The following is a 57,284-nucleotide window of genomic DNA, read 5'->3' on the forward strand; positions in this document are numbered from 1 at the left end:
CGCCAGGCATCTCTGGCTCCCATCAACACCAGTTCAAAACCATACTCCTGAGCAGTATCAATGGCCTGCTCCAGCTGACGTTTGTCATCTGCGTGTACGTAAAGCTTCTTACTGCCGTCAAACAAGCCCGCCATAGCTTCCCAGCGCTGGTCCAGATCAATTTTACGATCGGCCTGCTTCGCATCGTAGTAAGCCTTGGCATCGGCAAAGACTTTCATTAATTGCTTACGGGATTCTTCGTTCGCTTTACGCTGTTCCTCAGGTGAACGTCTCTCCCACCAGGTATTCACAACGTAAGTGCGCGGCCAGGAAACGTGCACGCCTATTTCTCCGGCGACCAGAGCGTCTTGATAGTTCCAGCCGTCTAAGTGCATTAAGGATGACTGGCCTGCTACCAGCGAGCCCTCAGGAGCCACCTGAGCGTGTGTAATGCCGTGGTAACGTACCGTCGGAATAATTTCCGAATCAGCATTAAAGGCAATGTGACCAGCAACTTCCGGATGCACATCACCCACTTCACGCGCGTCGCGGGTTGCTCTTACTGCTTCAATTTCATTCAGGCCAATAGTGGTATCCATGGCAATAACTCCCGGATACACGTGCTGACCGGAAATATCGATGACTTCAGCGCCGTCCGGGATACTGACATCTTGCCCAATAGCGGTGATTTTACCGTTTTCAAATACTAAATCTGAGTCGGTAAGCACCCCATCAGAAACGGTATGCAAGGTACCACCCTGAAGTACAATAGGGTTGCTCTGCTTTTCGCCCGGCACTTCATCGTGTGCCGCAGCACTATTAAGCGTCAGCGCACTGACTAATGCGGCACTAACGGTTGTAAGTAATTTATTCATTAGTGTTGTCCTCCGTGCTGATGCCCTTTACCGGTAAAGTGATCTAACCAAAAGTCGTGTTCAGTATCACAGTGCCAGGTAGGCTGATCCGATTTATAACCGTCTTTAGCCCCTATTTTTGCATCATCACCTGCCGCTAAAACTTTCTGGATAAGTGCGTTCTTTTCTTGTTTAACCGCCTGCTGTCTTTGTTTATCCAGTTCGCGGTCGAAGAACTTACGGCCGTTAATCCAGGTTTGCTCTGCTCGCGCATAAGCACTTAACGGATAATGGCTCCAAAGTACGAAATCGGCGTGTTTGCCTTTTTCAACAGACCCTACATAACTGTCCACTTTCAACTGTTTAGCCGGGTTAATGGTGACCATTTTCAGCGCTTCGTGTGGATCCATACCACAATAACGAACAGACTTAGCGGCTTCAGTATTTAAACGACGTTGTAAATCGTTACTGTCAGAATTAATACTGGTTAGCACGCCTCGTTCGCTCATCAGGCACGCGTTGTGTGGGATGGCATCATAAACCTCGAACTTATAAGCCCACCAGTCCGCAAAGGTTGAACCGCTGGCGCCATGCTCTGCCATTTCGTCAGCTACCTTGTAGCCTTCCAGAATGTGAGTAAAGGTATCCAGAGTAAAACCAAAGTCCTCGGCGACTTCCATTAACATCAAAATTTCTGACGCAACGTAAGAGTGCGCATGAACAAAGCGTTCGCTGTTCAGAATTTCCAGTAACGTCTCCAGACGATAATCCGGCCGTGGAGCTGCAGCTTTATTACGCTCTGAACGGCTCATACGTTCATAAGCCTGTTTCCGCTGCTGGTACTCAAGCGCCGCCTGGAAACCGTCACGCACAATGGTTTCAACGCCCAAACGAGTTTGAGGGTAACGAACGGTCATGTTGTCGCCCCAGTTACTCTGTTTAACGTTTTCGCCCAATGCAAACTTGATAGACTCAGGGGCTGCATCGAACTTCATGACATTAGCATCGGCTCCCCAGCGTAACTTGATCACTTGCGCCTGACCGCCAATAGGGTTAGCTGAACCATGGAGCAACTGTGCCATGGTCGTCCCGCCGGCCAACGAACGGTAAATGTGAATATCGTCCGGATTAACCACATCACCAATTCGAACTTCAGATGTCACCGCTTCAGAACCTTCGTTAACACCACCTTCAATAGCAATATGTGAATGCTCGTCGATAATGCCCGGAGTCAAATGCATTCCTGCGCCATCAATTTCAGTCACGCCGGAAGGTGCAGACAAGTCTTTGCCGATGGCTGCAAATTCGCCATCTCGAACCAGCACATCCGTTTCTTCAAGAATACCGTCGTCAGTTGCAGTCCAGACCGTTACGTTGCGGATAAGAACATCCTGACGCTCCGGCAAACCGTCCAGGCCGTATGCCACATTCGGGAACGTTAGTTCACTAACATATTCCACTGGTTCTGCTTCATCGCTTGTTTCAGTCTCGCTTTCGGCTGAATCCATTTGAGCCTGTAACCTGACTTCTTCGCCTTCAGGAGAAACCGCCGTTACTGAAAAGGTTCCCTGGGCTTCAGGTTCCAGCTTAAAGCGCCAGCTTCCAGCCGGTTCTGCGTCCAGGTCGGCAACAAAAGACAAAGACTCATTACCCGACTGCACGTGACGTAAAGCGCTGGTCTTTTCATTAACCTTAACTTCACCGCTAAGCGTGGCACCAGGATTAATCGCAATTTCGATATCCTGGTTATTCAGTTTCATGTTGTAATTGCCGACAAAATCGACTTTATCCCGGGATACCAGCTCGTTTTCTTCGCCCTGCAACCAAACTGACTGAATGGTGCCATCTGCAAACAAATCGCCTTTGACCATAACAAAGTCAGCCTTGTAACCCTGAGCCAGCTTCCCTGCTTTGTTGTCTACCCCGGCAATTTTCGCCGGAATAGTCGTCAACGCAGCAAGAGCCCGTTCTTCGCTCAAGCCATGCTTCACGGCTTTGCGCAGGTTAGGCCAGAAGCTGTCCGCCTTTTCTAAGTCGTGCAAAGTCAGAGCAAAGTTGACACCGGCCTCGGCTAGCATTGCCGGGTTAGACGGAGCGCGCTCCCAGTGGCGCAATTTTGCTAAATCGACATCGAGGTGCCCATCAACATCGCCAACATCTGGTGCAGCCGGAAAATTAAGCGGAAGAATTAAGTCACTTCCGGCATTTTTTACTGCATCTAAGCGCGCGTATTCATAGCCTGAGCCAACGTAAACCGACGGCACTTCAAACTGATCGAAAACATCGTCGGCACGTAACAATGATTTCTCATCGCTGACCTTAAAAACAATTCCTGTATTCTCGATATCTGTCAGTGAATCAAGCGCCGCATTAAACTCAACCGATTGATTATGCGACTGCTTTCCATAAGAGTTTTCGTACCAGTTAGCGTCAGATAAGGTTTGTCTGACCAGCGCAATGCTGCCCATTAAAGACGACGGATACTGCTGCTGTGAGGAGCCTTTATCAAATGAACCGAAGTGCTTTCCTTCGCTTTGATAAATAACGTCGTTAGGTATTTTGTCAGCCAGAGAAACAGTTACCGCCTGCCCCTGAAAAATACCGTCTAAATTAGCTGACTGCACACTGGTGAAACCTTGTGACACCCATTTATTCGCGTCTTCAGAGTTGGTCTTAAACTCACTGAACCAGTTCTTTTGCGAGTGAATCGCGTCATTTGCCGCGTTACCACCCTCACGCTCATTGTTATAAATTGGCGTATCTGAACGTTCCTGCTTATTACTAACGTTAATTCCATAGCTACTGTAGGGGTCAATGAATCCCGGGTAAATCGTGTATCCGGTCCCGTCAATCACCCGCGCTCCGGCAGGAGCCCGATTATTACGTTCAATTGACTGAACGGCGCCATTTTCAATAACCAAAGTGGCGTTAGTAATAGATTTTCCCGGCTCAGTAATAATTGTTGCATTCTGAATTGCCGTCAGACTTGGCGTGTTATCCCGCATCCCGTTTGTTCGGGAAGTCTGATCAGCCGCAACCGAGGCGGTCAGTACCGACGTTACCGCTAACGTCAAGGCACTGAGCTGATGCACTTTTTTCATGAATTGTCCCCATTTTGACTTATTTTTGTCATTTAGTTATCTCATTAGATAAGTTACTTTGTTATACATAGAGGTGACAAGCATTAACCGACAGATCGTGTATTATTAACGATCAGTGAATTTAACAAACGGAGAGTTTCAATGAAAAAACAACTATTAACAACGGCCATAGCTGGCCTCATGACTCTGTCATTTAACGTAACCGCTGACGAGAACGCTTTTAATGATGCTGATAAAGCTGTGGAGTATCGTCAAAAGGCGCTATCTGTTATGCAGCAAAACTTTGCGGCTATGGCTGCAATGGTTAAAGGCGAAGTTGAATACAACGCGGACTTTTTCCAACGTCGTGCAGATGATTTTGAAAAAATGTCAGGTATTCCATGGGCAGGTTTCGGTGTTGAAGGCGCAATGCCAGGCAATAACTCTGATGCATTAACCGCCATATGGGATAACTGGGATGATTTTCAGCAGCGCGCTAATGACTTGCAAGAGTACGCTGCCAAACTGGCGGACGTTAGTCAAAAAGGTTCTATTGACTCAATAAAACCCGTTTTTATGGACGCCGCAAAAACCTGCAAAGGTTGCCACGACGAGTATAAAGACTAGTTAAGCAGCAACATCAAAATTAACCAGACAGCAACCGCTAAAATGAGCCCCTGCCAACCGGGTTTCAGATTTGGCGCTTGCTGACTGGTGGTTCTGTAACCATGCACCATGGAAGCCACTAAAGGTGTTCCTTTAAGGCGATAAAAAAGCACTGCCAAAATATGTACGGCAATAACAATTAATATCACGTCGAACTGGGTTTTATGCCAGTTGGTTACCGCTTTTTGCCCATCCGAAGATAGCCAATTAGATAATGGCCCCGAAAATAAAATGCCGTCGGTTGAGAATAATCCCGTAATAACCTGACTTAAGAGCAACCCAAGCATAATAATGACAGCCCAGCCACCAGCCGTACTGTGGGTGTTCTCCGCTTCATAGCGCCCTTTAAAAACATTATGCAAATGTTTAAAGATAGCTTTAGGCGACTTTAAAAAGGTTTTAAAGCGGGCATTTTCGCTACCAAATATTCCCCAGCAAATTCTGACTAAAAGTAACGCAAGTAGTGCAACTCCAATATCCTTGTGCAGCTCCATGCGGCCATTTTCAACGGTCCACCAAAGCCCGCCTAAAAGAACAATAAGCAAGCCGTGAAACACCCGAATAAAGCTATCCCAAACTTTTATAGAATTTCCTTTCTGTTTCATATTGTTAGCTCCAAATTACTGGGAATATAAAAAGCTAAGTGCTAGGGTATAATTAATTCCATTAAATGGGTAGTGACTATGCGCAAAGTTCTTATTGCTGACGACGACTTTATCAGCCTTGAAGTGTTAAAAGCGATGCTTGCCAATTTTGAGGTAAGTATATTAACGGCAATGACAGGAGAAGAAGCCCTGACTTTGGCTGAAGAGGCTCCGGATCTCATTTTTCTGGATTACGAAATGCCGGACATGTCAGGAGCTGAAGTCTGCCAGGAGTTGCGACAAAGTGATATGCACAAGAACACACCGGTTATCGCAATTACCAGTCATCAAAGCGCAAGCGAAATGAGCGCTTGCCGTGAAGCCGGCATGAATGCGACATTGCATAAGCCGGTTTCACCAGAAGCGCTTAGCGAGTTAATGACTGAATACTTATAAAGCCGATAAGCAACAACTATTATTGATGCTTGAATCTTTGGTCGTCGGCCAACTGCACCAAAGATTCGCTTTCTTTCAGGAACTGACCGGAAAATTCACCGAAATACTGGCTAACCTCATCGAAAAGCGAGATAAAATCCGACTTTTTACCGTTTTCTATATCATCGATGATTGCTGAGAATTGCTGCAGATAGCGTCTAATAGACGAAAATTGTTCTTTGTTCGCAGCAATAATATCGGCATAAAGTTCCGCATTTTGCGCAAACAAACGGCCAATCATCATCAATTCCATCCGATAAATAGGCGAGCTCAGTTCCAACAGCTCTTTAATATCGACGCGTTCATTAGCCAGGTGAACACCGTAAGCAAAGGTGCTTAAATGGCGCATCGCCTGGATCCAGCCCATGGCGTCGTCATGTTTATCGGCATTAACTTCGTGTAAATGGGCGCCCCAGTTAACGAACTGATCCAGTAACCACTGATAACGCTCAGGCTGTCGGCCGTGAGTAACAACAACCAGCTGCTTCGCCAAATTCTGTACAGAAGGACCGAACATAGGATGCAAACCAACGACCGGCCCGCTATGCTGTGCCAGCATGGCATTTAAAGGAGCCGCTTTAATACTGGTTACATCGGCCAGAACACAGTCCTCCGCTAAAGGTGGTAACTGCTTTATCAGGTCAACAGTCTTATTAACCGGCACACTCATCAAGACCAACTGCGCCTGGCTTAAATCGTCCTTATCTGGCCAATCATCGTCTTTATCAATGGTTATTACCGAATAGCCTGTCTGCCGCAACTGACTGACCAGACGTGCGCCCAAAGCCCCTCTTCCACCAAACACAAAAACCGGTCGTTCAAGTTGAGTCGAAGTCGCAGCCGCCTGTGCCGTTTGCGTTCGATACGATTCTCGAATAATACGACGAATAACATCTTCGATTAAGTCTTCCGACAAGCCTGCCTCTTTAGCTTTGCTTCTGCGCGCTTTTATTAAAGAACGTTCTCTCTGTGGAACGTAAAGAGGCTGTTTCAACGAACGTTTGGTTTCTCCCACAGCGGCAGTTAACTTTGCTCGACGGGCAATTATCTCAATTAATTCGTTATCAGTGGCATCAATTGCATTGCGCAGTTCTGATAATTGTTGGTCCGGGTCATGGCTCATGAGCTGTTATCTTATTCCTCTTTTATGGCTTCTATAACACGATGGTAGGCTTTTTGAATTTTTTGCATTTTAGCCACACTTCCACCTTTATCGGGGTGGTATTTGTGTACTAGTTTACGATATTGCTTTTTAATAAAGGCCTGACTTGCCGGCGGTTCAACTTCCATAATCTGCCAGGCATCATTCACGGGCATACTAGTTTCTACTTTAGAAGAAGAGTGCCCCATGCGCTGCCAAAAATCATCCAGCATAGATTCAACATCAGCGCCGGATGTTGAGCCCAGTTGATTCAGATCTAAATAATATTCTGCTAACGCGTCCTTTTCTGTCAATGCAGAAACGCCACGTTGCCATGGCTGACATTCAATATTCAGGGTATGAATAAAAAGCTCGTACTTTTTTTCTTCCCGCCAGCGTTCACGCAATTTATAAAGACAGTGAAACAATAAAAAGTGAGTCTGAAACAAGGTCAGGGGATCACGCAGAGCTTCTTTATCAAAGAACTCATAAGGCGGCCCCTGCAAAGACGCAATCAGTTCATGCTCAGTCCAGTGGTGCTGAGCATCCAGGTTCTCCGCTAAAATTTGGGTTAATATTTCGATATCTTCGTTCATTCTAAAACACTATCAAAAAACCCAGCACAAGGCTGGGTTTTTCTTTGCTATTTCGTTTGTTTGCTAAAAGCTTAAGACAGCTTCTCGCGGATACGTGCAGACTTACCAGAACGTTCACGCAAGTAGTACAGTTTCGCGCGACGAACCGCACCACGACGTTTGACTTTAATGCCGTCAACTAATGGGCTGTGCGTTTGGAAAGTACGCTCTACGCCTTCACCGTTCGATACTTTACGTACTGTGAACGCTGAATGCAGACCGCGGTTACGAACACGGATAACAACACCTTCAAACGCCTGAAGACGTTCGCGGTTACCCTCTTTTACTTTTACATTTACAACAACAGTGTCACCTGGTGCAAACTCAGGTAAATCTTGTTTCATCTGCTCTTCTTCAAGAGCCTTAATGATGCTTTGGCTAACTTTTGCCATTTTCGTATCTCCTATCCTAGGTAAACTGTACTTTATTCGCCGGATGATTGCTGCGCGATAAACTCGTTCAACAATGTTTCCTGCTCGTCAGTCAGAGCTAGGCTATGAATTAACTCTGGTCGTTGCAGCCAGGTTTTACCCAAAGACTGCTGTAAACGCCAGCGACGTATCTTTTCATGATCACCGCTTAATAAAACCGGCGGTACTTGCTGCTCATTATAAGTTTCCGGTCGAGTATAGTGAGGGCAATCCAGTAACCCGCTGGCAAAAGAGTCTTCTGCTGCTGAATCCTGGTGTCCCAATACTCCGGGAATTAACCGTGATACCGCGTCAATAAGCACCATTGCTGGCAACTCACCACCGCTTAATACGTAATCCCCTATCGACCATTCTGCATCAACGTATTGCTTAATAACACGTTCATCAATGCCTTCATAACGGCCAGCAATCAAAATCATTCGATCATTGCTGGAGAGCTGTTGCACTCCGCTGTGATCAAGTTTTTGCCCTTGCGGTGACAAATAAATAACAGGAGTATCCTCACCCAGGCTTTGTTTTGCTGCGTTGATAGCATCCACAAGTGGCTGCACCATCATCAACATACCCGGACCTCCGCCATAAGGCCTGTCATCAACAGTCCTGTGGCGATCATGAGTGAAATCACGCGGATTCCAAACACTCACTGTCAGCAAACCTTCCTTTATTGCTCTGCCGGTAACACCGTAATCGGTGACGGCCGAAAACATTTCAGGAAACAAACTGATGACGCCAACCTGCAATGGTTTGCTCATCAAAAATCCGATGGCCACTCAACCTGAATCTGTTTGGCTTCCTTATCAACCGCAGTGACATATTCACTTTGGATAAAAGGAATTAAACGTTCAGATTTCCCGAACCCATCGTTGCTGTTTGCTTTTACGACCAACACATCGTTCGATGCGGTGGGCATAATTTGTTCAACCACACCCATATCATAGCCGTTGCTGTTCACTACACGCATACCAATAAGATCGCGCCAGTAAAACTCGTCATCAGCTAATGCCGGTAACTCATCTGCAGTAATGCAAATATCCGCACCAGTAAGGCGTACAGCCTCCTCGCGATCGGATATGCCTTCTAACCTGGCGATAAGTCCGTTGTTGTGGCGACGCCACTCGACAACTTTCATTTCGCACTCAGTTTTCTGGCTGAGTAACCAAGGGCTGTATTCAAATATCGATTCTGGATCATCGGTAAATGACTGCACTTTCAACCAGCCTTTTACGCCATACACCGCACCGATGCGACCAACGACGATTTGCTCTGATTGCTGCATTAATTTACCTACCTGAATCTGTTAATGCTTACGCCGCAGCGCTTGCATCTTTAACTAATTTAGCAACACGATCAGATAACTGAGCGCCTTTGCTTACCCAATGCTCGATGCGGTCAACATCAACACGAAGTTTTTCTTCCTGACCACGAGCTACAGGGTTAAAAAATCCTACTTTCTCAATAAAACGACCGTCGCGAGCATTGCGACTGTCAGCAACTACCATTTGGTAGAAGGGGCGTTTTTTAGCGCCACCACGTTGTAAACGAATGGTTACCATTGCGTTCCTCAATATAACTGTTTTGTAAATGTAAAAAATAGCAAAGCCCTCCGACAGAGTCGGAAGGCTCGGCAATTCTACTGATTTTTACTGCAAATGCAAGCTTGACGCGCTTTTTCCTAGCGTCCGGGGAACATTCCTGGTGGCATCTTTCCGCCCATGCCGCGCATCATTTTCTGCATGCCGCCACCTTTCATTTTTTTCATCATTTTTTGCATTTGAGTAAACTGTTTAAGCAACTTGTTCACGTCCTGCACCTGAGTACCAGAACCGGTCGCTATACGGCGCTTACGCGAGCCCTTTATTACGTCGGGACGTAGCCGTTCTTTAGGGGTCATGGAGTTGATAATGGCTTCCATGCGCAAGGTCATTTTGTCGTCCATCTGACCTTTCATTTGCTCAGTCATTTTACCCATGCCCGGCATTTTGGTCATTAATCCCATCATGCCGCCCATTTCACGCATTTGTACGAGCTGATCACGAAAATCCTCCAGTGAGAACTGGCCTTTCTTCATGACTTTTTTCGCCACTCGCTCCGCTTTTTCTTTATCGACTTTTTGTTCTACTTCCTCAATCAGAGAAAGCATGTCGCCCATGCCAAGAATTCTGGAGGCTACGCGGTCAGGGTGAAAAGGCTCGAGCGCATCGTTTTTCTCACCAACACCCAGAAATTTAATAGGCTTACCGGTAATATGGCGAATAGACAGAGCCGCACCACCACGAGCATCACCATCGGTTTTCGTCAGAATAACACCCGTTAAAGGCAACGCTTCGCTGAATGCTTTGGCGGTATTTGCCGCATCCTGACCCGTCATAGCGTCAACGACAAATAGAGTTTCAACTGGGTTAATGGCCGAGTGCAGTTGCTGAATTTCCTGCATCATGTCTTCGTCAATAGCAAGACGACCGGCGGTATCCACTAACACCACATCAATAAATTGCTTACGCGCTTGTGCAATAGCGGCATTGGCAATATCAACTGGCTTCTGCTCAGTGGTGGAAGGGAAGAACTCCACCCCAACCTGCTCAGCAAGAGTTTCCAATTGCTTAATAGCCGCGGGACGATAAACGTCAGCACTGACCACCATGACTTTTTTCTTCTGGCGCTCAGTTAAATATTTAGCCAGCTTGCCCACACTGGTGGTTTTACCTGCACCTTGCAGACCTGCCATCAAAATAACAGCCGGCGGCTGGGTATTTAATTGCAGTGGCGCATTCGCCTCACCCATTGCCGCTTCCAGCTCAGACTGGACAATTTTGACAAAAACCTGACCCGGCGTCAGGCTTTTGTTGACCTCTGTACCCACCGCCCGTTCTTTAACTTTACTAATAAAGTCTTTGACCACAGGCAAGGCAACATCGGCCTCAAGCAACGCCATGCGAACTTCGCGCAACGTCTCTTTAATATTGTCTTCGGTCAGTCGGCCTCGGCCGCCAATAGAATGTAGCGTTTGCGACAAACGTTCCGATAAATTCTCAAACATGTCGATCGTCTCTTATATTGCGATTTCTGACGTTAATAGTAATGGGGACAGTATATCTGATTTGCAAGAAAGTTTCGCCCCGTAAGTATTGGGTTTAGCCGACTGACGTCGTATACTCAGGACACGAACAACAGGAATCAGGGAAGTCGAGCGCGTGATGCTCTCTTTATTGTTGCTAATCAGCTTATTGGGTTACAGTGCCAGCGCTTTTGTTATTCTACAAAATATATTAAAAAACAAAGTGCTTCACCCAGCTTATCAGATTGTACCAGCTGCTTTGGCGGTTGCTGCGCATGGCTGGCTCATTTTAATACAACTTTCTAACGATGATTTCGATCACATTAATATCTCATCCAGTCTGGCTATTGTCGCTTTTCTGATAGCCGCTTTAACCGTAGTGAAGAATAACCAGGCCAGTAACTTATTCCTGAAGCCGGTTATTTATCTATTTTCTGCTCTTACCACATTGTTACTTGTGTTCACTCCGGTTAACTGGGGTGCTGACATCAGCATTGGACACGGATTGGTTTTTCACATCACCTTGTCGCTGGTCGCCTATGGAATCTTGGCCTTAGCCACGCTTTACGCGTTACAAACCAGTTATTTAAACCGGGTATTAAAAAACCGCAAAGGCCATATTCTGCTGAGCAAACTGCCACCATTAATGACCGTCGAAAAATACTTCTTTAACCTTCTGGCGCTGGGCACTTTTGTGTTGTTTCTCGCTCTGGGCTCAGGTTTTCTTTTCCTCGATGACATGCTTGCTCAACAGCAGGCACACAAAACCATTTTAACCAGCGTCGCGGCCTTGCTTTATCTTTTGGCCGTTGTTCTGCACAGAACATCAGGCTTACGTGGGCGTATTATTGTGGTCATTACTGTACTTGCCAGCACCCTATTAACCTTAGGATATTTTGGCAGTCGGTTCGTGAAAGATTTTCTCTTATCCTGAATGACACTTGACTTCATAGCTGAGAACTCTACATTGTCACATTCACAGTATAATTAAGGAATAAACCGTTGGACGAGATATCAACGAGCATGTTGCTCGTGATTTTAGCCGTACTGTTATTTTTATCCGCATACTTCTCTGGCTCCGAAACTGGTATGATGTCTATCAACCGGTACCGTCTGCGCCATCTGGTACAAAACAATCATCCCGGAGCTAAGCGTGTCCAGTACCTGCTTGATCGTCCCGATCGGTTAATCGGCCTTATTCTTATTGGCAATAACCTGGTCAACATTGGCGCATCCGCTATCGCAACTATCCTTTGTCTGCGCTGGTTTGGTGACGCCGGAATTGTTATCGCTACTTTTGGTTTAACCTTAATTATTCTGATTTTTTCTGAAGTTACGCCGAAAACCATTGCAGCACTGCATCCGGAGCGCATTTCTTTTCCCAGCTCCTTAATTTTGATGCCTTTGCTGAAAGTCATGTACCCCATCGTTATTGGTATGAACTTCATCACCAATTCCTTTATGCGCATGCTGGGGGTTAACCCGAAACAGTCACAAATGGCTGACGCGTTAAGTTCCGACGAGTTACGCACAGTGGTTAACGAAGCCGGAAACTTAATTCCTACGTCGCACCAGGAAATGCTGGTCAGCATTCTGGATCTCGAAAAAGTTACGGTAGAAGACGTAATGGTGCCCCGTAATGAAATCGTGGGTATCGATATTAGTGACGACTGGAAATCTATCGTTAAACAACTGTCGAATGGCCAGCACACCCGCGTACTGCTTTATCGCAATGAAATAGATGATGCTATCGGCTTTTTGCATGCCCGCGATATTATGCGCCTAATGAGCAAGAACCAGTTTACCGCTGATAAATCCATATTAGTTCGCGCGGCAAGAGACAGCTACTTTATTCCCGAGGGCACACCACTGAATGTTCAACTGCTGAAATTCCAACGTCGTAAAGAACGTATCGGACTGGTTGTTGACGAATACGGCGACATTCAGGGGCTCGTTACTCTGGAAGATATTCTGGAAGAAATTGTTGGTGACTTCACGACTTCTATGGCGCCGGCCCCCAGTGAATCTGTCACACTGGAAACTGACGGCAGCTTTTTAGTTGACGGGTCAGCTAACTTGCGCGAATTAAACAAAGAAATGAATTGGGATTTTCCGACTGATGGTCCAAAAACCTTAAGCGGCCTTATTATTGAACAGTTCGGAGATATTCCTGATGCCCGGTTGTCGCTGCGTTTAGGCGGTTATCCGGTGGAGCTTGTTGAAATTGGTGACACCATGATAAAACAAATTAGAGTGTTTCCTGAGCTCTACCAAAAACCCGACAACCAAACCAATGACTAACCGAAGAATAGACGCCATAGCCAGCCGTGCTTTAAATCTTCCTCACACTTATTCAATTGCGCGGCGTATGTCATAGAGCGGCTTTTCACAACCCTGGATACTTTTACCAGCCAGGGTTTCTTTAAATAAGACTTACGCTGATAGCCCCCCCAACCTTCATGATAGTTAAGGTATTGTCCGTAAGCATCCCATTTAGATACCCCATTAATTTTATAGGTTTTTGCTATAAACCAACCCATAAAATCAATAGCATCTTCAAAATCATCACGGCTGGCCCAACCGTTACCAGTTTCACGCTGGTAATCTTCCCAAGTCATAGTTTTCGCTTGCGAGTAACCGTAAGCCGAACTCACCCGACCCCATGGAATAAAACCTAAAAGGTAGTCTCTGGGAGGCAAAGCATTATGCTTGAAGGAACTTTCCTGATACATCATCGCCATTGGTACATGAATAGGCACGCCCCAACGTTCACGCACATCGGCGGCCGCATGATACCAGTCACGGTGCTCTTCAAAAATATGACAGACATTTTCAGGGTTCGCCGGAGGTGGCGTTGCACAACCACTGAGCGTCGCTACAAATATAGCGCCTGCTAGTATCTTCGGCTGAATTGGGAAAAAAAGTTTTATCGCCATTGAACTTTATTCACTCGTTAAACTCTCAGTAATTGAACACATGTTGTAGCTGAGAAACGCATTCATGTTCATCCCCTGAACGTTTTATTTAACGCAGTCCAAATTTGGGCTGCGTTTTTTTATGTTTATCAGTCAGCTACCTGGCCAGAGCGTGCCGCCTGTTTGAAATAATTTTCCAGAAACGTATCAAAGTCAACGTTATTGTCTTGCTGATAACGTTCTTCAAACGCTTGCTCTGATTCGGCCGCCCATTTAACAAAATCATCTTGTTGATAGTAACTGAGCGACTCATTTTTTAATTGCTCGCGGTATTGCTTAGCTAACTGCATACCTAAATTGCTGTTATCCCGGTCTTCTTCTTTGAGCAATCGTAAAATTTGACCCGATAACGTACTTTCCGGATTTAATACCCACTCGTACAAATCCGCTAAATGATTCTGATAAACTTTATTGTCCGAACTGTTATCCAGTGCTTTTGCTATTGAAGAGAAATCTGCAAAAAGCTCTTCCAGCCAGTCGGCCATTAGGCGATCAATGCCATATTGCTGCAAGCTTAAGCGCGGGTCACGCCCATGCATAACCACTTTAGTAAAGTTATTATCGGCTTGCTGTTGTTGTTCCCAGCTCATTTCTTCGCTTGGTTGTAATAAGCAATGCAGAAGCATTAAGTCCAGAAAGTGCATTTGCTGCGCCGTGATACCCACATCACTAAACGGGTTCACGTCCAGCGCACGAATCTCTACGTACTCTACTCCGCCCCGCTCTAAAGCCTGACTCGGCGTTTCGCCATCGCGTGCTGTCTGTTTAGGACGAATTGGCGAATAAAACTCATTTTCTATCTGCAGAATATTATCGTTAAGCTGACGGTATTCGTCGCCTACTTTTACACCGATTTTCGAAAACTGCTGAGATGGCGTTGTAATTGCGCGACGCAGACCTGTCACATACTCATCCAATGAATTGTACGTAATTTCCAGCGTTGCCTGTTCTTTATTGGTATAACCTAAGTCGCTCATTCGCAACGAGGTACCGTAAGGCAAAAATACCGTGCCTTTACCTACCGTATCAAAATTCCATTTTTGCAGAATCTCTTCGTTTTTCGTCTGACTGAAAAACGATTTACACAAAGCGGGTGAAGCGCCAAACAAGTAAGGAATAACCCAGGCCACGCGCTTAAAGTTACGGATGAGAGCGAAATAGCGTTCCGTGCGGAAGCTCTGGTTATTACTGACGCCTTCAATCTCCGCTAATTCTTCCCACATCGCATCGGACACAGAAAAATTGTAATGCACCCCGGCAATAACCTGCATAGTGGCACCGTAGCGATATGTCAGACCACGCCGGTAAAGGCTTTTCATGCGTCCCGAGTGTGAGTCACCATACTTAGCGATACGAATATCGTCATCAGAACCAATGTAGCAAGGCATGCTCATTGGCCACAGCAACTCGTCATCAATGGCGTTATAAGCCACACGATGAATATCACGGAGTTGTGATAGCGTTGTGTCAATATCGGAGGCAACCGGAGTAATAAACTCAAGTAGGTTCTCTGAGTAATCGGTTGTAATGGTTGGATGCGTCAGAGTTTTTCCCAGTTCCTGAGGGTGGTCACCCGGCGCCAGCGTCCCATTTTCTTTTATCCGCAAAGCTTCACGTTCAATACCACGCTTAATGCCTTGCCAAACTGCTGTTTTACCCGATTGCTTAAGCTTTTCGATAACTGCTTGAAATGTTGCTTGCAAAAGACAACTCCATTCACTAAGACGGAAGGTTTTCTGCCGCTAAGCTTACTGGTAATTCGCTAAAAGGTCTATGGTTGTCACTCTTAATTTGGCCACATAACTTGGCGATTACGGCTCAACGTGGCAGACTAGCTGCTGTTTATATAACCTTTCGGTTACGGATCAACCATGAATTCATTCTGGACATTTTTACAGCTCATTTTTGTCATTCTTCAGGTAACCAGTCTTGCGTTATATGCCCTGTTACCTTCCCCCTGGAGTGACACTGTATTAGTCGCGATGATTCTGTTCAGTTTGATTATTGGCATTGTCATTTGGTGGTGGTCCCGGCGCAACGCACTGACAGCGCCTTTTCGGCAACCCTTTTTATCGTCCGATTCATTACAACTGTTTGAGCAAGTATTTAATGACCTGCCCACCCGGGTTTACTGGCGCGATCCTGAACTGAAACTGTTAGGCGGGAACCGTGCTTTTGCTAATGACTTTGGTATTGATCCTGAATCTTTAGCCGGTAAAGCGGATGCTGAAATCGACTCCCTTGCCAGTAATGACGTATTACTGGAGCGCGACAAAAAAACCTTTAGTCAGCAAGCTCCATCAGTTAATGCAGAAATCGAACTAAAAGTCAGCGGCAAGAGCCAGTGGGTCGAGCATTCCAGTGTTCCACTTTACGATGACGACCACAATATTATCGGCATTCTCGGCAGCTACTACGATATATCCGGCATTAAGTCGGTTGCTGAAGAAATGGAAAAAGCCAAAGAAACCGCCGAGCGCGCCAACCAGTCAAAAGGTGAATTTTTGGCGAATATGAGCCATGAAATTCGCACACCAATTAATGCTATTGTGGGTATGGCAAACCTCTGCCTGAAAACCGAGCTTACCCAAAAACAAAAACGCTATATCAAAGTCATCGACTCCTCTTCACAAGCGTTACTGGGCGTTATTAATGACATTCTCGATTTTTCTAAAATTGACGCGGGTAAGTTAACCGTCGAGCGCATTCCTTTCGACTTGCAGGACGTACTAACCTCTCTGGCGGATATGTTTGCGTACCGGGCTTACGATAAGGATCTCGAGTTTATTATTAACTTACCGGCGAATATACCCACGCGTTTAATTGGTGACCCGCTGCGCTTGAATCAGGTACTGGTTAACCTGATTAGTAATGCCATTAAATTTACCGAAGACGGTGAAATCAATGTTGCCGTTAATCTACTGGACAGTTCCCCGGACAATGTTTTGTTGCGGATATCGGTCACCGATACGGGTATTGGTATGGACGAAGAGCAGCGCGCCAACCTCTTTAAAGCCTTTACTCAGGCAGACACGTCTACAACCCGCAAGTATGGCGGTACTGGCCTTGGCTTAGCCATTTCCCGGCGTTTAATCTTATTAATGGGCGGTGATATCGGCGTAACCAGTGCTGCCGGTCAGGGCTCGACATTTTATATCGAAGTAGAACTACCATTACAGACAGAGCAGGACAACAGTCATCATCAGTATCTTTTGCAGAAACTTAAAGGTGTTCGAATTCTCGCTATTGATGACAACTTAAGTACCCGCGAAATGCTCTATGAAATGCTGCGCAGTTACCAGGTTGACGTAAAAGTCTGCCGCACCGCTGAACAGGCACTGCAAGTGTTTCAGCTGTCTGTCGAGGACAACAACCCTTATCAACTGGTTCTGGTTGACTGGCGTTTGCCGGGTATGGATGGTCTGGAATTTTGCCAGAAGATAACCGAGCGTTATGCAGAAGACATTCGTCCGAAAATGACTCTGGCGACGGGGTATTATGCTGAAGAATTATCAGAAAAAGCGAAACAAGCAGGCGTCAATGACATCATTTCAAAACCCTTTACCGCGTCGACATTAGGTAGAAGCCTGACCTCAACATTATTTCAGCGAGAGCTCTCCGATGCGGACGATGCTGACAGTGGTGACGGCATCCCGGAAAGTATTTTGCGAGCGCCTATTTTGGTGGTAGAGGACAATGAGATTAACCAACAAGTCGCCAGAGAAATTCTCTCAAGCCACAAGTTTAAAGTGGATATAGTGGAAAATGGGCAGCTAGCAGTAGAAGCCGTTCATAACAAAAATTATTCGCTGGTATTAATGGACATTCAAATGCCGGTCATGGACGGGCTGAAAGCGGCGCAAACAATCCGCGCCGACTTCAATTATCAGCAGCTTCCTATTCTGGCAATGACGGCCAATGCAATGAGTGGCGACGAGGAGCGTTCACTTGCCGCGGGTATGCAAGGACATATTGCTAAGCCAATTGATGAACAACAACTGATTAAAGCCATTATTAAATGGGCGGTCCCGGGTGACTACACCAATAACCAACAACCAGAAGTACCACCAGAATCCAAGCAGGATGAGGTTAATAAACCGCCGGTTCGTATTCCACAAGTGAAGGGAATTGAATTTGAAGCGGCATTAAAGCGTTTACAGTACAATGTTGAGCTATATCTGAAGTTAGTAGAGCAGCTATATGAAACCTACCAGGGTAGCGCCACTAAAGTCTCCGACTTTATTACCCGGGGGCAGCATGAAAGTGCGCGCCGCTATTTCCATTCATTGAAAGGAGCCGCTGCTAATCTTGGCTTTACTCAGTTACAAAGCAAAGCCGCCGACTTAGAGCAATTTATGGCAGAGGGTAATATTGATAAAGTTGCTGACCAGATCACTGAGCTGGAAAAACGTTTACGCTATGCGCATCAGGCGGCTGTAGACTTAGAAGCTATTCAACAACATCAGTCTTGAGGAATTACTATGACTCGATATTTTTTTATTATTCCGCTGCTGCTCAGCTTGTTTTGGCTGCTGTATTTACGAACAAATGGCTGGAGCATTAAACAGGGCTATAAAGGTTTTATTTATATTGCTGTATTCAGCGCTGTCATCGCCGCTTTTTACACGACGATGATGTTTGTTACCGGGCGTTAAACCAAAGCTAACAGAACGCCCGCAGCAACAGCTGAACCCAGTACCCCGGCTACATTCGGCCCCATCGCATGCATTAACAGGAAGTTTTGCTGATTAGCCTGTAAACCAACCTTATTAACTACCCTTGCTGCCATAGGCACAGCGGAAACTCCGGCAGCACCAATTAACGGGTTAATCGGGTCTTTGCTGAATTTACCCATCAATTTCGCCATTAAAATGCCGCTGGCGGTTCCAATGGAAAATGCAACAGCACCTAACACCAGAATGCCCAGCGTCTGGAAACTGAGGAACTGATCCGCCTGCAGTTTAGAACCCACAGCCAAACCGAGAAAGATGGTCACAATATTAATCAGCTCGTTCTGAGTGGTTTTAGTTAAGCGCTCCACCACGCCAGATTCACGCATTAAGTTACCCAGGCAGAACATGCCAACCAAAGGCGTTGCTGAAGGCAAAAACAACAACGTTAACCCCATAGCTATTAGCGGGAAGAAAAGCTTCTCACGACGAGCTACCGGTCGTAACTGCTCCATTTTAATCTCACGCTCGGCCTGAGTTGTCAGCAGTTTCATTATTGGCGGCTGGATAATAGGCACCAGCGCCATATAAGAATAAGCCGCAACAGCAATAGCGCCTAATAAATCCGGTGCTAGCTTCGACGCCAGGAAAATAGCCGTGGGACCATCAGCGCCGCCGATAATTGAAATCGCCGCCGCGTCGGACATCGAAAACTCAATACCCGGTATGCCATTCAGAGCAACAGCACCAAATAAGGTAGCAAAAATACCGAACTGAGCTGCCCCACCCAAAAACAGCATTTTAGGGTTTGCCAGCAAGGGGCCAAAATCGGTTAATGCGCCAACCCCCATAAAAATAAGCAATGGGAACATACCGGTGTCGATGCCAACGCTATACACGTAGTAAAGAACTCCCCCAGGCTCAGTGAAGCCACCTAAAGGGATATTTGCCAGTATTGCTCCAAAGCCAATAGGTAATAGTAATAAAGGTTCAAATTTCTTTGAGATTGCCAAATACAACAACAACCCACCCACCAGAATCATGCTGAACTGACCGAATGTCATTGCAGCAATACCAGTGGTTTCCCATAAAATCTGCAGCTTCTCCATATTAGCCTACCGTCACCAGAGCATCACCTACGGTCACTGCGTCACCTTCTTTTACATGAAGAGACTGAACGGTACCGTCTTTTGGTGCTTTAATATCGGTTTCCATTTTCATCGCTTCCATTACTAAGACAACGTCGCCGGCTTTAATTGCTGCACCTTCTTTGGCTACAACTTTAAAAATATTACCGGCTAATGGCGCTTTTATGGTTTCACCTTCACCTGAACCACCTGACGAGTCCTGCGATGGCTCCTGTGATGATTGTGAAGACTCTGTTGAGGACGATGACTTCACAGAATCGAGCTGACCTGTTGGGCCGACTTTTACATTATAACGCTTACCCTCAACCTCAACTTCGTATTGCTCAACATCTCCGGTTGCATTGGGAGCTGCCTGCTCTTTAGATTCCGTTTTCTCTTCAGGCTCTTCTCCGGGCACCGGCTCAAAAGCATCCGGATTATCACGGTTCTTCAGGAATTTAAGCCCAATTTGCGGAAACAGCGCATAAGTTAAGACATCATCAACAACATCGTCAGCTAAACGAATATCTTCATCTGTCGCTTTATCTTTTAGTTCTTTGGTCAGCGCATCCAGTTCGTTATCCAGTAAATCCGCCGGGCGACAAGTAATAGCCTCTTCACCGTCCAGAACACGCTTCTGCAGGTCTTTATTAACTTCTGCAGCAGTTGCTCCATATTCGCCTTTAAGAACCGCAGCGGTTTCTTTAGAGATATTCTCGTAACGTTCACCGCTCAACACGTTCAGAACCGCCTGGGTTCCTACAATTTGTGAGGTTGGCGTAACCAGAGGGATAAAACCAAGATCTTCACGTACCTTTGGAATTTCTTCTAAAACTTCATCGAATTTGTCCAGCGCGCCCTGCTCTTTTAATTGCCCTTCCATATTGGTCAGCATACCGCCCGGCACCTGCGCCAGAAGAATGCGCGCATCAACCCCTTTGAGAGACCCTTCAAACTTAGCGTATTTCTTACGCACGTCGCGGAAATAGCTGGCCACTTCAGCCAAGTCAGGTAGTGACAAGCCGGTGTCCCGATCACTGTCCTCAGTCATCGCAACCAGAGTTTCTGTTGGCGAGTGGCCGTAAGTCATGCTCATCGACGAAATAGCTGTATCCAGCATATCGATGCCAGCGTCAATTGATTTCTGATAAGTAGCAACGCTCAGGCCGGTTGTGGCATGACATTGCATTGCAATGGGCAGATCCGTATTTTTCTTTAACGCACTGACAAGTTCATACGCAAAATTCGGACGCAGTAAACCAGCCATATCTTTAATACAAATAGAATCACAACCTAAGTCTTCTAACTCCTGAGCCATATTCACCCAGGTATCCAGCGTATGCACCGGGCTAACTGTATAAGCAAGAGTACCCTGCGCATGACCATCAACGTCTTTTGCTGCTTTTATCGCTGTTTTTAAGTTACGAACGTCGTTCATAGCATCAAAAATACGGAAAACGTCAACACCATTTTCCTTTGCGCGTTCGACAAAACGTTTCACCACGTCATCGGCGTAATGCCTATATCCCAGCAGGTTTTGTCCGCGAAGCAGCATTTGCTGGCGAGTATTCGGCATGGCTTTTTTCAATTCGCGAATGCGTTCCCAGGGGTCTTCACCGAGATAGCGAATACAAGAATCAAAAGTCGCACCACCCCAGGATTCCATTGACCAGTAGCCGATACTGTCAAGCTTTTCAGCAATGGGAAGCATGTCGTCCAGGCGCATACGCGTTGCGAGTAGTGACTGATGTGCGTCACGAAGTACCAACTCTGTTAGTAACAGGGGTTTACTCATTATGATTTCTCCTTGTTATTCGCTGCTTTTTTACCTTGGCGGTAACTGTGTACCGCAGCAGAAATTGCAGCCAGTACCGCAGGAGTTTCGGCATCAGAGTTATTATCTTTGACTGATGGCTGGGTGCTGGCAACAGGCTCTGGTGTTGGGATCAAGCGTTTCATAACGCTCATGGCAACGACCAATAAGCAAAGAAAGATGATGACTGCGCCCATACCGACCAGCATGAGTTGCGCAGCTTGGCTGAGCAATTCTGACACGAAGCACTCCTGATTGGTTGCTAAGGTATTGTTATAAAATTATTAAATACCATGGTAGCAAGTCACGCAAGGAGATACAGCAGTAAATAGTGGGTATTCAGGATTTAAATGAGATTAAAAAATATTCAAAAGGATTAGTGTGCAAAGAAGATAATTAAGGGGATATAAAAAAGAATGGCGCGCTCGGGAGGACTCGAACCTCCAACCGCCTGGTTCGTAGCCAGGTACTCTATCCAGTTGAGCTACGAGCGCGTATTCAGGTTAGTAACAATATGGCGCGCTCGGGAGGATTCGAACCTCCGACCGCCTGGTTCGTAGCCAGGTACTCTATCCAGCTGAGCTACGAGCGCGTAATTGTTACTGTAAACGACTGGCGGAGAGGGAGGGATTCGAACCCTCGATAGGGCTACAAACCCTATACTCCCTTAGCAGGGGAGCGCCTTCAGCCACTCGGCCACCTCTCCAAATCGTTGTGGCGTGAATTCTAGCGATGTTGGCAATAATGTCAATCGCTTTTTTAAAAACTAGGGTTTAAGTGTGGGATAATTGACCATCTCGCGTGATTTTTCTTCAGAATGCTCAAAAACATAAAAAAAGACCGGCTTTCGCCGGTCTTTTCTAATCACTTATTCTTTATCTTGCTCATCGTCTTTTTCAGACTGAATGCGCATATATATTTCTTCGCGATGAACGGAAACGTCTTTCGGGGCATTAACACCAATACGTACTTGGTTTCCCTTAACGCCGAGAACGGTGACCGAAACATCATCACCTATCATTAATGTTTCACCTACACGGCGAGTTAAAATTAGCATAGATTGCTCCTTCAATACTGTTCCGATTCTTACCGCGAATATCGAACTTTTCCCTGAACTGGCGTAAGCAGTCTACCAACACTGAGAGTGATTACACTATAACGAAGCGCATATTTCTTCGTTGTGTTTTAATCGCTTACAGCGACAGCTAAAGCTGTTGCTGTAACCAAGTCGTCGCAGTAGCCAAAGCTTCATTTAACTGTTCCGGGAGTGAACCACCTGCCTGCGCCATGTCAGGACGACCTCCGCCCTTACCACCAACAACATTTGCAGCCTGATTCACGATATCTCCTGCTTTAACTTTAGACGTTAAATCGGTAGTAACGCCAGCAATTAAACTGACTTTATCACCGTTTGCAGTCCCCAATAATACGATACCTGAACCCATTTGGTTCTTCAGATCATCAACTAATCCACGCAAAGATTTCGGATCGGCCTGGTCTAGCTCCGCAATAATTGCTTTAACCCCATTAATATCAATAGCCTGAGCGATTAATCCACCACCGGCCTGCTGTGCCAGTTTTTGTTGCAGTTGCTCGTTCTTACGCTCTAATTCACGGAACTTATGCTGCAACTGCTGGACTTTATCGGCCACAGAGTTTGGTTCTGTTTTCAGCTCTCCGGCAATTTGCTGCAATACACTTTGCTGCTGTTGAGTATATCGTACGGCTGCTTCTCCGGTTACCACTTCAATACGACGCACACCCGAAGCAATACCACCCTCTGAGGTTATTCTGAATAAACCGATATCACCTGTAGCTTTGACATGGGTACCGCCACAAAGCTCCATGGAGAAATCGCCCATGCGTACAACTCGTACTTGCTCGTCATACTTTTCGCCGAACAAAGCCATTGCGCCCGCTTCTTTTGCTTCATCAATGGCCATAAGCTGTGTTTTTAGTAGCAGGTTAGCGCGAACTTGTGCATTTACTTCACGCTCTAATTGAGCCAACTGCTCAGTCGTCACTGGTTCAAAGTGCGAGAAATCAAAACGCATTTTGTCCGCTTCGACCAAAGATCCTTTTTGCGTGACGTGCTCGCCCAGCAAGTTTCTAAGTGCTGCATGCAGCAAATGCGTTGCAGAGTGGTTGCGTTTAATATTCTCACGACGCTCAGAATCAATTTCGGCTTTTACACTGTCGTTAAGCTTAACCGCAGCTTTCGCAACGCCGTGATGCGCTATCGCTTTGCCAATATACTGAGTGTCTGTCACTTCAAATGCTAGTCCGTTGGCAACCAAAACACCTTTGTCACCGATCTGGCCACCACTTTCTGCATAAAACGGCGTTTCTGATAAAACCACAATACCGTCTTCGCCCGCCTGCAATTGCTCTACTGGCTTACCATCTTTAAATAACTCGAGCACTTTTGCCTGCCCGGCAACGTCATCATAACCAGTAAATGCGGTTTTATTGTCAGACTTAAGCTGTTGATTATAATCCATGCCAAACTGAGAAGCCTGTTGAGCCCGCTGACGTTGCTCTGACATCGCCTGTTCGAAGCCTTGCTCATCAATTGTCAATTCCTGCTCACGGGCAATATCTGCGGTTAAATCAACCGGAAAGCCATAAGTGTCATAGAGTTTGAATACCACGTCACCCGGTATAACTTTACCTTTCAGCTCGGCAATTTCGTCTGACAGAATCACCAAGCCACGCTCCAGCGTGCGCGCAAACTGCTGCTCTTCCCGTTCCAGGGCGTCTTTAATAATTTGCTTTTTCTGCTCCAGCTCAGGATACGCTTCACCCATCTGGCGAGCCAATTCGTCTACCAAACGGAAAAAGAAGGTGTCTTTAGCGCCAAGTAAGTTCCCGTGCCGCACAGCTCTACGTATTATACGGCGCAGAACATAACCACGGCCTTCGTTTGATGGCATAACACCATCGGTAATCAAGAAGGAGCATGAACGAATGTGATCGGCGATAACGCGCAATGATTTATTGTCCAAGTCATCGGTGCCAATAATTTCAGCCGCCGCTTTAATCAGCGCCTGGAACAAATCAATTTCATAGTTACTGTGAACGTTTTGCATAATGGCAGAAATACGCTCCAGCCCCATGCCCGTATCAATAGAAGGATCGGGCAAAGGTTCCAGGGTACCGTCAGCCTGACGGTTATACTGCATAAAGACCAGGTTCCAGATTTCGATGTAACGATCACCGTCTTCTTCAGGGGTTCCCGGAGGACCGCCCCATACTTCTTCACCGTGGTCATAAAACACTTCAGAGCATGGACCACAAGGCCCGGTATCACCCATAGACCAGAAGTTATCTTTTTCACCAATGCGCGAAATACGGTCTTCCGGTACGCCAATGTCTTTGGCCCAGATGTCGTAGGCTTCGTCATCCTCAGTAAACACCGTAACCCAGAGCTTTTCCGCCGGCAGCTTCAACTCTTTGGTTAAAAAGTCCCAGGCATACTGAATGGCTTGTTTTTTAAAGTAGTCACCAAAACTGAAGTTACCCATCATTTCAAAGAAAGTATGATGACGGGCTGTGTACCCAACATTTTCTAAATCATTATGTTTACCACCGGCACGCAGACAACGCTGCGCCGACGTGGCTTTATCATAACGACGTTTATCAGTACCCAGGAAAACGTCTTTAAATGGAACCATACCTGCATTGGTAAATAACAAGGTGGGATCGTTACCGGGGATCATTGATGCTGAAGGAACTTTTTCGTGTCCTCGCTCAGCAAAGTAATTTAAAAATGCATCACGAATTTGGGCACTGTTCATGCTCATATTGAGTCCTACTTTTCTTAACTGAGTGACTTTAGGTCAATGTTTTAATGCTCTAAGACTATCACGAAGTAGCCGTCTAGCCTAGCGTCGTGGTCGATTGACGCAAGCGAAAATTTGCTCCGGTGTAAAGCCTCGCTGCTGCAAAAAGCGAACCTGCCGACTCCACTCTTTTTCGTCAGCCGGGTCCTCATCGCCAAACTTTTTCTGCTTCAGCTCTGCACACAATTCAAACCAGTCGACTTCCATGGATTCGAGCACGTCCTCAACAATTTCAGTAGCAACGCCTTTTTGCTGAGTGGCCTGCGCCATGATTTTTAATCGCCCCTGCTTTTGCCCTACTTTTTCACGAATAAAGCTACTGGCAAAGCGTTCATCACTCTGCCAGCCTTCCTGTTTAAGTTCGTCAACAACGCGGTTAACCATTTCTGCAGGCCATTGCTTCTGGATTAATTTACGCTTTAATTCAGTTCTGCTCTGCTCCCGCATTGCCAGCAACCGAAAAGCACTGTCACGCAGTGCTTTTTCGTCATACTCTGAACTTTCGTCCATGGTCTATACTCCAACACCTAACTATGGAATTTGGTCTAAGGATGCTTAATATGACTCAGAGTAATTCAAAATCAAGGTTTCTCTTCATTTGTCTTGCCTTTCTTACGGCAGGATTTACCACTTTCGCTCAAGCAGACGAGCGCACCTTATCAATATCCGGCAGCGGCAGTGTTTCTGCTATTCCGGATCAAATGTCACTGACTTTCTGGATAGAAGAACGCGGGAATAAACTCAGTTCACAAAAGTCGGTGGTTGATGACACCACCAACCGCTTAATTAAAGATTTGAATCGTAAAGGTGTAGAAGACAAAGATATTCGTTCTTACCAATTACAAATTTATCCCCGCTACGAACAAAACGATGACGGGAAAACAGAGCAAGATGGCTTTGTGGTTCAACGCGAAGTTCAGGTCACTTTGTTAGAGCCTGAGAACTACGACAGTATTATAGACTTGGCGCTAGCGCGCGGAGTCACTCGTGTTGGCCAGGTCAAGTTTGAAATTAGTGATCAGCAGGGTTTGTATCAACAAGCATTGATTAACGCTTATGAACAAGCAAAAAATAAAGCCGAGCGTTTGGCTACGGCTGCAGGTCTCGAGCTGACGGGAACATTAAGTATAGCGGAACGTTCTATGTCACGGCCGGTAGTTATGCAAATGGCAGAAATGAGCAGCCGCTCAGATAAAGTGTCACTGCCTGGTCAGCAAACCATTGAAGCACAAGTAGAGGTTATATTCTCAACCAAAACTCAGTCGGGCTCTGACAATTAAATCGTTGCTATGTTGAATACTCGGAGTAAAATGGCTCAATATCTAACAATTTTGTAACAGAAAGAGTCATTTTGTTCCTAAAAATTCAAAGTCTTTTATTTATCACCTTACTCGCTGTCACTTCATTAGTTTCAGCTCAGGAGTGGCAGCAGCAACGTGTTGATGCCAGCAGTAATCCAGATGCCTGGATCAAAAAGACTTCTGAATTGATAGAACAGTACGATAACCAGCGCCAGTTTGAAGAACTGGCAATGGCTTACGCACTGCAAGTTGAAGCTTACCGATATTCCGGCCATGAGAGTAAAGCACATGCAGCCATAGATGAGGGCTTACGCTTTGCTGAATTGGCCAACTCAAAAATTGCAAAAACTCTGCTGAGAATTAACCAAACTTGGTATTTCTTACAAAGAGGTCAACTTCGCCAGGCCAACACCAGCATTATCTATGCAATAGAAAACGCTAAAGCGTCAGGTAATAAAGATTTACAGATAGAAGCAGACATACTTCATGCGCAAGTGATGCAGAATACAGGGGATATAGCCCATGCACTGCAAACTCTGGAGCAGCTCAATCGTAATGCCTACACGGCACACCCCAGGTTGCAGGTAGAATTTCACGCTTTAATTGGTTCTATTTATCTTGATGTTGGGGCAAACGATATTGGCTTAGAACACATTCAGGATGCACTCGACATCAGCAGAGACCATTTAGGTCAATGGGATGTCTCTGTACTCGAGTACAATTTAGCCACTGCTTATCAAGCAGCCGGAAATAATGAAAAAGCCAGACAGCATTTCGAGACGGCTTTAGAAATCAGTAAAGCCATTAACGATGATCTTGGCGTCGCTTACGCCCTCTTCCAAATGGCCTCAATTGATGTCAAAAACGAAAATTATCAACAGGCCTTAGAACGTCTCAACAGAGCTATGCCGCAATTTAAGTCGGCCGGCGCACACCCTATGGAAGCACAGAGCCGGCTAGCCATGGTTTCAGCTTATTTAGGTACTAACCAACTTGAAAATGCACTTGTTCAGCTAGAAGCCTCCAGCTCGGTTATTAACACACTGACCGATAATCAGCTATATCAAACCCTTAATGAGCGTTGGTCTGAGTATTATCAAAGTATAGAAAATTATGAATCAGCTCTGGAGCGTTACAAGACTTCTGTCAATTATATGCAGAAAGTGCGGGAGCAAACTCAGGACAAGCAAGTACAGGAAATTATGGTGCGCCTGGAAATTAAAGAGCAGGAGACCACCAATGAGTTACTTAAAAAAGAAAATCAGTTACAACAGTTAGAACTGCAGGAGCAGCAAACCTCATATTACCTGCTGGTGTGGATTATTATTTCTGGCCTTTTGGTGGTTATTATTGTTTCGGCTTTCCTCTATCAACAATGGCGGGCTCGTAAAAACTTCGCCGAATTGGCATTAAAAGACGACTTAACTAACGCGCCGAATCGACGGGCCATTGTCCGTATTTGCAAAAAAGGTCTGGAGCAAGCTCGTGAACAGCAGCGTCAGTTAGCCTTGGCCGTAGTCGACTTCGATTACTTTAAGGCAATAAATGATCAGTTCGGTCACGACGTTGGTGACCGCGTTTTACAACGTTTTGCAGAAGTTGCCAAACTCAGTCTGCGTGATCAGGACAACTTTGGTCGCCTGGGAGGTGAAGAGTGGCTGCTGGTATTTTTCGATGTCAGCAAAGAGGACGCAAAGAACATCTTTGAGCGTATTACCGAGGAAATGAACAGCAAGCCCATTAGCGGTTTGCCGGAAGACTACCGCATTACCTTCAGCATGGGCTTTACCAACGCTCACCCGGAAGATAGCTTTGATTCTCTTTATAAACGTGCGGATGATGTTTTGTTCGAAGCTAAGGATAAAGGCCGGGAGCGCCTAATCATCACTGATTAAAGCTCATCAGCCTTAAACTCAGGCAAATTATGACTGATACAATGCAAACCTCCGCCCCCTAAGACAAATTCACGTGCGTCAACGGCAATAACTTTGCGCTCAGGAAGAGCTTCGCGAACAGTCAGTAAGGCTTGCCCGTCTGTGGCTAAACCAAATTGAGGTACCGCAACCAGCTTACTCGTTTGCAAAACATTCACATAACTGCACAGTAAAGGCAGTTCAACGGTACGTTTTAAACTTGACGCTGTAAGCTCAACTTCCTCTCTTTCTTCACTAGCAGGCAGTTGTGGAGGTGGCAAAGGTAACGGAATGGTTTGAATATAAGCAGGCAGTTTATCCAGTTGTTTTTTAAGCGCCTGGCAGGTTTTATAATCAGGATGCGCTGTATTATCGGTGGCCGCATACAGCAAAGTATTAGCGTCAACGAATAACGCCATATTATCAATATGTCCGCCCGTTTCATCAGCAACCAAGGCACCATCAAAAAAATGTAAACGCTGCCCGGGCAAAAGCTGGGCTAATAAAGACGTCATCTGCTGCTCTGTCATTGCCGGATTTCGCTGCTTAATACAGGCCAGGCCAATTAGCCAATCACCCTGACCGTTGTGCGTAAAAGCGCCGCCTTCCGCAATAAGCAGGCTATTTGTTAATGGGCTTTTCAAGCGAGAACACAGACTCTGACTAAAAACTTTATCAGCAGCAATATCGTTCTGGACACCACCCCAGCCATCAAAATCAAAAGACAATGCCGCCAGCTGGCCGTCGCTATTTAACTGCCACAGTGGCGTAGTATCGCGTAGCCAGATATCGTCATAATCAATTTCAATGCGCTGAACGGATTTAAGTGCCTCGGGTACACTGTCGCTTATGCTCGCAGGAACAACAAGCGAAACCGGCGTGTTAGCAGACAATTGTTTTATTAGCTTTATGAGAGCGTCACGAGCTGGTTCAGCGTGCTTACGCCAGACATCACTCCGGTATGGCCAGGCCAGCAACAAGCGCTGGTTTTCCATAAAATCAGGTAACCAGCACGCAGTCGTGGTCACTTACTTACCCCGTCGTTTACTCTGCTTTTTATCCAGTCTGTGACGGGCGGTGGCTTTACGAATTTTCGCAAAGCGACGCTGTTTAGACTCTTCATGACGAGGGTCGAGAAACGACTCTTTTTCCGCCGGTAAGTTAACCTGAGCTCTTAACGCATTGACCTGAGGCAATGACATTTCCGCCCAGCCACCTTGCGGCAAGCCGGGTTCCAGAGGAATATCGCCATAGCGAACACGGATAAGACGACTCACCTGCACTTCCTGCGATTCCCACAAGCGACGAACTTCACGATTACGCCCTTCACTGATGGTTACATGGAACCAGCGATTCATACCATCACCACCGGCAGGCTTTATGCTATTGAAATGCGCAGGGCCATCTTCCAGTTGCACACCTTTTCTCAAGCGTTGCATCATGGCTTCATCCACGTCGCCAAAAACCCGTACCGCGTATTCACGTTCAACCTGCTGGCTGGGGTGCATCAGACGATTAGCAAGTTCACCGTCAGTAGTGAACAACAACAGACCCGAGGTATTCACATCAAGCCGCCCCACAGCGACCCAACGCGCACCGCTCATTCTTGGCAAGCGGTCATAAACGGTCGGTCGTCCTTCCGGATCCTTGCGCGTACACAACTCACCCTCGGGCTTGTGATAAATCAGAACTCGGCAAATGACCTCTTCTTCAGGTTTAATCTGAACTTCGTGGCCATCAATGCGTACTTTTGCGTCGGCATCAATACGCTCACCCAATTGTGCTACTTTGCCGTTCACACGAATTCGTCCGGCTGAAATTTTTGTTTCAATTTCGCGGCGTGAACCATGTCCAGATCGGGCTAAAACCTTTTGTAATTTCTCGGTCATTACGAATCATCTCTCTCGTTAGTCGCTGTCTCAGCGGTACGTTCATCATCTTCATTAAGTGTGTCGATATCAGGCAATTCTGATAAGTCACTTAAATTAAAATCATCTAAAAAATCGTTAGTGCTGGCATAAAGCTGGGGTCTTCCCGGCACCTCTTTGTGCCCGACAACCTTAACCCAGCCTCGTTCCTGCAATGTTTTCATTATTTGGCTACTGACACTGACACCACGTATTTGTTCAATTTCGCCACGCGTAATGGGCTGCCGGTAAACAATTAACGCCAAAGTTTCCAGCAACGCGTTTGAGTAACGAGGCGGTTTTTCCTGCCAAAGGCCTGCTAACCTCTGCCCCAGCTCTGCCCGGGTTTGAAAACGGTAACCGGAAGCCACTTTTACCAACTCAATACCACGTTCCTGGTAGTCTGACTGCAACTCTTTAAGTTGCTGCCTTATAGCCGCCAGCGAGGCCTCGCCTTCATTCAGCAACAGCTGATACAGCTGCTCAGCCGATAACGGCTGCGGATGCGCAAACAAGGCCGCTTCAATAAGTTGTTTAAGCTGTAACGGATTCATCTTGATTGTGCTGTCTCAAACTCAGGCGAATATCACTCATCGGCTCTACTTGTGACAATTCTACCATTGATTCTTTCACAAGTTCCAAAATTGCTAAAAAACTGACCACAGCTCCGGCGCGACCTTCTTTTCGGGTAAAGAGCTGGCTAAAAGAAACGTACTTTTTATGGCTCAACAACTCCAGTACCTGACTCATCCGCGCTCGTGTCGATAGTTGCTCGCGCTTTATCTGATGGTGAGCTTTTAACTCCACTTGTTGTAACACACGACTAAAAGCAAGAGTTAAGTCTTCAAGAGTAACTTCCGGAGGTGCAGCTGTTAACCACTCGCGTGCATTACTGCCGACTTCACTCAATAACATGTCCCGCCCCACCTGCGGTTGCTGATCAATATATTCAGCACCCTGGCGTATCGCTTCGTATTCCTGCAGACGCCGTATGAGCTCCGCTCTAGGGTCTTCTTCCTCATCCTCTTCCTGAGGCGGTTTCGGCAACAGCAAACGGCTTTTTATTTCGGCAAGAATGGCCGCCATCACTAAATAATCGGCGGCAAGCTCCAGCTTCAGCTCTTGCATCATATCCACATACTCAACGTATTGCCGGGTAATAGCCAGAATAGGCATGTCCACAATATCGAGCTTTTGTTTGCGAATTAAATACAACAAAAGATCCATCGGACCACTGAAAGTGTCGAGTATAACTTCCAGCGCATCCGGTGGTATATAGAGGTCTTCAGGCTTTTCTATAACCGGTTCGCCGCGAACAAAGCCTAAAGGCAGTGACTGTTGTTCCGCCATAATTAAACCGAGTGCCTGTTTAAATGACTAAAAATCAAAAGGCTCTACGTCCCCGGAACCTTCGCGACGAATGGTCGGTGCTCCCTCAGATAAATCCACAACCGTGGTTGGTTCTTCACCTTTATGGCCGCCATCAATAATTAAATCCACCAGCTTTTCCAGCTTATCCCGAATCTCTTCCGGATCAGATTCAGCCAGCATTCCTTCGCCAAGGATCAAGCTGGTCGACATTAATGGCTCATTTAACTCTTCCAGCAGAGCCATCGCAATACGATTGGTCGGAACCCGTATACCGATAGTTTTACGTTTGGGGTTTAACAGCCGCTTGGGAACCTCTTTCGTTCCTTTCAGAATAAAAGTGTAAGGTCCGGGAGTGTTATTTTTCAGCAACCGAAAGGCATCGTTATCAACCCGCGCATAAGTCGCAAGCTCAGATAAATCACGGCACATTAGAGTAAAGTTGTGCTCTTTGTCTATTTCACGGATCTGACAAATACGGTCAGCCGCTGCTTTATCACCAATTTGACAACCAATGGCATAACCCGAGTCGGTAGGATAAACCACCACCCCACTTTTACGAATAATTTGAACCGACTGCTGAATTAAACGTGCTTGAGGATTTTCCGGATGAATTTCAAAATATTGACTCATAATATCACCTCAATCCTTCTACTGTGACCAATGCTCCCATATTGGCACACAGTCCGCTGGCAGACAAAGATTTTTACCCAATTCGCGCCAATTCCCCGGATAGTGAAAATCCGACCCCTGCGAGGCTAACAGGCCATATTCCTGGCTCATTTTCGCCAGGGCATCACGGTGACCGGGAGACTGCTGACACAAACTGACTTCCATGGCATCGAGCCCCCACTCTTTACCCTGTATTAAAAGCTTGCGCAGCCATTTATTCGACATTTTGTAACCGTGAGGATGCGCCAGTACCGCCTTCCCCCCGGCGCTGTGGATGGCTTCTATCGCGGTGGAAATATCGCACCATTCGGGATTGACATAGGCGCTGTTACCTTTGCCAATATAGCGATCGAAAGCTTTCTGTGGGTTACTGACGATACCTTTCCGTACCATAGCGTCAGCAATGTGCTTACGTGTTGGCAACCCCTCCGTTTGGCACTCATCTGCCGATAAACTAACACCGCGCTGGTATAACTTTTCCAGCATCGCATCGAATCTATCATAGCGACGTTGCTGTTGTTGGCTCAGTAAAGCCTTTAAAGGTTCCGCCCTAGGGTCAATATTAAGTCCAACAATATGAATTTCAAAGCTGTGCCAACGACAACTAATTTCAACACCGTTCACCAGCTCAATCGGCAAGTTCTCATGTTTGATGAGACGACTCGCTTCTGCCAGCCCGTCAACGCAATCATGATCGGTTATCGCCAGTACATCGACGTTTTGCTCGCAGGCGCGCATCACAAGCTCTGAAACTGACAAAGAGCCATCAGAACAGGTGCTGTGACAATGTAAGTCGTAAACTGGCATTAAATCTCCGCCGCCAGTTCTGTACCCTGACGAATCGCGCGTTTAGCGTCGAGTTCAGCAGCAACATCAGCGCCACCAATTAGGTGCACAGTCTGGCCGGCCGACTGCAACGCGTCGTGCAAGGAGCGTTGCGGTACCTGCCCCGCACAAATAATAACGTTATCAACTTCCAGCAATTGTTTTTCACCTTCACGTTCTATTTCAATACCTTCTGGCACAATACGATGATAGGTCACCCCATTCCACATATTCACAGACTTACTTTTTAGTTCGTTACGATGAACCCAGCCAGAGGTTTTGCCTAAGCCTTTACCGACTTTGCTCTCTTTTCGCTGAAGCAACCAAACCTGGCGCAGACTTTGCTCTGGCTGCTGCGGTTTCAGACCGCCGCGATCACTGTAGCCTTTATCAATACCCCAACGCTCTGACCACTCTGGTTCATCCAGTGTCAGTGACTTTTCGGTAGTCAGGTATTCGGATACATCAAAACCAATACCACCGGCACCAATCACAGCCACTTTTTTACCCACAGCTTTGTGATCACGTAAAACATCTAAGTAACCCAGCACATGCGGCAAATCAACACCCGGAATATCAACCTGACGAGGACTGACGCCGGTTGCCAGAACCACATCATCGTATTTTTCTGCCAGCAACCCTTCGCAAGTCTGCTCTTTTCCAAGCTTCAAATTTACCCCAGTGTCTTCAATGCGGTACTTAAAGTAGCGCAGGGTTTCATAAAACTCTTCTTTACCCGGAATCTGTTTAGCGTAGTTAAACTGACCGCCAATTTCTTCGGACTTATCGTACAAATCGACCTGGTGACCGCGCTCTGCAGCATTACAGGCAAAGGCTAACCCTGCCGGGCCAGAACCAATGACCGCAATGCGCTTTTTCTGCTCAGCCGGCTTCATTACCAACTCCTGCTCAAAGCAGGCTCGGGGGTTAACTAAACAAGACGCCCTTTTATTCTCAAACACATGGTCCAGACAGGCCTGATTACAGGCAATACAGGTATTAATACGTTCAGACTGACCTTGTTCCGCCTTTTTCACAAACTCCGGGTCAGCCAGTAGCGGTCGCGCCATGGACACCATATCCGCCTGGTTGCTTTCTAAAATATGCTCGGCAATTTCCGGCGTATTGATACGGTTAACGGCAACCACAGGAACCGATAACTCCCGGCGCACGCGCTCAGTTATCCAACTAAAGGCGCCACGTGGTACCGAGGTGACAATGGTCGGTACCCGGGCTTCGTGCCAACCAATACCCGTATTAATAATAGTAACGCCTGCTTGCTCCAGCAGTTTACCTAGTTGCAGAACTTCATCCAGCTGATGACCGTCTTCAACTAAGTCCAGCATCGACAAACGGAAAATAATAATCGATTTTTCACCCACAGCCGCGCGCACAGCTTTGACAATTTCCAGTGGAAAACGCATACGATTTTCGAAGCTGCCGCCCCAGTTATCATCACGCTTATTTGTTCTTGGACACAAAAACTGGTTAATTAAATAACCTTCCGAGCCCATGATTTCCACACCATCATAGCCAGCCCTCTGCGCCAGCTTTGCGCCGCGGGCATAATGCTTGATGGTGTTTTTAATCTGGCGCTCCGACATGGCTTTTGGCTTGAACGGGTTTATCGGGGCTTTTATGGCGCTGGGAGCCAAAGAAAACGGATGATAACTGTAACGCCCGGCATGCAAAAGCTGCAGGCATATTTTACTGCCATATTTGTGAACGGCGTCGGTTACCTGACGATGTTTTCCCACGTGCCAGGGCTTGGACATTTCACTGCCAAAAGGCGCCAGACGCCCACGAAAGTTAGGGCTGATACCGCCGGTGACAATAAGACCGACACCACCTTTGGCGCGCTCTTCATAAAAGCTGGCTAATTTACTAAAGCCATTTTTTTCTTCTTCCAGGCCTGTATGCATTGAGCCCATTAAGACTCGGTTCTTCAATGTCGTAAAACCAAGGTCCAGGGGTTTCAGTAAATTTGGGTATGATTTTTCCACGCCAACCTCTTATTTTAAACGGGTGTTTAATTTTTCTAACTTTACTGCTTAAACCCGTTTAACTCAAGCTCAGAACGCCATTGCTTCACGCAATAAAAACCGCGAAAGCGCCATGCTATCGACTTGTACGTTCGGGTTTCCGTTGCGCACTTGTTTCGAGACCTGCTCAAAAATCGGCCACAGCAGTTCCTGTACCTGATCATTCGCGTCTTGCATTGACTGCAGGTCTTTCAATTTAAGCTGGTCAACATGCACACTTAAAATTGGCTCACCTTTATCAAATAAGTTAATGGTAACGTCTTCCATCAACCACTCATCAACCCGCCAATTTAAAGGCACCGAATTCACCTTTTGAACTTTAACACCACTCATTTGCTTTAGAAATTCATGCAAGTTTGAGCGCCCGGTATCGTAATATGCGACGGTTAATTGAGCTCCGGACATCTCAATTTTTGAAATATCCACACGGCTGCTGCCAAGCGCCTGCCAATCACCAGTTAGCATTAATTGCTTAGCCAGCAGAAGTTGATTTTCAGGCTCCGACAAGGCTTTAACCCGGGTCGCAAAACGAACATTATTTGCGGTCAGACCATCGGTTAACGAGTTAACCTCAAGTTCGCCTACTTCCAGGTCCGCATTTAACTGCTCCGAAGCCATTGTCTGTAACCCCTCTTTCATCGCATCAGACAGATTCTGAGCCGCAACTGAGAAGCTCAGCAGGGGTAAGAACAACCAAAAAGCCGCCCGCGTTATATTTGTAAATTTCATTGATGACCTCATTTAAATCGGCTCCAGTCGCAGGAATAAACCCAATAATCGCATAACCTTTGACTCTTTAAAGTAATTATTTGTTAATCTGAGGCAAGATTATAAAAACGGAGAACAATATTATGCGAAAGAGTCTCGCTTTAGTTGCCTCTTTATCTCTAATGGGCTGCTCAGTCATTTCTGCCCCCGTTATTGCAGAAGAAGCACCGAATAACCACAAGCGCATGCTGCCAGTCGACACCGAAGTCGTTACCGAACACAGCGTAGAAATTAATGGCGAAACTGTGGATTACACAGCCACCGCCGGTACTCAGCCAGTGTGGGATGATGAAGGTAATCCGACCGCATCACTATTTTACACCTATTATGAACGTCAGGACGTTGATAACCGCGAATCTCGTCCGGTTGTATACTCCTTTAACGGCGGTCCAGGTTCGGCATCGGTCTGGATGCATATTGCTTACACCGGTCCAAAAGTGCTAAACCTGAGCGACGAAGGTTACCCAGTTCAGCCTTATGGCGTGCAGGACAACCCGCACTCCATTCTCGATGTTGCTGACATTGTCTTTATTAACCCGGTTAACACCGGCTATTCGCGCGTACTGCCAAATGAAGAAGGTGAAATGCCTTCGCGTGCAGAACAAAAAGAGAAATTCTTCGGCGTAAACTCCGACGTTAAATATCTGGCGGAGTGGATGAATACCTTTACCTCGCGCATGAATCGTTGGCAGTCACCTAAGTACTTAATTGGCGAAAGCTATGGTACAACACGGGTTTCAGGTCTTGCACTAGAACTGCAGAATAGCCAGTGGATGTACCTAAACGGCGTAATTCTGGTGTCACCAACCGATATTGGCATTGACCGTGACGGCCCCGTCAAGCAAGCGAACCAGTTACCTTACTTTGCGGCAGCCGCCTGGTATCACGACGCACTGCCAGAAGCTTTACAGAGTAAAGATTTAGACGAGTTATTACCTGAAGTGGAGCGTTTCACTTTGGATCAATACCTACCTGCATTAGCCAAAGGCGCCATGCTTACGGAAAGCGAGCGCGAGCAAATGGCAGAGCAAGTGGCGAAATACTCTGGGCTATCTAAGCAGGCAGTACTGGATAACAACCTGGCACCGAGCACCTGGTACTTCTGGAAGGAGTTACTGCGTGACCGTGACCGTACCATTGGCCGTTTAGACTCGCGCTACCTTGGACTTGATGAAAAGCGCGCTGGTGACCGTCCGGACTTTAACGCCGAACTGACTTCATGGTTACACTCGTTCACGCCAGCCATTAACTACTACCTGCGTGAAGAATTAAACTTTGTGACCGACATTAAATACAACATGTTTGGCCCAGTTCACCCGTGGGATCGTACGAACAACAACACCGGTAAGCAACTGCGCCAGGCCATGGCACAAAACCCTTACCTGAACGTGTTAGTACAGTCAGGTTACTTTGACGGTGCAACCAACTATTTCGACGCGAAGTACACAACCTGGCATTTGGATCCAAGTACTCAGATGACTGATCGCATTGACTTTAAAGGCTACCGTAGCGGTCATATGATGTATCTGCGTCGTGCTGACCTGGAGAAGGCGAATGATGATTTACGCGAGTTTATTCGTAAGTCTGATTCAAAAGGCAAACCGGCAGAATATAAATAGAAAGTATAAACTGAAAGAAAAACAACTATTGACAGACTTTCGCGCAAGCGTTAGTTTGTCAGCATTAAATTGAATTAAGAGAGCTATACAACTTATGTTTTTACGCACAACAACACAACATTGGTGGTGGCACTTCCCAAACGAGCGGGTGGTGTAGTTGTGCGTGTAACGTAAATAGCTTCACTTTGAGAAACCCGCTCCTTTGAGCGGGTTTTTTATTGCCGTTTCACTGGAGCAGGTTTGAACAACAACAAGAGAATACGAGGTCTGAGGTGAAAAACCTGACAACTGAACAAAACGGCAATTTAGAAACACTACGAGTGTCGCTGCCCTATCAGGCGGAGCCACTAAAAGTATTTCAGAATACTTGCAGCACACAAGGTGAACATTTACTGCTGGACTCAGCTGATATCGGCACCAAGCAACAAGTAAAGAGCTTGCTACTGATTGATGCGGCGTTACGAATTACCTGTAACGACCAGCAAGTCACTATTATTGCCCTAACCGATAACGGTGCTGTTCTGCTCAGCTGGATTGAAGAGCAGCTCAAAGATAGTGCCGCCATTGAAAGAACGCCTGAACAACTGAGGTTAACTTTCAGTGCAGCAAATCCACCGATTGACGAAGACTCCCGCTTACGTCAAATCAGTAACATGGAGCCGCTGCGAGTACTCCAACAAAAGCTCAATAAAGCCAACAAAACAGCAAAACAGCATCCGTTCTCGGTTTTCCTCGGTGGTGCTTTTGCCTATGACTTCGTCGCCAGCTACGAGCAACTACCGCAAGTTGATGAAGGCGAGAACAACTGCCCTGACTATGTCTTTTACCTGGCGGAGACCTTGCTAATTATTGATCACCAACAGCAAACCACTGAGCTGCTTGGCAGTGTATTCAGCGGTAAAGGCCACGACCAACGTTATCAAGCTATGAGCCAGCGTATAGGAGAACTGGCCGCACGTTGTCAGCTACCGGCAATAGAACCTCAGCCTCAAACGGTTGATGTACAAGTAACGGCCACGCCCTCAGCGGAAGAATTTGCACGCATTGTGACCCGGCTAAAAGAAAACATTGTCGCGGGTGACATTTTTCAGGTTGTGCCGTCCCGGCGTTTTAAAATGCCCTGCCCTGACCCGTTAGCCGCTTATCAGCAATTGAAAAAGAACAACCCCTCGCCCTATATGTTTTTTATGAGTCATCCGGACTTTTGTCTGTTCGGTGCTTCGCCTGAATCTGCATTGAAATACCAGCAGGACATCAATCAGGTAGAGCTTTATCCTATTGCCGGCACTCGCCCCCGCGGTAAGAGCGCCGACGGCAGTATTAACCCAGACCTCGACAGCCGCATGGAACTCGAGCTGCGCCTGGACCAAAAAGAACTGGCAGAACACTTAATGCTGGTTGATTTAGCCCGCAACGACTTAGCCCGTATTAGCGAAACTGGCACTCGCTACGTTGCCGATCTACTTCAGGTTGACCGCTATTCCCACGTCATGCACCTGGTGTCACGTGTGGTAGCAAAACTGCGGGACGATTGCGATGCCCTTCACGCTTACCGTGCCTGCATGAACATGGGGACTCTGGTTGGTGCGCCGAAGGTAAGCGCTGCAACGCTTATTCGTCAGGTTGAAAAGCAACGCCGCGGCAGCTACGGCGGCGCTGTTGGGTATCTGGCCGGGAATGGCGACATGGATACCTGTATTGTTATTCGCTCCGCTTTTGTTAAGAACAACGAAGCCATAGTGCAAGCCGGTGCTGGCGTGGTGCATGACTCAGACCCGACCAGTGAAGTAGCTGAAACCGAAAACAAAGCTAAGGCCGTTATCCTGGCAATTCAGCAGGCTCACACTTTATCTGACCAGGAGGCGCTATAATGACTCAGTCAGCTCGTATCGTACTGATAGATAACGTCGACTCGTTCTCTTACAACCTGGTGGATGAGTTGCGCCAGTTAGGCTTTCCGCTGGTCGTTTATCGTAACCAGCTGGCAGCAGCCGATGTGATTGAACAGCTGGAAAGTTACAGTGGCCCTCAATTGGTCTGCTTGTCACCCGGCCCCGGGCACCCGGCAAACGCCGGCAACCTGATGGAAGTGATCCAATACTGCAGTGGTCGCATACCCATGCTGGGTATTTGTCTGGGCTTTCAGGCGCTAATTGAACACGCCGGTGGCCGCGTGGATACCTGCGGTGAGATTGTTCATGGCAAAACCGCAAAAATAGACACCGTGCCACACCCGGTGTTTGTCAGCGCGACAGACAACAACCAATGCGTTGTGGCTCGTTACCACTCGCTTAGCGGTTATGACCTGCCCTCTGCAGTGAGCATAATTGCTAGCTTGGATGGCCCTGACGGCAGTATTCCTATGGCTGCTGAATTCTTCGGTAAAGAAGAAAACAACACCAATGCCATTGGTTTTCAGTTTCACCCTGAATCGCTTCTAACGCCAAAGGGAAAGCAATTACTTAGCAACAGTATTCAGTATTTATTAACAGGAGCAAAGCCATGAAAGCCCTACAAACTCTGATGTCTGGTGAGGCTCTGACACAAGATCAAACCCGTGAGTTTTTCCAGCGCTTAATTAAAGGCGAGCTCAATGATATTCAGGTATCCGCCGCACTTATCGCCATGAAGATGCGAGGCGAAACGCCCGCTGAATTAGCTGGCGCCGCGGAAGCTATATTATCCGCAGCGAAGCCATTTTTACGTCCCGACACCACGGTCATTGACAGTTGCGGCACCGGCGGCGATGGCAGCAACACCATCAATATTTCTACGACAGCGGCTTTAGTTGCCGCCAGTATGGGTCTGGCTGTGGCCAAACATGGTAATCGAAGTGTGTCTTCACGTTCAGGATCCGCCGATGTACTCGAAGCGCTCAAACTTCGCGTCAACCTGGACCCGTCGGATGCCTCGACTCAGCTGGCCGACAATGGTTTTTGCTTCTTATTTGCCCCGCATTATCACCCGGGTATTAAGCATGCGATGCCGGTAAGACAAACACTGAAAACACGCACCTTATTCAACTTGATAGGTCCTTTAGTTAACCCCGCGCGCCCCGATGCTCAACTGCTTGGCGTTTATAGTGAGGAATGGGTAAGGCCAATGGCTGAAACCCTGCAACGACTGGGGGTTAAACGTGCTATGGTCGTGCACGGAAGCGGGCTGGATGAACTGGCTCTGCACGGGCCAACCCGGGTTATTGAATTACGCGACGGCAAACTTACTGATTACCAGATGACACCAGATGATTTCGGTGTGCCGACAGCTCCTCTGAGCGAACTGAAAGGCGGCGACGCTGACTTTAACGCCCGTATTCTGGAAGACATTCTGGCCGGAGGCGGCAGCCCGGCTCAGCGCCACTCGGTTGCAATGAACGTTGCCGCTTTGCTTTATTTAAGTGGACAATACAACAACATGAAAGCCGCAACCGCAGCAACGCTGGAACATTTAGATACCGGTCAGCCACTCTTGCATTTACGCCGCGTACAAGATGCTCAGGAGACCTATCATGTCTGACACCATTCGTTTAGAAAAGAACGTGCTGAAAACGATCGTTGAGCGCAAGGTTGAGCAGAACAAAGCTCAGGCTGAGCTGATGCCGTTAGCGGAAATTCACTCTCAACTTAGACCCAGTGACCGCAGCTTATATAAAGCGTTAAGTGGTGAACAGGCAGGCTTTATTCTGGAGTGTAAAAAAGCTTCTCCATCAAAAGGTTTAATTCGTGCTGACTTTGACGCGCCGCAGCTGGCAAAAAGCTACCAGCCGTATGCCGCGGCTATTTCCGTATTAACCGAGCCAGAGTTTTTTCAGGGCCGGTTGGATTATCTGACCGCAGTACGCCAGCAAGTGACTCAGCCGGTATTGTGCAAAGACTTTTTTATCGACGAAGAGCAAGTTTACCGCGCCCGCTACTTTGGTGCGGACGCTATTTTGCTTATGTTATCAGTACTGGATGATACGCAATATATTGCCCTTCGCGATATTGCCAAATCGCTCGCGATGGATGTACTCACCGAAGTTGCCAACGAAGAAGAAATGAAACGTGCGGCAAAACTGGATGCGAATATCATTGGAATTAACCACCGCGACTTAACAGACTTGAGCATTGAGCCGAACCGCAGTGCGCAGTTAGCTCCGCTGGCTCCCCCAAATGCTCTACTCATTGCAGAGTCAGGTTTTGCTGAGCACGCCGACATTCGCCGGGTTGCCCCTTTTGTTAATGGCTTTCTTATCGGCAGCGCATTGAGCTCTAAACCTGACGTTGATTTAGCCTGTCGAAAACTGCTTTATGGACAAAATAAAGTTTGCGGTCTGACTCGCGCTGAAGATGCCATAAACGCACGTTCTCAGGGTGCGGTATTCGGCGGGCTGATATTTGTTGAGCGTTCACCTCGTTGTGTGACACTAAAGCAGGCAAAGCAAATAACAACTGAAGCAAACGGGCTTGAGTATGTTGGTGTTTTTGCTGATCAACCATTAGAGAGCCTTATCGACACGGCTAAAAACGTCGGGCTCTCTGCTATTCAACTGCACGGCCATGAAGATATCGACTATGTTGTTCAATTACGTCAGCAATTGCGTCAGGCCAATCTGGAAGCAGTAAAAATATGGAAAGCATTAGCTATTGAAAGCCCGGCACAGTTGCCGGACCTTCCGGTTGATGCCTTTGTTCTGGATAACCGCGGTGGCGGCAGCGGCAAGGCTTTTAACTGGGAGTTGCTGAAACCATTAAGTACTGAAGAACGTCAACGCTGTCTGCTAGCAGGAGGCATTGGCCCTGAAAGCATCACCAGTGCAATTGAATTAGGCTTTGCCGGAGTGGACATTAACTCTCGAGCCGAATGGAAACCCGGCATTAAAAATAGCCACAAAGTAGCTCAAACATTCACGAAAATCCGCCATTATGGTCGTTTTTCAGAAAAACATCTTTTAAATAAGAATACCCAACAGGAGGCTGTATGAGTCAGTCATTACCCGCTTATTTTGGCGATTTCGGCGGCCAGTTCGTTCCTGAGATCTTACTACCCGCATTAGAGCAGCTGGAGCAGGCATTTATTGAGGCGCAGCAGGACGAGGAATTTCAGGCTGAGTTTCGCGGATTACTGAAAAACTACTTAGGTAGACCGACACCACTGAGTTTGTGCCGTAACCTACCGCTGAACAGCCCTAATAAAACCAAAATTTACCTTAAACGTGAAGACTTACTTCATGGCGGCGCCCACAAAACCAATCAGGTTCTTGGCCAAGCGTTACTGGCTAAGCGCATGGGAAAAACACGCATTATTGCTGAAACGGGTGCCGGACAGCATGGCACCGCAACAGCCCTTGCCTGCGCTTTGCTGGACCTGGAATGCATTATTTATATGGGCAAAAAAGACGTTGAGCGCCAGCAGCCCAATGTTTTCCGTATGGAATTAATGGGCGCGAAAGTGGTACCTGTAGATACCGGCAGCGGTACGCTAAAAGATGCGGTCAACGAAGCTCTGCGTGACTGGACTGCAAGTTACCCCAACACCCATTACTTATTAGGGACAGCTGCAGGCGCACATCCCTTCCCGACTATAGTGCGTGAGTTTCACCGTATGATTGGCGAAGAAGCTAAAGCCCAGATTATTGAGCAAGCGGGTCGCTTACCGGACGAAGTTATTGCCTGTGTCGGCGGCGGTTCCAACGCTATTGGCATGTTCGCCGACTTTATCGACGAAGAAGGTGTTGCTCTAGTGGGTGTTGAGCCCGCAGGTAAGGGCGTGGAAACCAAGCAGCACGGTGCCACACTGGCTGCGGGTAAACCCGGTATTTTGCACGGTTGCCTGTCGTTTCTAATGCAGAACGACGAAGGACAAATTGAGGAGTCCTATTCAGTATCAGCCGGTCTGGACTACCCTGGCGTGGGCCCTCAACATGCGCATCTAAAAGCCATTGGTCGCGCGCGATACGAATCAGTAACCGATGAAGAAGCACTGGAAGCCTTTAAACTGCTCTCCCGTCATGAAGGTATTATTCCTGCGCTGGAACCTGCCCATGCGCTGGCTTACGCGCTCAAGCGGGCCGCTGAGCCGGACGCTCCGGAAATATTATTACTCAACTTATCCGGCCGCGGCGATAAAGACATTGACCACGTACGTCGTATTTTTAGTGCTCAGGAAAATGCTGAAGTTAGCGCGAAAGGAGAACAAAAATGAGCCGGTATGAAAGTTGTTTCGCACAATTAAAAACTAATAACCAGGGTGCCTTCGTTCCTTTTGTCACGCTTGGTGACCCAACTCCCGGGCAAAGTGTTGAAGTTATCAAGGCTCTTATTGATGGTGGCGCAGATGCGCTGGAACTCGGTCTGCCATTTTCAGATCCGGTTGCCGATGGCCCCATGATCCAGAGGGCAAATTTACGAGCCTTGGAGTCGGGAACAACTTTTAAGCATATTTTAGAGATTTTAAAAGAAGTTAGAGACTATTCACCGCAAATCCCCATAGGTTTATTGGTTTACGCAAACCTCATCTACGCGAAAGGTGTTCGCAACTTTTACCAACAAATGAAAGATGCTGGCGTAGATTCAGTACTTATTGCTGATGTTCCGACCAAAGAAGCCAAACGCTTCGCCGACATAGCCAAAGAAATTGGAATTGAAGCGGTGTTTATTGCGCCACCAGACGCCAGTGATGCGCTATTAATTGATATCGCGAAGCAATGTGCCGGCTATGTTTACCTACTGAGTCGCTCAGGGGTTACCGGCGCTGACACACAAATGCAGGCACCTGCGTCGGAACTGATTAATAAACTGAAAGAAGCCGGTGCACCGCCGACTTTGCTTGGGTTTGGTATATCGCAGCCTGAACATGTTCAGCGGGCGCTTGCAGCAGGTGCCGACGGTGCCATTAGTGGCTCGGCTGTGGTTGCGCTTATTGAGAAAAACCTCGACAATAACGCGCAGCAAGTAGCGGACTTAAAGGCTTTTGTAAAAGCTATGAAAGCCGCAACCCAATTGTCATAGAGTTGCCACCGGAGTAGTTAATGGCCCTGTTGTTAGAATATTTACCCATAATCGCCTTTTTTGTGTTTTACAAAGTAGCGGATATTTACGTCGCTACCGGGGTGCTTATGGCCGGTACTGTGTTACAAATTCTGACGCTGAAGCTACTTAAGCAGCCAATAACGACTCGTCATTGGGTAATACTGGCTGTAGTAATGGTATTTGGAGCAGTAACACTGTTATTGCACGACGACTGGTTCATTAAAATGAAAGTATCCGTCGTTTACGTGGCCATAGCACTAATGCTTTTAGGCGGCTTGATATGGAAAAAACGCAGTCCAATTCAGGCTATGATGGGTAAAGATATAAAGCTGCCAGATACGGCCTGGTTGCGCTTAACCTACGCCTGGATCGTATTCTGTCTGGCACTGGCAGCAGTAAACCTTTACATTGCGGAATTCTGGAGCCAGGAAGCATGGGTTAATTTTAAAGTCTTTGGCATACTTGGTATTTCACTCGTATTCACAATTGGTACCGGATTCTATATGTACCATCACGCCATTGATGAGGAGACCCAGGACTAATGTGGTTTGTTATTTTCGCAGAAGACCATGAGAATTCCCTCGAAGGTCGTAAGCAGGCGCGTCCTGCTCATCTTGAACGTTTAAAAGCGTTACAAAACGATGGCCGTCTGCTGGTAGCCGGCCCCTGCCCCGCTATTGCAGAGCTTGATCCGGGTGTGCTTGGTTTTACCGGCTCTGTCGTTATCGCCGAATTTGAGACTCTGGAAGAAGCAGAGCAATGGGCTAACGACGACCCTTACTGGCAAGCCGGTGTCTATAAAAAAGCAACGGTTAAGCCATTTAACGCCGTTTTACCGAACTAGTCAGGTTAATCAGTGACTATGCAGAGCGTCGAACTCACCGCCAATAATCGCTACCTGCACTGTGTCCGCTTTGAACCTGAAGCGAGCCCTAAGGCCACAATTGTTATAGCTGCGGCGTTAGGTGTGAAACAACGTTTTTACCAACCCATAGCCCTCTGGTTAAGCAAACAGGGCTACCGGGTCATTACCTTTGACTACTACGGTATTGGCCAGTCAGTTGATAAACCGCTGAAACAAATTAAGTCTGACATTATCGAATGGGCCGAGCTCGATATTACCGCCGTGATTGATTACGCGCAGTCCAGCCAAAGAGGTGAACCGCTCGTTTGGCTAGCGCACAGCCTGGGCGGGCAAATTGTCGCCATGGCACACAATAGCAGCAAAATTGACAAAATGGTCACCATAGCCAGTGGCACTGGATATTGGCTGAAAGCCAGCAAACAGGTTCGTTGGACATCGTGGTTACTCTGGTATTTTGCAGCTCCTATTAGCACACCCATTGCCGGTTATTTCCCGGGCAAACGTTTAAATATGGTCGGCGATATGCCAGGAGCAGCCATGAAGCAATGGAGTCGCTGGTGCCGCAGTAAGGACTACTTGTTCGATAACATCAGCACGGAACAGAAAGCCCGGTATAAAGAATTTTCGGCACCCATCAGCGCCTTTCATATTACTGACGACGAGTTGCTGCAACGCTCCAATATCGAAAACCTGCTCGCGCACTACCCTAACGCAGCCAAGGTATTGAAAGACCTGAATCCAGAAATGACCGAGAATAAAGGTATTGGTCACTTCAACTTTTTTCGGAGTCAATTCAAAGAATCTCTCTGGCGTAAAAACTTGCTAGAAGCATTACAGGTCAATTAAAGTCGTTATAGAATCAGCGTAATTGATAAGGACGCTTAGCAATGCACTACCAAATGGAACTGGCGTTATCCTTACTGGCAGCTCTGGCACTGGGCCTGATGATAGGCATTGAACGCGGCTGGAGCGACAGAGAAAGTGATGACGGCACGCGTGTTGCCGGTGTAAGAACCTTCAGCTTAATAGGTCTTAGCGGTGGTGTTTTTGCTATTTTAGCTCAACAGTGGGGCGTCTGGCTTATCGTTACCGGGTTCATAGTTGTTGCCATACTCATTGCATCGTCTTATATAAGTCATAGCAAGCTCTCCGATGACCCGGGTATTACCACCGAATTCTCGATGCTGCTGACTTTTGCGCTGGCAATTTGGGCAGCCTCCGGCGACCCGCTGCCGGCGCTCAGTTGCGGTGCGGTAGTGGTTGCGCTTCTTGGCCATAAAAAAAGCCTGCACAAATTGCTTAAGCGCATTTCACCAAAGACTTTTTACTCAGGTATCACCTTACTGCTGATATCTGTGGTTGTCCTGCCTTTGCTGCCAAATGAAGGGTACGGTCCCTGGCAGGCATTGAACCCCTACTGGCTATGGTGGATGGTCGTTTTAATTTCGGGTCTGTCTTTTATTGGCTACCTGTTTACCCAACTGTTGGGAGAGAGGCGCGGCACTTTAATCACCGCAATCGCCGGAGGCTTCGCATCATCCACCGCGGTTACCTTAACTATGGCTCGTTTTGCGAAAAAGAACTCTCAGAGCGTCATTTACGTCAGCGGCATGCTGCTCGCCTGTAGCATTATGTTCCCGCGTGTTCTTATTGAGGTCTTTGTGGTTAACCGTGAACTTTTACCATTATTGTGGCCGCCTACTCTTCTCATGTTCGCCGGGTTATTAGCTGTCATGGTACTCATGTACAGACAACAAAAACGCACGCCTCCGCCCGAAACCGGAGAGATAACCATCAGTAACCCACTGCAACTAACCACGGCTATCCAATTTGGTATTTTATTAGCGGTTATTTTGTTATTGGCGGAGGGGATGAAAAGCTGGTTTGGTGATGCCGGGATATACGGCCTTGCTATAATATCCGGTCTGATGGATGTTGACGCCATTACCCTGTCACTGTCACGCTCCGCTGAGGGCGAACTTTCGAGCCAGGTAGCCGCTATGGGAATTATCTTAGCCTGTGTCAGCAATACCCTGCTTAAAGGCGTTATGTTCGCTTCTGTCGCTGGCATTAAATTGCACTATCGTTACGCTGTTTACATGATTTTAAGCGTTATCCCGGGGTTGCTCTACGGCTTTTGGCAGTTTTAATCATCACTAACGCAGGACAACCACTATGAAATCAGTTCCTGACTGGATCGCACATCCGGATACACCTTATTTGCTCATCGATGAAGCTAAATTGAAGAGTAACATTCGGTATCTTAAACAACGGGTTGAGTCACTGGGAAGTCATTTACGCCCGCACTTGAAAACTCTGCGTACTCTGGAAGCGGCTGAATATCTACTCGATAATAAGAATGCTCCGGCCACGGTATCAACCTTAGCTGAGGCAGAGGCCTACGCTAAGGCAGGTTATACCGATTTACTTTATGCTGTTGGCATAGCACCGGCAAAGCTCAAGCGGGTAGCCGCACTAAGGCAGCAAGGTATTAACCTGCATATTCTGATAGACAATATAATACAGGCGCAGGCCGTTACCGATTTTTCTGAAAAGTTAGGGCAAGACTTTTCCGTTTTTATTGAAATAGACAGCGATGACCACCGTGGCGGCATTAAGCCTCAGGCTCCTGAACTAATCACTATTGCCAAAGCTTTAGGCTCACATTTCACCGGTTTAATGACCCATGCCGGTGGCTCATACGCCTGCAATACGGAACAAGGGTTAAAAAACTTCGCCAAACAAGAATGCGATGCCGTTCGAATTGCACGAGACAAACTGGAAACCGCCGGTATTAAGTGCGCTATAACCAGCGTTGGTTCAACGCCGACAGCTCATTTTGGCGAGGACTTTAGTGACATTGGTGAAGTCAGAGCCGGCGTTTATACCACTTTTGATCTGGTAATGAAAAACATTGGTGTATGCGACTTTTCTGATATAGCCATGTCGGTGGTCACCACAGTCATTGGCCACAACAAAGAGAAGAATTGGTTGCTAACCGACAGCGGCTGGATGGCCCTGTCCAGCGACCATGGAACGGCAACCCAGAGCCAGGACTTTGGCTATGGACAAGTATGCAAAATAGACGGTTCTGTTCTTGATGACCTTTGTATTAATAGTACTTCTCAAGAGCACGGCGTTATAGAGTTAAGCAACGCTTACCAATTAGAAGACTTTCCCGTTGGTCGTCAGCTACGTATTATGCCTAACCACGCCTGTGCCACGGCAGCTATGCATCCGGTTTACCATGTATTAATGAGTGATGGTTCGCATAACACCTGGCAACGCATTACTGGCTGGTAGTCCACTGCACAGCTTCTTAGCTGCCAGGTTACAAGCAAAAGGGAAAGCTACAAGCTTTCCCCTTCGTTTAAAATCACGATTTCAGCTGATGTTCCAACTTTCTCTGCCATATTTAAAAACCGAGTTAGTGCGGAGTGAGATGACAAGTCTCCCATTCCCCAGCTGGCGTTGCCGTAACCCCAGGGGATAAATACTTTGCAATTAAGATCAGCGGCTGCCGCCAGAGCATCTTCCGGAGTCAAGTGGACGTAGCGATACCATTCAGGCGACTCTTCACTGTAATAAGACGCTATCGGCAACAGACACACATCAATATCACCGTAACGCTTGTTTATTACTTTGAAGTGTTCTGAGTAGCCGGTATCTCCTGCGAAAAATAACGTCTTCCCCTTATTTTCGATTAACCAGGCACTCCAGGAGCCTTTATTGTTATCTTCGTAAATAAGTGGCACGAAAGTGCGGCTGCTAAAGTGGTGAGCAGGCACAGCGGTCACCAGGGACTCGCCTATTTTCTTCGAGGAGAACCAACCGAGTTCAGTTATATTCGCCCCAATGGATGGAAAGTGAGCGGCCACATTTAAAGGCACTAAGTACTCCGGTTCAACTCCTATGGTTTCAATATCACTCTTATTAAAATGATCGTAATGAAGATGGGAGTATAATACCGCATCAGTGACATCAATAAGCTCTGGATCTGGCTCCACATCCACTTCTCGCTGTTCACCCCCATCAAGTGAAAACAGCCAATTAATTGGCCAGTCAAAGTCATTAAATACCGGATCCGTTAAAAATGTTTCTCCGGTTGGGGTTTTAATAACAAAGGCTGCATGACCCAGCCATTTAACAGAGAAATCCGTCACTCCGTGGGAGGCTTTCTTATTTCCAGTGTACTGACACAATCCATCGCTACCACACTGAATATCGCTACGAGGCTTGTAGCAGTCTTGTTTACAGGTTAAAGGATAGCTCTTCTTACCCGCGTCCAGATTTTGAAAGCGCCCGGTTTTCTCATTAGTTGGCTGAGATTCGTTTTCTATTGTTGTTACAGAATTTGCGCTACAACCTGCTAATACCAGTGTTAGCAATGCCAAAGTATTTACTGATACTAAAGTCCTAAACATTGACACCGGCATCTCACTTCTACAGTTTAATTAAAACAAGAAGGCTAATATCAATGCGTTAAGAGGTCACGCACTAAATTGTTAGTTTTTGTAACACTAAATTCTGAGTTCTGATATTACCTGATGACCTCAGTAGTCACTTTGATAACCCCTAAATCAAGATCGGCTATTTTATCGAATGCGGAGCGCGACAAATCAATAACTCTGCCGTCAATAAATGGTCCGCGGTCATTAATTTTGACCACAACGCTTTTGTTATTAGCAATATTGGTGACGCGCACTTTGGTCCCGAACGGCAGTGTCCGGTGTGCTGCGGTGCTGGAAAAGTGGTTATAAGTCTCACCGCTTGCCGTTGTTCTAAATTGATACTTCATGGCGTAGTAGGAGGCTTTACCAGATTCTCTAGTACCAACTAAGTTTTGAGGGCTTTCAGCGGGAATAGAAGTACACCCGGTAAGCGCCAGCATAAAAATGCCAACGCCAAGGGTGAATTGTTTAAGTGGATACTGGTTTTTTGTTTTCATTTCTTAATTTTACTGAGTTCCGAAAACACTGTCCGTTAAGAAACCCAAAAGACGTGTAAAGAATTATACACTTCCCTTAAAAGCTTCACGAACTGTCGGATACTCAAACTGAAAGCCATGATTGCGCAGTTTATCCGGCACCACAGCTTGCCCTTCAAGTAGCATCGACGACATTTCACCCAAGCCTAACTTAAGAACAAACGCCGGTACTCTCATAAAGTGCGGTTTATTCATAACCGATGCCAGGGTACGACTAAAGGCTTCGTTAGTCACCGGTCCGGGAGCCGTCATATTAACGGGCCCGGACAAATTATCGTGCTCCAACAGATACTCAATGGCTCGAATCATATCGTCCAGTTGGATCCAGGACATCATCTGATTGCCCTTACCCAACGGACCACCTAAACCAAACTTATAAGGCGGCAGCATTTTCGCTAATGCTCCCTCTCCTTTTGCCAAAACGACACCGGTACGCAGCAAAACTACACGAGTTGCATCTTTTGCTGCCAAAGCTCGTCGCTCCCACTCCTGACACAAAGTAACAGCAAAGTCCTTATGCTCAGCGACATGGTCTTCATTAACCGGCTCTGCATCACGCGGACCATAATAGCCAATGGCCGAGCCACTCAAAAAGGCTTTAGGTGGCTTTTCTGCTTTATTAATCATGGCGGCGAGCTTTTCTGTCACCTGCCAACGACTGTCTTTCAGAGCTTGCTTACGGGAATCAGACCAACGTTTATCAGCAATACCCTCGCCCTGTAAGTTTATAATCGCATCAAACTGACCAATATCCACAATTTCATCGACCGAAGACAGCAAAGTTGCATTGTCGCCCAGCTTTTTTCTCGCCCTTTCCTTGCTGCGAGTGGTGACCGTAAACTGATGCGTGTCCTGGTACTTATGAATAAACGCTGAGCCAATAAGCCCGGTACCACCTGTCATTAAAATGTTCATCGGTCACCTCTTTTATGTTCCATCAGGCCAGCTTACGTATAAGCTGTGCCGTATTTCTCTGAATGAGCCGGTGGCAGGATAAACGACCTAAAACAGCCACCACAACAGCACCAAATACCGGTCCTAACAACCAAAGTTTCCAATGAATAACTGGCGTCATATTAAATACCTGGTTTTGCAATATAAATAGCGAGACTTCCATGGCTAAGGTTGCTATTAGCCCGCTAATTGCCCCAAGCACCAGAAACTCATAAGTAATACTGCGACTCAATAGTTTACCCGGCGCTCCCAGGGTTCGTAAAATCACCAATTCCTTCTGCCGTTCTTCCATACTGGCCTGCACTTGCGCAACCAGCACTAAAGCTCCAGCAATAATGACCAGCACCAGTACAAAAACAATGGCTAAACTGACCTGCCCAATCACCTCGCGAATCTGATTAATCATAGCGTCCAGATCAATCAACGACGTTTGCGGAAAAGGTTTAAACAATTGGTACAATTCGTCTTTTCGGTCTTCACCCAGTCTAAAACTGGTGATGTAAGTTGCCGGAAAATCTTCCAGTGTCGAGGTATTAAAGATCATGTAAAAGTTTGGCTGCAGGGTATTCCAGTCGGCTTTACGTAAACTGGTTACCGGCACAGTGAACTCTTCGCCACCTAAGTTAAAGCGTAGTTCATCACCCACTTTTATATCCAGTCGTTCGGAGACATTTAATTCGACAGAGACCTGAGGTTCAGCGTTGTCGCCCCACCACTCTCCAGCGGTAAGTTCGTTGTTAGGTGGTAAGGTGTCTCTCCAGGTCAGTGAAAGCTCTCTTCCTATACCTTCGCGGCCTTCAGCTTCATCGTCATCACGATCTTCCTTGGTGACTTCGTCTAGCAGCTTCTCGCCATTAATATGGGTTAAGCGTCCCGGTACAATGGGATACAGATCAGTCGACGGAATATTCTCCCGCTCAAACATAGTCTGCATGTCATCAACTTTGTCTTCGGCTATATTGATGGCGAAATAGTTTGGCGCATCCGCTGGTAACTGACTTTTCCAGTCTTCCAGTAAGTCGTTACGCAAAACAATAACGAGCAACAACAGCATAATGGCTGTTGAAAAACTCAGCATTTGAACACTGTTGGCGGCTGCTCTTCTTTGTAAGCCCGCCATAGCCAGGCGCCAGCTACTGCCTGCTTGCATACCTGCCTTACGGCTGGCAGAAATAAACAAGCGCCCTAACCCAAGGAGTAAGACAGCGGCAACCGCACCACCTGCGAATAAGGCTGTCGACAACCACCACTGCTGGCTGTAAATAACCAGCAATGCGTATATGGTTCCGCCACTTAGTACCCATTGTAGCCAGCGTACCGCGTTACCCGCCGTTAACTGACGGTGGAGCACGCGCAGCGGCGGAATAGAGACCAGTCGGAATAACGGATACAGAGTAAACATGACAGCACTGATAACACCGGTGGCCCCAGCTAAAACATAAGGCTGCCAGCCAGCCTGAGGTAAGGTCGCATCCAGTTTCTGTGCGACCCACTCAATAACCAAATACTGAAGAGCCCAGCCAAGAGCCATACCTATGGCCACACTCGCTGCGGTTAATAGCAACAGATGCAGCATAAAAATACGACGAATCTGCTGGCGACTGGCACCTAAGGTCTTGAATATGGCGACCACATCGTAATTTCGCTGGCAGTAACGCTGTGCTGCAACCGCAACAGCCGTTGCAGCCAGAACCACACCCAACAGACTCGCGAGCATCATAAAGCGCTCAGCGCGGTTCAGCGAGCGCGACAACGGGCTGTCGCCATCTTCTATGCTGCGCCAGCTGTGCGTATCGTCATTCAAGCGCGGTAGCAGCCAGTCTTCGTAGGCGTTAATATCACTGTTATTACCAGCCATCAGCACATTAAAACGAACCCGGCTGCCGGGTTGAACCAGGCCGGTTTCTTCCAACTGCGAATGGCGAATCAGTACGTTAGGACTGTCGGTAAAAACTGAAAAGCCAACGTCAGGCTCGTAAGTAACCACCTTAGTTACTTTAAAGCTGCTGTTACCCACTTCAATATCATCGCCAATATCTAACTGCAGCGCCTGAAACAGCTGCGATGCCACCCAGGCTTCACCTTCTGCGGGAAGCCCCTTGGCAACGTAACCTTGTCCAAAAGGTTGATCCGCTATTTCCAGCTCACCGCGCAGCGGATAACCGTCACTCACCGCTTTAACATCAACCAAAGTCATGTTATCGCCGGCAAAAGCCATGGAATTGAAAACCACTTTCCAGGCAGTTTTTAAATTCATTTGCCCGGCTTGCTCTAGCCACTCCTGCGGAATATCGCGCCTGGAACTTAATACTCTGTCGGCAGCCAGAAACTCACTGCTACGTTCAGTTAATCCTGCTTGCAGACGGTCACTGAAAATGGACAACGAAAGCACCGCGGTCACCGACAAGATAATAGCCAGTGCCATAATGGTCAGTTCACCGCGTCTCAGCTCCTGCTTTAACAGACGAAATGAAATCTTATGCCACATCCCGAGCTGCCTCCGATAGCTGGCCTGCTTCCATTTGCAACACGCGCTGACAACGCGCAGCAAGTCGCTGATCATGAGTGACCACAACAAGTGTGGTGCCATAATCCTTGTTTAAGTCGAAAAGTAGTTCCTCAACTTTGCCGCCGGTTTTCGCATCAAGGTTACCGGTAGGTTCATCAGCAAACAGAATTTTGGGTTGTCCGACAAAGGCTCTGGCTATAGCGACCCGCTGTTGCTCACCGCCAGACAACTGGTTCGGGTAATGGTGCCAGCGATCTTCCAGTCCCACTTTCGCCAACAGTTCCCGGGCTTCTTTTTCTGCACCCTTATGGCCAGCCAGTTCCGCCGGCAGCATAACGTTCTCTAAGGCACTTAAACTTGGCACCAATAAGAACGACTGAAAAATGAAGCCGACTTTGTCAGCGCGAACTTTTGCCCTCTGCTCCTCATCCAATTCGCTTAATTTTTCGTTCTCTATAAGAACCTCTCCGGAGGATGCGAGGTCTAAACCCGCCAGTAGTGACAATAACGTCGACTTCCCCGAGCCCGAAGCGCCGACAATGGCTACGGTGTCACCGGCATTGATACTGACGTTAATTGGCTGCAGAATCTGTAATGGACCCTCAGAGGTGTCTACGGTTTTTTCCAGTTGTTGAGCTTGAATGAGCATAAAATGAAAAACTTCCTTTTGAAAACGTGTTTATTTTTAGCGCTGTTGTTGGTTATACGCAGCGTTTCCGCAAATGTCTCACTTGTCGTTTTAGGTGACAGCTTAAGCGCCGGTTATGGGCTTTCTCAGGAACAAACCTGGGTTGCCGAGTTAGATCGCCGCTGGGAGAGCTCTCACCCCGATATTAACATCATTAACGCCAGCATTAGTGGCGAGACCACTCGTGGTGGTTTGCGCCGCTTAGAAGGCGTTTTAGAGCGTCATAAACCCGATGCGTTATTTATTGAGCTGGGTGGTAATGACGGACTTCGTGGGTTCGACCTAAACACAGTTCGTTCAAATTTGAAACAAATCATCGACCAGGCGCAGCAACAAGGCGTTAAAGTCGGTTTAAGTCAGGTTATGGTGCCACCAAACTATGGCCAGCGTTTTGCTGAACAGTTCCGAAAAATGTTTGAGGAGGTTGCAAAAGAAGAGAATGTGACACTCATACCATTCTTTATGGAAGAAATAGCAACAAATGCCGATTATGTGCAGGATGATGGCATTCACCCAACCGCGGAAGCGCAGCCTAAGATAGCTGATTTTCTGGAACCTTATTTGCTGGAGTTGGCGAAGTAGCAAAAGCCAGAAACAAAAAAACCGCCTGCGGGCGGTTGATTTAAGTGGCGTCCCCTAGGGGATTTGAACCCCTGTTACCGCCGTGAAAGGGCGGTGTCCTAGGCCACTAGACGAAGGGGACCCATGGAACTTAATTAATATATGCAGAAAAGTAATGGCGTCCCCTAGGGGATTTGAACCCCTGTTACCGCCGTGAAAGGGCGGTGTCCTGGACCACTAGACGAAGGGGACGCAGTAATTACTTTTTACATTTTGTATTTGAATGGCGTCCCCTAGGGGATTTGAACCCCTGTTACCGCCGTGAAAGGGCGGTGTCCTGGACCACTAGACGAAGGGGACGCAACAACCAAATACTTACTGCCAAATAATGCTTTACCAAAACAACTTGGTGGAGCTAAGCGGGATCGAACCGCTGACCTCTTGCATGCCATGCAAGCGCTCTCCCAGCTGAGCTATAGCCCCGCACCTGACAGTCGCAGACTGCCTTGACAGCGGGGCGCATTCTATTGTGACCTGAGCTAATGTGTCAACTATTTTTTGTAAAAATACTTCTGTTTGAGCGTTTTTATGGCAGTTTGCTCAGTAATTCATCAAATCTTAACTTTAACCGCCTTTCGGCAACTTTTGGTGGTAAACATGATACACCTGCTCCATGCCTTCCCTGCTTGAAACCGATACATTCATATCATTAACCAAACCATTATCTAAACGATAGACCCAACCATGTATTGTCAGTGACTCACCTTTGTCCCAGGCTTCCTGCACCATATTGGTTTTGGCCAGGTTTTTAACCTGTTCAATCACGTTCAGTTCACACAAACGATCAATCTGCTCGGTCTCGCCCAGTTGTTCCAACTCTTCGGCATGCTCGCGGTACACATCACGAATTGGATACAGCCAGTGGTCAACCAGCCCATGAGGTTTACTCTCAAGTGCCGCTTTTACACCACCACAACCGTAATGACCCACCACAAGGATATGCCGAACTTTCAACGCTTCAATGGCAAACTGAATAACCGACAAGCAGTTAAAATCAGTCTGGATGACTTGATTGGCGACATTTCTGTGTACAAACAATTCACCCGGAGCCATCCCCACAATCTCGTTCGCCGGCACCCGACTATCGGAACACCCTATCCATAGATATTGCGGGGATTGCTGCCCTACTAAGCGTTTGAAAAAGTCAGGATCTTTCTTTACCTGTTGCTCCGCCCACTCTTTGTTGTTTGCAATCAAATGTTTTATATCTGCCATTATTCATCCCATCGTGGCGGTCGCCTGGCGTTATCAGGCCAGGCGTAATCTTTATTAGCATCAAATTACGCGTTTTCGCGGTTAGCAATAAATTCTAACGCCAGGTCTATACGTGCCAGAACAGTCTGCTGTGGAATTAATTCCAGAGTCACATCCAACGATGGAGAGTTACCGCCGCCCGTCGCGGCAACACGCAGTGGCATGCCCACTTTACCCATACCAACATCCAAATCGGCAGCTGTCTGGTTAATTGCTGCCTGAATATTAGCAGCATTCCAGTCACTAATTGCTCCGAGCAGTTCTTTGGCTTTTACCAGCGGCTCTTTGGCTACCGGGCGTAAATGTTTTTTCGCCGCTTTTTCGTCAAATTCATCGAATGACTCAAAGAAGTAACGACTAATTGCAGCCATTTCTTTCAAGGTTTTTACCCGGTCAGCCTGCAACGACACAACTTTCTCTAGCGCAGGGCCATTGCTTGTGTCCACACCAATTTGGTCAAACTGCCATTGCAATTGCGGTGCAACTTGCTCCGCAGGCAAAGTTTTCATGTAGTGCTGGTTTAGCCAGTTAAGTTTTTCCGTATTAAAAGCTGACGCTGCTTTATTAACGTCATCCAGCTTGAAGTATTCAACCAGCTCTTCACGACTGAATATTTCCTGATCACCATGAGACC

54 protein-coding genes, 7 tRNA genes and 1 other annotated feature (2 of these 62 running past the window's edge) are annotated in these 57,284 nt (G+C 47.1%); of the genes, 21 read left to right on the top strand and 40 right to left on the bottom strand.

The features are described 5' to 3' along the window. Both ACN0TF_RS04980 and ACN0TF_RS04985 read right to left on the bottom strand, forming a co-directional pair. Positions 1-854, bottom strand: partial view of an amidohydrolase family protein gene (locus ACN0TF_RS04980; protein WP_417441013.1) — the 5' portion only. Its footprint begins 448 nt before the window's first position; only the first 854 of its 1,302 coding nucleotides appear in the window; it begins with the start codon at positions 852-854; its stop codon lies beyond the left edge, outside the window. Further along, the gene (locus ACN0TF_RS04985) at positions 854-3,934 is read right to left on the bottom strand and encodes an amidohydrolase family protein (RefSeq protein WP_417441014.1); all 3,081 of its coding nucleotides are present in this window, start codon (positions 3,932-3,934) and stop codon (positions 854-856) included. The genes ACN0TF_RS04980 and ACN0TF_RS04985 overlap by 1 nt, the downstream gene beginning before the upstream one ends. A 141-nt stretch (positions 3,935-4,075) precedes the next feature. Between ACN0TF_RS04985 and ACN0TF_RS04990 the strand changes: the two genes are divergently transcribed. After that, complete coding sequence (locus tag ACN0TF_RS04990; protein WP_417441015.1) at positions 4,076-4,540, top strand: c-type cytochrome; 465 nt, start codon at positions 4,076-4,078, stop codon at positions 4,538-4,540. Here the strand turns inward: ACN0TF_RS04990 and ACN0TF_RS04995 are convergent. Further along, complete coding sequence (locus ACN0TF_RS04995; RefSeq protein WP_417441016.1) at positions 4,537-5,184, bottom strand: cytochrome b/b6 domain-containing protein; 648 nt, start codon at positions 5,182-5,184, stop codon at positions 4,537-4,539. The two genes, ACN0TF_RS04990 and ACN0TF_RS04995, sit on opposite strands and share 4 nt — an antisense overlap. Positions 5,185-5,262: 78 nt before the next feature. Here ACN0TF_RS04995 and ACN0TF_RS05000 point away from each other — a divergent pair, with 78 nt between their 5' ends. Beyond that, the gene (locus ACN0TF_RS05000; RefSeq protein ID WP_417441017.1) at positions 5,263-5,619 is read left to right on the top strand and encodes a response regulator; all 357 of its coding nucleotides are present in this window, start codon (positions 5,263-5,265) and stop codon (positions 5,617-5,619) included. Between the two features lie 19 nt (positions 5,620-5,638). Here the strand turns inward: ACN0TF_RS05000 and tyrA are convergent, their stop codons facing one another. From tyrA to ffh, 7 genes are all read right to left on the bottom strand, one after another. Further along, complete coding sequence (gene tyrA, locus ACN0TF_RS05005; RefSeq protein WP_417441018.1) at positions 5,639-6,781, bottom strand: bifunctional chorismate mutase/prephenate dehydrogenase; 1,143 nt, start codon at positions 6,779-6,781, stop codon at positions 5,639-5,641. 11 nt (positions 6,782-6,792) lie between these two features. Beyond that, on the bottom strand, positions 6,793-7,395 hold the full coding sequence (locus tag ACN0TF_RS05010) for a DNA-J related domain-containing protein (protein ID WP_417441019.1): 603 nt from the start codon (positions 7,393-7,395) through the stop codon (positions 6,793-6,795). A gap of 71 nt (positions 7,396-7,466) precedes the next feature. Further along, positions 7,467-7,826 (bottom strand): 50S ribosomal protein L19, encoded by a 360-nt coding sequence (rplS, locus tag ACN0TF_RS05015; protein WP_417441020.1) that lies wholly within the window; start codon positions 7,824-7,826, stop codon positions 7,467-7,469. A gap of 32 nt (positions 7,827-7,858) precedes the next feature. Then, positions 7,859-8,617 carry a tRNA (guanosine(37)-N1)-methyltransferase TrmD gene (gene trmD / locus ACN0TF_RS05020; protein ID WP_417441021.1) on the bottom strand — a complete coding sequence of 253 codons (759 nt, stop codon included), beginning with the start codon at positions 8,615-8,617 and terminating at the stop codon, positions 7,859-7,861. Further along, a complete protein-coding gene (gene rimM, locus ACN0TF_RS05025) occupies positions 8,617-9,141 on the bottom strand; it encodes a ribosome maturation factor RimM (protein WP_417441022.1) in 525 nt (174 codons plus the stop codon). Before rimM ends, trmD begins: the two co-directional genes overlap by 1 nt. 28 nt (positions 9,142-9,169) lie before the next feature. Beyond that, the gene (gene rpsP, locus ACN0TF_RS05030) at positions 9,170-9,418 is read right to left on the bottom strand and encodes a 30S ribosomal protein S16 (protein ID WP_011234962.1); all 249 of its coding nucleotides are present in this window, start codon (positions 9,416-9,418) and stop codon (positions 9,170-9,172) included. Positions 9,419-9,537: 119 nt separating this feature from the next. Continuing rightward, entirely contained in the window at positions 9,538-10,902 is a 1,365-nt protein-coding gene (gene ffh, locus ACN0TF_RS05035; RefSeq protein ID WP_417441023.1) for a signal recognition particle protein, read from the bottom strand. Between the two features lie 157 nt (positions 10,903-11,059). Here ffh and ACN0TF_RS05040 point away from each other — a divergent pair, with 157 nt between their 5' ends. Then, the gene (locus ACN0TF_RS05040; protein ID WP_110013841.1) at positions 11,060-11,854 is read left to right on the top strand and encodes a cytochrome C assembly family protein; all 795 of its coding nucleotides are present in this window, start codon (positions 11,060-11,062) and stop codon (positions 11,852-11,854) included. A 68-nt stretch (positions 11,855-11,922) separates the two neighbouring features. Continuing rightward, entirely contained in the window at positions 11,923-13,221 is a 1,299-nt protein-coding gene (locus ACN0TF_RS05045) for an HlyC/CorC family transporter (protein ID WP_417441024.1), read from the top strand. Here the strand turns inward: ACN0TF_RS05045 and ACN0TF_RS05050 are convergent. Together ACN0TF_RS05050 and gshA are read right to left on the bottom strand one after the other, a co-directional pair. Further along, entirely contained in the window at positions 13,218-13,856 is a 639-nt protein-coding gene (locus ACN0TF_RS05050; protein ID WP_417441026.1) for a hypothetical protein, read from the bottom strand. The two genes, ACN0TF_RS05045 and ACN0TF_RS05050, sit on opposite strands and share 4 nt — an antisense overlap. A gap of 128 nt (positions 13,857-13,984) precedes the next feature. Next, positions 13,985-15,598: a glutamate--cysteine ligase gene (gene gshA / locus ACN0TF_RS05055; protein ID WP_417441027.1), complete on the bottom strand. Its 1,614-nt coding sequence runs from the start codon at positions 15,596-15,598 to the stop codon at positions 13,985-13,987. 168 nt (positions 15,599-15,766) lie between these two features. Here gshA and ACN0TF_RS05060 point away from each other — a divergent pair, with 168 nt between their 5' ends. Together ACN0TF_RS05060 and ACN0TF_RS05065 are read left to right on the top strand one after the other, a co-directional pair. Beyond that, positions 15,767-18,367: a response regulator gene (locus ACN0TF_RS05060; protein WP_417441028.1), complete on the top strand. Its 2,601-nt coding sequence runs from the start codon at positions 15,767-15,769 to the stop codon at positions 18,365-18,367. Between the two features lie 9 nt (positions 18,368-18,376). Then, on the top strand, positions 18,377-18,550 hold the full coding sequence (locus tag ACN0TF_RS05065) for a hypothetical protein (protein WP_417441029.1): 174 nt from the start codon (positions 18,377-18,379) through the stop codon (positions 18,548-18,550). Here ACN0TF_RS05065 and ACN0TF_RS05070 read toward each other — a convergent pair. The 9 genes from ACN0TF_RS05070 to ACN0TF_RS05110 form a co-directional block, all read right to left on the bottom strand. Further along, the gene (locus ACN0TF_RS05070; RefSeq protein ID WP_417441030.1) at positions 18,547-19,674 is read right to left on the bottom strand and encodes a sodium ion-translocating decarboxylase subunit beta; all 1,128 of its coding nucleotides are present in this window, start codon (positions 19,672-19,674) and stop codon (positions 18,547-18,549) included. The genes ACN0TF_RS05065 and ACN0TF_RS05070 overlap by 4 nt on opposite strands. A gap of 1 nt (position 19,675) precedes the next feature. Beyond that, on the bottom strand, positions 19,676-21,487 hold the full coding sequence (oadA, locus tag ACN0TF_RS05075; protein WP_417441031.1) for a sodium-extruding oxaloacetate decarboxylase subunit alpha: 1,812 nt from the start codon (positions 21,485-21,487) through the stop codon (positions 19,676-19,678). Beyond that, complete coding sequence (locus tag ACN0TF_RS05080; RefSeq protein WP_417441032.1) at positions 21,487-21,747, bottom strand: oxaloacetate decarboxylase subunit gamma; 261 nt, start codon at positions 21,745-21,747, stop codon at positions 21,487-21,489. The genes oadA and ACN0TF_RS05080 overlap by 1 nt, the downstream gene beginning before the upstream one ends. Before the next feature lie 175 nt (positions 21,748-21,922). Beyond that, a tRNA-Arg gene (locus tag ACN0TF_RS05085) sits at positions 21,923-21,999 on the bottom strand. 21 nt (positions 22,000-22,020) lie between these two features. Further along, a tRNA-Arg gene (locus ACN0TF_RS05090) sits at positions 22,021-22,097 on the bottom strand. 21 nt (positions 22,098-22,118) lie between these two features. After that, a tRNA-Ser gene (locus ACN0TF_RS05095) sits at positions 22,119-22,211 on the bottom strand. A gap of 162 nt (positions 22,212-22,373) precedes the next feature. Continuing rightward, positions 22,374-22,562: a carbon storage regulator CsrA gene (csrA, locus tag ACN0TF_RS05100; protein WP_011234973.1), complete on the bottom strand. Its 189-nt coding sequence runs from the start codon at positions 22,560-22,562 to the stop codon at positions 22,374-22,376. 148 nt (positions 22,563-22,710) lie between these two features. Beyond that, entirely contained in the window at positions 22,711-25,308 is a 2,598-nt protein-coding gene (alaS, locus tag ACN0TF_RS05105; RefSeq protein ID WP_417441033.1) for an alanine--tRNA ligase, read from the bottom strand. Between the two features lie 81 nt (positions 25,309-25,389). Further along, positions 25,390-25,857, bottom strand: coding sequence for a regulatory protein RecX (locus ACN0TF_RS05110; RefSeq protein WP_417441034.1), 468 nt, complete (start codon positions 25,855-25,857; stop codon positions 25,390-25,392). A 50-nt stretch (positions 25,858-25,907) separates the two neighbouring features. On the opposite strand from ACN0TF_RS05110, the gene ACN0TF_RS05115 reads away from it, so the two are divergent. Next, positions 25,908-26,627 (top strand): SIMPL domain-containing protein, encoded by a 720-nt coding sequence (locus tag ACN0TF_RS05115; RefSeq protein WP_417441035.1) that lies wholly within the window; start codon positions 25,908-25,910, stop codon positions 26,625-26,627. Positions 26,628-26,698: 71 nt separating this feature from the next. Then, positions 26,699-28,543: a diguanylate cyclase gene (locus ACN0TF_RS05120; RefSeq protein ID WP_417441036.1), complete on the top strand. Its 1,845-nt coding sequence runs from the start codon at positions 26,699-26,701 to the stop codon at positions 28,541-28,543. On the opposite strand, the gene ACN0TF_RS05125 is transcribed toward ACN0TF_RS05120, so the two are convergent. The 8 genes from ACN0TF_RS05125 to ACN0TF_RS05160 form a co-directional block, all read right to left on the bottom strand. Continuing rightward, positions 28,540-29,589 (bottom strand): agmatine deiminase family protein, encoded by a 1,050-nt coding sequence (locus tag ACN0TF_RS05125; protein ID WP_417441037.1) that lies wholly within the window; start codon positions 29,587-29,589, stop codon positions 28,540-28,542. The two genes, ACN0TF_RS05120 and ACN0TF_RS05125, sit on opposite strands and share 4 nt — an antisense overlap. After that, positions 29,590-30,450 (bottom strand): 23S rRNA pseudouridine(2605) synthase RluB, encoded by an 861-nt coding sequence (gene rluB, locus ACN0TF_RS05130; RefSeq protein WP_011234979.1) that lies wholly within the window; start codon positions 30,448-30,450, stop codon positions 29,590-29,592. Continuing rightward, positions 30,450-31,022 carry an SMC-Scp complex subunit ScpB gene (scpB, locus tag ACN0TF_RS05135; RefSeq protein WP_011234980.1) on the bottom strand — a complete coding sequence of 191 codons (573 nt, stop codon included), beginning with the start codon at positions 31,020-31,022 and terminating at the stop codon, positions 30,450-30,452. The genes rluB and scpB overlap by 1 nt, the downstream gene beginning before the upstream one ends. Beyond that, positions 31,003-31,818, bottom strand: coding sequence for a segregation and condensation protein A (locus ACN0TF_RS05140; protein WP_110013850.1), 816 nt, complete (start codon positions 31,816-31,818; stop codon positions 31,003-31,005). Before ACN0TF_RS05140 ends, scpB begins: the two co-directional genes overlap by 20 nt. Before the next feature lie 27 nt (positions 31,819-31,845). After that, complete coding sequence (locus ACN0TF_RS05145) at positions 31,846-32,469, bottom strand: L-threonylcarbamoyladenylate synthase (protein ID WP_110013851.1); 624 nt, start codon at positions 32,467-32,469, stop codon at positions 31,846-31,848. A gap of 18 nt (positions 32,470-32,487) precedes the next feature. Then, the gene (locus ACN0TF_RS05150; protein ID WP_417441038.1) at positions 32,488-33,315 is read right to left on the bottom strand and encodes a PHP domain-containing protein; all 828 of its coding nucleotides are present in this window, start codon (positions 33,313-33,315) and stop codon (positions 32,488-32,490) included. Beyond that, positions 33,315-35,336, bottom strand: coding sequence for an FAD-dependent oxidoreductase (locus tag ACN0TF_RS05155; protein ID WP_417441039.1), 2,022 nt, complete (start codon positions 35,334-35,336; stop codon positions 33,315-33,317). Before ACN0TF_RS05155 ends, ACN0TF_RS05150 begins: the two co-directional genes overlap by 1 nt. Positions 35,337-35,405: 69 nt before the next feature. Further along, positions 35,406-36,104 carry a hypothetical protein gene (locus tag ACN0TF_RS05160; protein ID WP_417441040.1) on the bottom strand — a complete coding sequence of 233 codons (699 nt, stop codon included), beginning with the start codon at positions 36,102-36,104 and terminating at the stop codon, positions 35,406-35,408. Between the two features lie 122 nt (positions 36,105-36,226). On the opposite strand from ACN0TF_RS05160, the gene ACN0TF_RS05165 reads away from it, so the two are divergent. The 12 genes from ACN0TF_RS05165 (at position 36,227) to ACN0TF_RS05220 (ending at position 48,940) form a co-directional block, all read left to right on the top strand. Further along, positions 36,227-37,762, top strand: a complete 1,536-nt coding sequence (locus ACN0TF_RS05165) for a S10 family peptidase (RefSeq protein WP_417441041.1) — start codon at positions 36,227-36,229, stop codon at positions 37,760-37,762. A 115-nt stretch (positions 37,763-37,877) separates the two neighbouring features. After that, positions 37,878-37,982 (top strand) — a sequence feature (Trp leader region). Between the two features lie 52 nt (positions 37,983-38,034). Next, entirely contained in the window at positions 38,035-39,633 is a 1,599-nt protein-coding gene (locus ACN0TF_RS05170; protein ID WP_417441042.1) for an anthranilate synthase component 1, read from the top strand. Beyond that, positions 39,633-40,268: an anthranilate synthase component II gene (locus ACN0TF_RS05175; RefSeq protein WP_417441043.1), complete on the top strand. Its 636-nt coding sequence runs from the start codon at positions 39,633-39,635 to the stop codon at positions 40,266-40,268. The genes ACN0TF_RS05170 and ACN0TF_RS05175 overlap by 1 nt, the downstream gene beginning before the upstream one ends. Beyond that, on the top strand, positions 40,265-41,278 hold the full coding sequence (trpD, locus tag ACN0TF_RS05180; protein WP_417441044.1) for an anthranilate phosphoribosyltransferase: 1,014 nt from the start codon (positions 40,265-40,267) through the stop codon (positions 41,276-41,278). Before ACN0TF_RS05175 ends, trpD begins: the two co-directional genes overlap by 4 nt. After that, positions 41,271-42,725: a bifunctional indole-3-glycerol-phosphate synthase TrpC/phosphoribosylanthranilate isomerase TrpF gene (gene trpCF / locus ACN0TF_RS05185; RefSeq protein WP_417441045.1), complete on the top strand. Its 1,455-nt coding sequence runs from the start codon at positions 41,271-41,273 to the stop codon at positions 42,723-42,725. The genes trpD and trpCF overlap by 8 nt, the downstream gene beginning before the upstream one ends. Further along, positions 42,722-43,945 (top strand): tryptophan synthase subunit beta, encoded by a 1,224-nt coding sequence (trpB, locus tag ACN0TF_RS05190; protein ID WP_417441046.1) that lies wholly within the window; start codon positions 42,722-42,724, stop codon positions 43,943-43,945. Before trpCF ends, trpB begins: the two co-directional genes overlap by 4 nt. Then, positions 43,942-44,751, top strand: coding sequence for a tryptophan synthase subunit alpha (gene trpA / locus ACN0TF_RS05195; protein WP_417441047.1), 810 nt, complete (start codon positions 43,942-43,944; stop codon positions 44,749-44,751). The genes trpB and trpA overlap by 4 nt, the downstream gene beginning before the upstream one ends. 20 nt (positions 44,752-44,771) lie before the next feature. After that, positions 44,772-45,314, top strand: a complete 543-nt coding sequence (gene ispZ / locus ACN0TF_RS05200; protein ID WP_417441048.1) for a septation protein IspZ — start codon at positions 44,772-44,774, stop codon at positions 45,312-45,314. After that, positions 45,314-45,616, top strand: coding sequence for a YciI family protein (locus ACN0TF_RS05205; protein WP_011234994.1), 303 nt, complete (start codon positions 45,314-45,316; stop codon positions 45,614-45,616). Before ispZ ends, ACN0TF_RS05205 begins: the two co-directional genes overlap by 1 nt. A gap of 18 nt (positions 45,617-45,634) precedes the next feature. Beyond that, the gene (locus ACN0TF_RS05210) at positions 45,635-46,483 is read left to right on the top strand and encodes an alpha/beta fold hydrolase (protein ID WP_417441049.1); all 849 of its coding nucleotides are present in this window, start codon (positions 45,635-45,637) and stop codon (positions 46,481-46,483) included. 41 nt (positions 46,484-46,524) lie between these two features. Beyond that, complete coding sequence (locus ACN0TF_RS05215; RefSeq protein ID WP_417441050.1) at positions 46,525-47,787, top strand: MgtC/SapB family protein; 1,263 nt, start codon at positions 46,525-46,527, stop codon at positions 47,785-47,787. A gap of 25 nt (positions 47,788-47,812) precedes the next feature. Beyond that, positions 47,813-48,940, top strand: coding sequence for a DSD1 family PLP-dependent enzyme (locus ACN0TF_RS05220; RefSeq protein ID WP_417441051.1), 1,128 nt, complete (start codon positions 47,813-47,815; stop codon positions 48,938-48,940). Positions 48,941-48,987: 47 nt separating this feature from the next. On the opposite strand, the gene ACN0TF_RS05225 is transcribed toward ACN0TF_RS05220, so the two are convergent. The 5 genes from ACN0TF_RS05225 to ACN0TF_RS05245 form a co-directional block, all read right to left on the bottom strand. Continuing rightward, a complete protein-coding gene (locus ACN0TF_RS05225; protein WP_417441052.1) occupies positions 48,988-50,061 on the bottom strand; it encodes an MBL fold metallo-hydrolase in 1,074 nt (357 codons plus the stop codon). A gap of 116 nt (positions 50,062-50,177) precedes the next feature. Next, positions 50,178-50,585, bottom strand: coding sequence for a septal ring lytic transglycosylase RlpA family protein (locus ACN0TF_RS05230; protein WP_417441053.1), 408 nt, complete (start codon positions 50,583-50,585; stop codon positions 50,178-50,180). 63 nt (positions 50,586-50,648) lie between these two features. Continuing rightward, entirely contained in the window at positions 50,649-51,539 is an 891-nt protein-coding gene (locus ACN0TF_RS05235) for a TIGR01777 family oxidoreductase (RefSeq protein ID WP_417441054.1), read from the bottom strand. 22 nt (positions 51,540-51,561) lie between these two features. Continuing rightward, on the bottom strand, positions 51,562-54,066 hold the full coding sequence (locus ACN0TF_RS05240) for an ABC transporter permease (RefSeq protein ID WP_417441055.1): 2,505 nt from the start codon (positions 54,064-54,066) through the stop codon (positions 51,562-51,564). Further along, positions 54,056-54,736 (bottom strand): ABC transporter ATP-binding protein, encoded by a 681-nt coding sequence (locus tag ACN0TF_RS05245; RefSeq protein WP_417441056.1) that lies wholly within the window; start codon positions 54,734-54,736, stop codon positions 54,056-54,058. Before ACN0TF_RS05245 ends, ACN0TF_RS05240 begins: the two co-directional genes overlap by 11 nt. A 3-nt stretch (positions 54,737-54,739) precedes the next feature. Here ACN0TF_RS05245 and ACN0TF_RS05250 point away from each other — a divergent pair, with 3 nt between their 5' ends. Then, the gene (locus ACN0TF_RS05250) at positions 54,740-55,357 is read left to right on the top strand and encodes an arylesterase (RefSeq protein WP_417437688.1); all 618 of its coding nucleotides are present in this window, start codon (positions 54,740-54,742) and stop codon (positions 55,355-55,357) included. 45 nt (positions 55,358-55,402) lie between these two features. Here ACN0TF_RS05250 and ACN0TF_RS05255 read toward each other — a convergent pair. The 6 genes from ACN0TF_RS05255 to gltX all read right to left on the bottom strand — a co-directional run. After that, positions 55,403-55,478: transfer RNA gene (locus ACN0TF_RS05255), tRNA-Glu, on the bottom strand. 34 nt (positions 55,479-55,512) lie between these two features. Beyond that, positions 55,513-55,588 (bottom strand) — tRNA-Glu (locus ACN0TF_RS05260). A 32-nt stretch (positions 55,589-55,620) separates the two neighbouring features. Beyond that, positions 55,621-55,696: transfer RNA gene (locus ACN0TF_RS05265), tRNA-Glu, on the bottom strand. 47 nt (positions 55,697-55,743) lie between these two features. Next, positions 55,744-55,819, bottom strand: a tRNA-Ala gene (locus ACN0TF_RS05270). Between the two features lie 141 nt (positions 55,820-55,960). After that, positions 55,961-56,611: a carbonate dehydratase gene (gene can / locus ACN0TF_RS05275; protein ID WP_417441057.1), complete on the bottom strand. Its 651-nt coding sequence runs from the start codon at positions 56,609-56,611 to the stop codon at positions 55,961-55,963. Positions 56,612-56,676: 65 nt separating this feature from the next. After that, positions 56,677-57,284 carry the 3' portion of a glutamate--tRNA ligase gene (gene gltX, locus ACN0TF_RS05280; protein ID WP_417441058.1) on the bottom strand. 799 nt of this gene lie beyond the right edge of the window, so the window shows 608 of its 1,407 coding nt (coding positions 800-1,407); its start codon lies off the right edge, out of view — the gene reads right to left on this strand; it ends in the stop codon at positions 56,677-56,679.

It is taken from the genome of Idiomarina sp., from assembly GCF_048265525.1.
GTDB lineage: Bacteria > Pseudomonadota > Gammaproteobacteria > Enterobacterales > Alteromonadaceae > Idiomarina.

What these genes read in the sequence shown, in the direction of transcription:
- trpA (WP_417441047.1), top strand. Translation starts at nt 43,942, where the DNA reads ATGAGCCGGTATGAAAGTTGTTTCGCACAATTAAAAACTAATAACCAG.
- trpB (WP_417441046.1), top strand. Translation starts at nt 42,722, where the DNA reads ATGAGTCAGTCATTACCCGCTTATTTTGGCGATTTCGGCGGCCAGTTC.
- ACN0TF_RS05250 (WP_417437688.1), top strand. Translation starts at nt 54,740, where the DNA reads ATGAAAAACTTCCTTTTGAAAACGTGTTTATTTTTAGCGCTGTTGTTG.
- scpB (WP_011234980.1), bottom strand. Translation starts at nt 31,022, where the DNA reads ATGAATCCGTTACAGCTTAAACAACTTATTGAAGCGGCCTTGTTTGCG.
- ACN0TF_RS05165 (WP_417441041.1), top strand. Translation starts at nt 36,227, where the DNA reads ATGCGAAAGAGTCTCGCTTTAGTTGCCTCTTTATCTCTAATGGGCTGC.
- ACN0TF_RS05040 (WP_110013841.1), top strand. Translation starts at nt 11,060, where the DNA reads ATGCTCTCTTTATTGTTGCTAATCAGCTTATTGGGTTACAGTGCCAGC.
- ACN0TF_RS04990 (WP_417441015.1), top strand. Translation starts at nt 4,076, where the DNA reads ATGAAAAAACAACTATTAACAACGGCCATAGCTGGCCTCATGACTCTG.
- trpD (WP_417441044.1), top strand. Translation starts at nt 40,265, where the DNA reads ATGAAAGCCCTACAAACTCTGATGTCTGGTGAGGCTCTGACACAAGAT.
- ACN0TF_RS05160 (WP_417441040.1), bottom strand. Translation starts at nt 36,104, where the DNA reads ATGAAATTTACAAATATAACGCGGGCGGCTTTTTGGTTGTTCTTACCC.
- ACN0TF_RS05145 (WP_110013851.1), bottom strand. Translation starts at nt 32,469, where the DNA reads ATGAGTCAATATTTTGAAATTCATCCGGAAAATCCTCAAGCACGTTTA.
- ACN0TF_RS05000 (WP_417441017.1), top strand. Translation starts at nt 5,263, where the DNA reads ATGCGCAAAGTTCTTATTGCTGACGACGACTTTATCAGCCTTGAAGTG.
- ACN0TF_RS05215 (WP_417441050.1), top strand. Translation starts at nt 46,525, where the DNA reads ATGCACTACCAAATGGAACTGGCGTTATCCTTACTGGCAGCTCTGGCA.
- ACN0TF_RS05070 (WP_417441030.1), bottom strand. Translation starts at nt 19,674, where the DNA reads ATGGAGAAGCTGCAGATTTTATGGGAAACCACTGGTATTGCTGCAATG.
- alaS (WP_417441033.1), bottom strand. Translation starts at nt 25,308, where the DNA reads ATGAGCATGAACAGTGCCCAAATTCGTGATGCATTTTTAAATTACTTT.
- ACN0TF_RS05065 (WP_417441029.1), top strand. Translation starts at nt 18,377, where the DNA reads ATGACTCGATATTTTTTTATTATTCCGCTGCTGCTCAGCTTGTTTTGG.
- ACN0TF_RS05140 (WP_110013850.1), bottom strand. Translation starts at nt 31,818, where the DNA reads ATGGCGGAACAACAGTCACTGCCTTTAGGCTTTGTTCGCGGCGAACCG.
- ACN0TF_RS05230 (WP_417441053.1), bottom strand. Translation starts at nt 50,585, where the DNA reads ATGAAAACAAAAAACCAGTATCCACTTAAACAATTCACCCTTGGCGTT.
- csrA (WP_011234973.1), bottom strand. Translation starts at nt 22,562, where the DNA reads ATGCTAATTTTAACTCGCCGTGTAGGTGAAACATTAATGATAGGTGAT.
- ACN0TF_RS05175 (WP_417441043.1), top strand. Translation starts at nt 39,633, where the DNA reads ATGACTCAGTCAGCTCGTATCGTACTGATAGATAACGTCGACTCGTTC.
- ACN0TF_RS04995 (WP_417441016.1), bottom strand. Translation starts at nt 5,184, where the DNA reads ATGAAACAGAAAGGAAATTCTATAAAAGTTTGGGATAGCTTTATTCGG.
- rimM (WP_417441022.1), bottom strand. Translation starts at nt 9,141, where the DNA reads ATGCAGCAATCAGAGCAAATCGTCGTTGGTCGCATCGGTGCGGTGTAT.
- ACN0TF_RS05235 (WP_417441054.1), bottom strand. Translation starts at nt 51,539, where the DNA reads ATGAACATTTTAATGACAGGTGGTACCGGGCTTATTGGCTCAGCGTTT.
- ACN0TF_RS05225 (WP_417441052.1), bottom strand. Translation starts at nt 50,061, where the DNA reads ATGTTTAGGACTTTAGTATCAGTAAATACTTTGGCATTGCTAACACTG.
- rpsP (WP_011234962.1), bottom strand. Translation starts at nt 9,418, where the DNA reads ATGGTAACCATTCGTTTACAACGTGGTGGCGCTAAAAAACGCCCCTTC.
- ACN0TF_RS05205 (WP_011234994.1), top strand. Translation starts at nt 45,314, where the DNA reads ATGTGGTTTGTTATTTTCGCAGAAGACCATGAGAATTCCCTCGAAGGT.
- oadA (WP_417441031.1), bottom strand. Translation starts at nt 21,487, where the DNA reads ATGAGTAAACCCCTGTTACTAACAGAGTTGGTACTTCGTGACGCACAT.
- can (WP_417441057.1), bottom strand. Translation starts at nt 56,611, where the DNA reads ATGGCAGATATAAAACATTTGATTGCAAACAACAAAGAGTGGGCGGAG.
- trmD (WP_417441021.1), bottom strand. Translation starts at nt 8,617, where the DNA reads ATGAGCAAACCATTGCAGGTTGGCGTCATCAGTTTGTTTCCTGAAATG.
- tyrA (WP_417441018.1), bottom strand. Translation starts at nt 6,781, where the DNA reads ATGAGCCATGACCCGGACCAACAATTATCAGAACTGCGCAATGCAATT.
- ACN0TF_RS05060 (WP_417441028.1), top strand. Translation starts at nt 15,767, where the DNA reads ATGAATTCATTCTGGACATTTTTACAGCTCATTTTTGTCATTCTTCAG.
- ACN0TF_RS05150 (WP_417441038.1), bottom strand. Translation starts at nt 33,315, where the DNA reads ATGCCAGTTTACGACTTACATTGTCACAGCACCTGTTCTGATGGCTCT.
- ACN0TF_RS05245 (WP_417441056.1), bottom strand. Translation starts at nt 54,736, where the DNA reads ATGCTCATTCAAGCTCAACAACTGGAAAAAACCGTAGACACCTCTGAG.
- ACN0TF_RS04985 (WP_417441014.1), bottom strand. Translation starts at nt 3,934, where the DNA reads ATGAAAAAAGTGCATCAGCTCAGTGCCTTGACGTTAGCGGTAACGTCG.
- ACN0TF_RS05110 (WP_417441034.1), bottom strand. Translation starts at nt 25,857, where the DNA reads ATGGACGAAAGTTCAGAGTATGACGAAAAAGCACTGCGTGACAGTGCT.
- rplS (WP_417441020.1), bottom strand. Translation starts at nt 7,826, where the DNA reads ATGGCAAAAGTTAGCCAAAGCATCATTAAGGCTCTTGAAGAAGAGCAG.
- ACN0TF_RS05115 (WP_417441035.1), top strand. Translation starts at nt 25,908, where the DNA reads ATGACTCAGAGTAATTCAAAATCAAGGTTTCTCTTCATTTGTCTTGCC.
- ACN0TF_RS05220 (WP_417441051.1), top strand. Translation starts at nt 47,813, where the DNA reads ATGAAATCAGTTCCTGACTGGATCGCACATCCGGATACACCTTATTTG.
- ispZ (WP_417441048.1), top strand. Translation starts at nt 44,772, where the DNA reads ATGGCCCTGTTGTTAGAATATTTACCCATAATCGCCTTTTTTGTGTTT.
- ffh (WP_417441023.1), bottom strand. Translation starts at nt 10,902, where the DNA reads ATGTTTGAGAATTTATCGGAACGTTTGTCGCAAACGCTACATTCTATT.
- trpCF (WP_417441045.1), top strand. Translation starts at nt 41,271, where the DNA reads ATGTCTGACACCATTCGTTTAGAAAAGAACGTGCTGAAAACGATCGTT.
- ACN0TF_RS05010 (WP_417441019.1), bottom strand. Translation starts at nt 7,395, where the DNA reads ATGAACGAAGATATCGAAATATTAACCCAAATTTTAGCGGAGAACCTG.
- ACN0TF_RS05240 (WP_417441055.1), bottom strand. Translation starts at nt 54,066, where the DNA reads ATGTGGCATAAGATTTCATTTCGTCTGTTAAAGCAGGAGCTGAGACGC.
- rluB (WP_011234979.1), bottom strand. Translation starts at nt 30,450, where the DNA reads ATGACCGAGAAATTACAAAAGGTTTTAGCCCGATCTGGACATGGTTCA.
- ACN0TF_RS05050 (WP_417441026.1), bottom strand. Translation starts at nt 13,856, where the DNA reads ATGGCGATAAAACTTTTTTTCCCAATTCAGCCGAAGATACTAGCAGGC.
- ACN0TF_RS05210 (WP_417441049.1), top strand. Translation starts at nt 45,635, where the DNA reads ATGCAGAGCGTCGAACTCACCGCCAATAATCGCTACCTGCACTGTGTC.